Source organism: Mycobacterium sp. E2699 (genome assembly GCF_001666745.1).
Lineage (GTDB): Bacteria > Actinomycetota > Actinomycetes > Mycobacteriales > Mycobacteriaceae > Mycobacterium.
The window spans coordinates 230,687-288,357 of the sequence record NZ_LZJH01000055.1; the positions used below are offsets into that span (position 1 = coordinate 230,687).

At 68.7% G+C, this 57,671-nt stretch carries 45 protein-coding genes (2 of these 45 running past the window's edge); 23 read left to right on the forward strand and 22 right to left on the reverse strand.

Annotated elements, in window-relative coordinates:
• The 9 genes from A5696_RS08540 to proB all read left to right on the forward strand — a co-directional run.
• Positions 1-1,348: the 3' portion of a valine--tRNA ligase gene (locus A5696_RS08540; protein WP_067876316.1), read on the forward strand. 1,310 nt of this gene lie to the left of the window's left edge; only the last 1,348 of its 2,658 coding nucleotides appear in the window; its start codon lies off the left edge, out of view; the stop codon is at positions 1,346-1,348.
• Positions 1,345-2,787 carry a folylpolyglutamate synthase/dihydrofolate synthase family protein gene (locus A5696_RS08545; RefSeq protein WP_067876319.1) on the forward strand — a complete coding sequence of 481 codons (1,443 nt, stop codon included), beginning with the start codon at positions 1,345-1,347 and terminating at the stop codon, positions 2,785-2,787. The genes A5696_RS08540 and A5696_RS08545 overlap by 4 nt, the downstream gene beginning before the upstream one ends.
• Positions 2,784-3,143, forward strand: a complete 360-nt coding sequence (locus A5696_RS08550; RefSeq protein WP_067876322.1) for a DUF4233 domain-containing protein — start codon at positions 2,784-2,786, stop codon at positions 3,141-3,143. The genes A5696_RS08545 and A5696_RS08550 overlap by 4 nt, the downstream gene beginning before the upstream one ends.
• A 35-nt stretch (positions 3,144-3,178) precedes the next feature.
• Positions 3,179-3,589 carry a nucleoside-diphosphate kinase gene (gene ndk / locus A5696_RS08555; RefSeq protein WP_067876326.1) on the forward strand — a complete coding sequence of 137 codons (411 nt, stop codon included), beginning with the start codon at positions 3,179-3,181 and terminating at the stop codon, positions 3,587-3,589.
• Positions 3,590-3,929: 340 nt separating this feature from the next.
• Positions 3,930-6,650 carry an Rne/Rng family ribonuclease gene (locus A5696_RS08560; RefSeq protein WP_067876329.1) on the forward strand — a complete coding sequence of 907 codons (2,721 nt, stop codon included), beginning with the start codon at positions 3,930-3,932 and terminating at the stop codon, positions 6,648-6,650.
• Between the two features lie 209 nt (positions 6,651-6,859).
• The gene (gene rplU / locus A5696_RS08565; protein WP_067007977.1) at positions 6,860-7,171 is read left to right on the forward strand and encodes a 50S ribosomal protein L21; all 312 of its coding nucleotides are present in this window, start codon (positions 6,860-6,862) and stop codon (positions 7,169-7,171) included.
• A gap of 13 nt (positions 7,172-7,184) precedes the next feature.
• Complete coding sequence (gene rpmA, locus A5696_RS08570) at positions 7,185-7,451, forward strand: 50S ribosomal protein L27 (RefSeq protein WP_067876332.1); 267 nt, start codon at positions 7,185-7,187, stop codon at positions 7,449-7,451.
• Positions 7,452-7,514: 63 nt separating this feature from the next.
• Positions 7,515-8,957, forward strand: coding sequence for a GTPase ObgE (gene obgE, locus A5696_RS08575; RefSeq protein ID WP_067876335.1), 1,443 nt, complete (start codon positions 7,515-7,517; stop codon positions 8,955-8,957).
• On the forward strand, positions 8,954-10,057 hold the full coding sequence (proB, locus tag A5696_RS08580) for a glutamate 5-kinase (protein ID WP_067876336.1): 1,104 nt from the start codon (positions 8,954-8,956) through the stop codon (positions 10,055-10,057). Before obgE ends, proB begins: the two co-directional genes overlap by 4 nt.
• Positions 10,058-10,061: 4 nt before the next feature.
• On the opposite strand, the gene A5696_RS08585 is transcribed toward proB, so the two are convergent.
• From A5696_RS08585 to A5696_RS08595, 3 genes are all read right to left on the reverse strand, one after another.
• Positions 10,062-10,481 (reverse strand): DUF5313 domain-containing protein, encoded by a 420-nt coding sequence (locus tag A5696_RS08585; protein WP_067876339.1) that lies wholly within the window; start codon positions 10,479-10,481, stop codon positions 10,062-10,064.
• Between the two features lie 19 nt (positions 10,482-10,500).
• Entirely contained in the window at positions 10,501-10,992 is a 492-nt protein-coding gene (locus A5696_RS08590) for a MarR family winged helix-turn-helix transcriptional regulator (RefSeq protein WP_067876342.1), read from the reverse strand.
• Positions 10,993-11,081: 89 nt separating this feature from the next.
• Complete coding sequence (locus A5696_RS08595) at positions 11,082-11,732, reverse strand: TetR/AcrR family transcriptional regulator (RefSeq protein WP_067876345.1); 651 nt, start codon at positions 11,730-11,732, stop codon at positions 11,082-11,084.
• A 102-nt stretch (positions 11,733-11,834) separates the two neighbouring features.
• On the opposite strand from A5696_RS08595, the gene A5696_RS08600 reads away from it, so the two are divergent.
• Entirely contained in the window at positions 11,835-13,103 is a 1,269-nt protein-coding gene (locus tag A5696_RS08600) for a cytochrome P450 (protein WP_067876348.1), read from the forward strand.
• Here the strand turns inward: A5696_RS08600 and A5696_RS08605 are convergent.
• Together A5696_RS08605 and A5696_RS08610 are read right to left on the reverse strand one after the other, a co-directional pair.
• Positions 13,100-13,933, reverse strand: coding sequence for an NAD-dependent deacetylase (locus A5696_RS08605; RefSeq protein ID WP_067876352.1), 834 nt, complete (start codon positions 13,931-13,933; stop codon positions 13,100-13,102). The genes A5696_RS08600 and A5696_RS08605 overlap by 4 nt on opposite strands.
• 90 nt (positions 13,934-14,023) lie before the next feature.
• A complete protein-coding gene (locus A5696_RS08610; RefSeq protein ID WP_067876355.1) occupies positions 14,024-14,563 on the reverse strand; it encodes a cysteine hydrolase family protein in 540 nt (179 codons plus the stop codon).
• Positions 14,564-14,620: 57 nt separating this feature from the next.
• Here A5696_RS08610 and A5696_RS08615 point away from each other — a divergent pair, with 57 nt between their 5' ends.
• Positions 14,621-16,687 (forward strand): NAD(+) synthase, encoded by a 2,067-nt coding sequence (locus A5696_RS08615; protein ID WP_067876356.1) that lies wholly within the window; start codon positions 14,621-14,623, stop codon positions 16,685-16,687.
• 15 nt (positions 16,688-16,702) lie between these two features.
• On the opposite strand, the gene A5696_RS08620 is transcribed toward A5696_RS08615, so the two are convergent.
• The 6 genes from A5696_RS08620 to A5696_RS08645 all read right to left on the reverse strand — a co-directional run bounded on the left by A5696_RS08620 (position 16,703) and on the right by A5696_RS08645 (position 22,605).
• Positions 16,703-17,800, reverse strand: a complete 1,098-nt coding sequence (locus A5696_RS08620) for a diguanylate cyclase (RefSeq protein ID WP_067876632.1) — start codon at positions 17,798-17,800, stop codon at positions 16,703-16,705.
• 130 nt (positions 17,801-17,930) lie between these two features.
• Positions 17,931-18,476 (reverse strand): YbhB/YbcL family Raf kinase inhibitor-like protein, encoded by a 546-nt coding sequence (locus A5696_RS08625; protein WP_067876359.1) that lies wholly within the window; start codon positions 18,474-18,476, stop codon positions 17,931-17,933.
• Complete coding sequence (locus A5696_RS08630; RefSeq protein ID WP_067876362.1) at positions 18,476-19,045, reverse strand: 3-isopropylmalate dehydratase; 570 nt, start codon at positions 19,043-19,045, stop codon at positions 18,476-18,478. Before A5696_RS08630 ends, A5696_RS08625 begins: the two co-directional genes overlap by 1 nt.
• The gene (locus tag A5696_RS08635) at positions 19,042-20,289 is read right to left on the reverse strand and encodes an aconitase/3-isopropylmalate dehydratase large subunit family protein (RefSeq protein WP_067876364.1); all 1,248 of its coding nucleotides are present in this window, start codon (positions 20,287-20,289) and stop codon (positions 19,042-19,044) included. The genes A5696_RS08630 and A5696_RS08635 overlap by 4 nt, the downstream gene beginning before the upstream one ends.
• Positions 20,280-21,164 (reverse strand): oxaloacetate decarboxylase, encoded by an 885-nt coding sequence (locus A5696_RS08640; RefSeq protein WP_067876378.1) that lies wholly within the window; start codon positions 21,162-21,164, stop codon positions 20,280-20,282. Before A5696_RS08640 ends, A5696_RS08635 begins: the two co-directional genes overlap by 10 nt.
• A gap of 10 nt (positions 21,165-21,174) precedes the next feature.
• Complete coding sequence (locus tag A5696_RS08645; RefSeq protein ID WP_067876381.1) at positions 21,175-22,605, reverse strand: MmgE/PrpD family protein; 1,431 nt, start codon at positions 22,603-22,605, stop codon at positions 21,175-21,177.
• A gap of 75 nt (positions 22,606-22,680) precedes the next feature.
• Between A5696_RS08645 and A5696_RS08650 the strand changes: the two genes are divergently transcribed.
• Positions 22,681-23,499 carry a GntR family transcriptional regulator gene (locus A5696_RS08650; RefSeq protein ID WP_067876384.1) on the forward strand — a complete coding sequence of 273 codons (819 nt, stop codon included), beginning with the start codon at positions 22,681-22,683 and terminating at the stop codon, positions 23,497-23,499.
• Here the strand turns inward: A5696_RS08650 and A5696_RS08655 are convergent.
• Both A5696_RS08655 and A5696_RS08660 read right to left on the reverse strand, forming a co-directional pair.
• Entirely contained in the window at positions 23,496-24,113 is a 618-nt protein-coding gene (locus A5696_RS08655) for an isoprenylcysteine carboxylmethyltransferase family protein (RefSeq protein ID WP_067876635.1), read from the reverse strand. The genes A5696_RS08650 and A5696_RS08655 overlap by 4 nt on opposite strands.
• 53 nt (positions 24,114-24,166) lie before the next feature.
• Positions 24,167-25,060: a PfkB family carbohydrate kinase gene (locus tag A5696_RS08660; protein WP_067876638.1), complete on the reverse strand. Its 894-nt coding sequence runs from the start codon at positions 25,058-25,060 to the stop codon at positions 24,167-24,169.
• A gap of 340 nt (positions 25,061-25,400) precedes the next feature.
• Between A5696_RS08660 and A5696_RS08665 the strand changes: the two genes are divergently transcribed.
• The 5 genes from A5696_RS08665 (at position 25,401) to A5696_RS08685 (ending at position 32,577) form a co-directional block, all read left to right on the forward strand.
• Complete coding sequence (locus tag A5696_RS08665; RefSeq protein ID WP_369803312.1) at positions 25,401-27,461, forward strand: adenylate/guanylate cyclase domain-containing protein; 2,061 nt, start codon at positions 25,401-25,403, stop codon at positions 27,459-27,461.
• Positions 27,461-28,864, forward strand: a complete 1,404-nt coding sequence (locus A5696_RS08670) for a mechanosensitive ion channel domain-containing protein (protein WP_067876390.1) — start codon at positions 27,461-27,463, stop codon at positions 28,862-28,864. The genes A5696_RS08665 and A5696_RS08670 overlap by 1 nt, the downstream gene beginning before the upstream one ends.
• 111 nt (positions 28,865-28,975) lie before the next feature.
• A complete protein-coding gene (locus A5696_RS08675; RefSeq protein ID WP_067876394.1) occupies positions 28,976-30,223 on the forward strand; it encodes a glutamate-5-semialdehyde dehydrogenase in 1,248 nt (415 codons plus the stop codon).
• Positions 30,224-30,259: 36 nt separating this feature from the next.
• Complete coding sequence (locus tag A5696_RS08680) at positions 30,260-31,135, forward strand: MoxR family ATPase (RefSeq protein ID WP_067876397.1); 876 nt, start codon at positions 30,260-30,262, stop codon at positions 31,133-31,135.
• Positions 31,135-32,577, forward strand: a complete 1,443-nt coding sequence (locus tag A5696_RS08685) for a VWA domain-containing protein (protein ID WP_067876400.1) — start codon at positions 31,135-31,137, stop codon at positions 32,575-32,577. Before A5696_RS08680 ends, A5696_RS08685 begins: the two co-directional genes overlap by 1 nt.
• A gap of 22 nt (positions 32,578-32,599) precedes the next feature.
• On the opposite strand, the gene A5696_RS08690 is transcribed toward A5696_RS08685, so the two are convergent.
• Entirely contained in the window at positions 32,600-33,028 is a 429-nt protein-coding gene (locus tag A5696_RS08690) for a type II toxin-antitoxin system VapC family toxin (RefSeq protein WP_067876403.1), read from the reverse strand.
• Positions 33,012-33,245, reverse strand: coding sequence for an AbrB/MazE/SpoVT family DNA-binding domain-containing protein (locus tag A5696_RS08695; RefSeq protein ID WP_082956473.1), 234 nt, complete (start codon positions 33,243-33,245; stop codon positions 33,012-33,014). Before A5696_RS08695 ends, A5696_RS08690 begins: the two co-directional genes overlap by 17 nt.
• 71 nt (positions 33,246-33,316) lie before the next feature.
• Here A5696_RS08695 and nadD point away from each other — a divergent pair, with 71 nt between their 5' ends.
• Genes nadD through A5696_RS08720 form a run of 5 tightly spaced genes read left to right on the forward strand, consistent with a single transcriptional unit; the run spans position 33,317 to position 36,642 of the window.
• Positions 33,317-33,961, forward strand: coding sequence for a nicotinate-nucleotide adenylyltransferase (gene nadD, locus A5696_RS08700; RefSeq protein ID WP_082956472.1), 645 nt, complete (start codon positions 33,317-33,319; stop codon positions 33,959-33,961).
• Positions 33,958-34,356: a ribosome silencing factor gene (gene rsfS / locus A5696_RS08705; protein WP_067876412.1), complete on the forward strand. Its 399-nt coding sequence runs from the start codon at positions 33,958-33,960 to the stop codon at positions 34,354-34,356. The genes nadD and rsfS overlap by 4 nt, the downstream gene beginning before the upstream one ends.
• A 7-nt stretch (positions 34,357-34,363) precedes the next feature.
• Positions 34,364-35,044, forward strand: a complete 681-nt coding sequence (gene gpgP / locus A5696_RS08710) for a glucosyl-3-phosphoglycerate phosphatase (RefSeq protein ID WP_067876415.1) — start codon at positions 34,364-34,366, stop codon at positions 35,042-35,044.
• Complete coding sequence (gene octT / locus A5696_RS08715) at positions 35,034-35,801, forward strand: diglucosylglycerate octanoyltransferase (protein WP_067876418.1); 768 nt, start codon at positions 35,034-35,036, stop codon at positions 35,799-35,801. Before gpgP ends, octT begins: the two co-directional genes overlap by 11 nt.
• 4 nt (positions 35,802-35,805) lie before the next feature.
• Positions 35,806-36,642 (forward strand): DegV family protein, encoded by an 837-nt coding sequence (locus tag A5696_RS08720; protein WP_067876421.1) that lies wholly within the window; start codon positions 35,806-35,808, stop codon positions 36,640-36,642.
• Here the strand turns inward: A5696_RS08720 and A5696_RS08725 are convergent.
• The 7 genes from A5696_RS08725 to A5696_RS08755 form a co-directional block, all read right to left on the reverse strand.
• Entirely contained in the window at positions 36,625-39,558 is a 2,934-nt protein-coding gene (locus A5696_RS08725; RefSeq protein ID WP_067876424.1) for an RND family transporter, read from the reverse strand. The genes A5696_RS08720 and A5696_RS08725 overlap by 18 nt on opposite strands.
• On the reverse strand, positions 39,555-40,058 hold the full coding sequence (locus A5696_RS08730; protein ID WP_197516919.1) for an MmpS family transport accessory protein: 504 nt from the start codon (positions 40,056-40,058) through the stop codon (positions 39,555-39,557). Before A5696_RS08730 ends, A5696_RS08725 begins: the two co-directional genes overlap by 4 nt.
• Before the next feature lie 76 nt (positions 40,059-40,134).
• Positions 40,135-41,196: a dihydrodipicolinate reductase gene (locus A5696_RS08735; protein WP_067876428.1), complete on the reverse strand. Its 1,062-nt coding sequence runs from the start codon at positions 41,194-41,196 to the stop codon at positions 40,135-40,137.
• Positions 41,197-41,258: 62 nt separating this feature from the next.
• A complete protein-coding gene (locus A5696_RS08740; protein ID WP_082956471.1) occupies positions 41,259-43,007 on the reverse strand; it encodes an AMP-binding protein in 1,749 nt (582 codons plus the stop codon).
• 39 nt (positions 43,008-43,046) lie between these two features.
• Positions 43,047-44,177 carry an acyltransferase PE gene (pe, locus tag A5696_RS08745; protein WP_067876434.1) on the reverse strand — a complete coding sequence of 377 codons (1,131 nt, stop codon included), beginning with the start codon at positions 44,175-44,177 and terminating at the stop codon, positions 43,047-43,049.
• A gap of 38 nt (positions 44,178-44,215) precedes the next feature.
• A complete protein-coding gene (locus tag A5696_RS08750; protein ID WP_067876437.1) occupies positions 44,216-47,215 on the reverse strand; it encodes an RND family transporter in 3,000 nt (999 codons plus the stop codon).
• A gap of 69 nt (positions 47,216-47,284) precedes the next feature.
• On the reverse strand, positions 47,285-48,706 hold the full coding sequence (locus A5696_RS08755; RefSeq protein WP_067876440.1) for a condensation domain-containing protein: 1,422 nt from the start codon (positions 48,704-48,706) through the stop codon (positions 47,285-47,287).
• 441 nt (positions 48,707-49,147) lie between these two features.
• Here A5696_RS08755 and A5696_RS08760 point away from each other — a divergent pair, with 441 nt between their 5' ends.
• Positions 49,148-57,671, forward strand: the 5' portion of a protein-coding gene (locus A5696_RS08760) for a type I polyketide synthase (RefSeq protein WP_082968961.1). The gene runs 2,630 nt beyond the window's last position; only the first 8,524 of its 11,154 coding nucleotides appear in the window; the start codon lies at positions 49,148-49,150; its stop codon lies off the right edge, out of view.

The window sequence follows — 57,671 nt, forward strand, 5'->3', positions numbered from 1 at the left end:
CGACGAGGCGCCGCCGGAGGGCTGGGAGCAGGACCCCGACGTGCTGGATACCTGGTTCTCGTCCGGGCTGTGGCCGTTCTCCACACTGGGCTGGCCCGAAGCGACCCCGGAGCTGGAAAAATTTTATCCGACAAGCGTTCTGGTCACCGGGTACGACATCCTGTTCTTCTGGGTTGCGCGGATGATGATGTTCGGCACGTTTGTCGGCGACGACGAAGCCATCACGCTCCGCGGCCGCCGCGGCCCGCAGGTGCCGTTCACCGATGTCTTTCTGCACGGGCTGATCCGGGACGAATACGGACGCAAGATGAGCAAGTCCAGGGGCAACGTCATCGACCCGCTGGACTGGATTGACGCGTTCGGCGCCGACGCCCTGCGGTTCACGCTGGCCCGCGGCGCCAGCCCCGGCGGTGACCTGTCCGTCGGGGAGGACGCCGTCCGGGCCTCGCGCAACTTCTGCACCAAGCTGTTCAACGCCACCCGCTACGCGCTGATGAACGGCGCCGCGCCGGCGCCACTACCGGCGCGCGCCGGGCTCACCGACGCCGATCGCTGGATCCTCGGCCGGCTGGAAGAGGTTCGCGCCGAGGTCGATTCGGCCTTCGACGGCTACGAGTTCAGCCGGGCCTGCGAATCGCTCTACCACTTCGCCTGGGACGAATTCTGCGACTGGTACGTCGAATTGGCCAAGACGCAGCTCGCCGATGGGCTCACTCACACCACCGCGGTGCTGGCCGCGGTGCTCGACACGCTGCTGCGGCTGCTGCATCCGGTCATCCCGTTCCTCACCGAGGCGCTCTGGCAGGCGTTGACCGGCCAGGAGTCGCTGGTGATCGCCGAATGGCCGAAACCCTCGGGTGTCGCTCTGGATCCCGTTGCGGCGCAGCGGATCACGGACATGCAGCGGCTCGTCACCGAGGTTCGCCGGTTTCGCAGCGAACAGGGCTTGGCCGACCGGCAGAAGGTGCCGGCCCGATTGGGCGGTATCGGGAGCGCGGACCTGGACCGCCAGGTGAGCGCGGTGACGGCACTGGCGTGGCTCACAGAGCCCACCCCCGAGTTCAGCGCTTCGGTCTCGTTGGAGGTTCGGCTGGGCCCCGCCATGGACCGCACCGTCGTCGTCGAGCTGGACACTTCGGGCACCATCGACGTCGCCGCGGAGCGCCGCCGCCTGGAAAAGGACCTGGCCGCAGCGCAAAAGGAGCTCGCGTCGACGGCCGACAAGCTCGGCAACGCCGACTTCCTGGCCAAGGCGCCCGAGCAGGTCGTCGCCAAGATCCGCGACCGCCAGCGCGTGGCCCAGGAGGAAACCGACCGGATCAACGCGAGGCTGGCTGCGCTGCAATGACTTTGGAGCAGCCCGAGTGGGGACCGCGCATCAGCGCGGATCCCACACCGGATGAGATCGCGTCCCTGCTGCAGGTCGAGCATCTGCTGGATCAACGCTGGCCCGAGACCAAGATCGAGCCGAGCCTGACCCGGATCAGCGCCCTGATGGACCTGCTCGGGTCGCCGCAACTGGGCTATCCGTCGATCCACATCGCGGGCACCAACGGCAAGACTTCGGTGGCGCGGATGGTCGACGCGCTGGTGACCGCGCTGGGTCGGCGCACCGGCCGAACCACCAGCCCGCACCTGCAATCGGCCGTCGAGCGCATCGCGATCGACGGGCAACCGATCAGCCCCGCGCGGTACGTGGCGACGTACCGCGAGATCGAGCCGTTCGTGCAGATGGTCGACGCGCAATCGCAGGCCGACGGGGGACCGGCGATGAGCAAGTTCGAGGTCCTCACCGCGATGGCGTTCGCCGCGTTCGCCGACGCGCCCGTCGACGTCGCGGTCGTCGAGGTCGGCATGGGCGGGCGCTGGGATGCCACCAACGTGGTCAACGCGCCGGTGGCGGTGATCACCCCGATCGGCATCGACCACGTCGACTACCTCGGCGACGACATCGCCGGGATCGCCGGCGAGAAGGCCGGCATCATCGGCAAAGCGCCCGACGGCGCACCGGACACCGTCGCCGTCATCGCGCGCCAGGTCTCCGAGGCCATGGAGGTGCTGCTGGCCCAGGCCGTGCGCGCCGACGCCGCCGTCGCCCGCGAGGATTCGGAGTTCGCGGTGCTGGGCCGTCAGGTCGCGATCGGCGGCCAGGTGCTGCAGCTGCAGGGCCTCGGGGGGGTGTACTCCGACGTCTACCTGCCGCTGCACGGCGAACACCAGGCGCACAACGCGGCGGTGGCCCTGGCGGCGGTCGAGGCCTTCTTCGGCGCCGGCGCGCAGCGCCAGCTCGACGTCGACGCGGTACGGGCCGGCTTCGCCGCCGTCAAAAGCCCCGGGCGGCTGGAGCGGATGCGCAGCGCGCCCACGGTGTTCATCGACGCGGCGCACAACCCCGCCGGCGCCGCGGCGCTGGCGCAGACGCTGGCCGACGAGTTCGACTTCCGCTACCTGGTCGGGGTGATCAGCGTGATGGCCGACAAAGACGTAGACGGCATCCTCGCCGCGCTGGAGCCGGCCTTCGACTCCGTCGTCGTCACCCACAACGGCTCGCCGCGGGCCCTGGACGTCGAGGCGCTGGCGCTGGCCGCGGGCGAGCGGTTCGGGCCGGACCGCGTCACCACCGCCGAGAACCTGCGCGACGCCATCGACGTCGCGACCGCACTGGTCGACGAGGCGGCCACGGAAAGTGATGCGGCGGAATCGTTTTCGGGGACCGGGATCGTCGTCACCGGTTCCGTCGTCACCGCCGGGGCCGCCCGGACCCTGTTCGGCAGGGATCCGGAATGACCGATCAGAACCCGGCCCCGCCCGCCGACCCGTGGCGCAGCTTCGCCGCGGTGATGGCCGCGACGCTGATCCTCGAGGCGATCGTGGTGCTGCTCGCGATACCGGTGGTGGGCGCCGTCGGTGGCGGACTGACCGCCGCGTCGCTGGCCTACCTGATCGGCCTGGCGGTCGTGCTGATCCTGCTTGCCGCGGTCCAGCGCAGGCCCTGGGCGATCTGGGTGAACCTGGGCGTCCAGGTGGTGCTGCTGGCCGGCTTCGCGGTCTACCCCGGGGTGGGGTTCATCGGGGTGCTCTTCACCGCATTGTGGGCGTTGATCGCCTACTTCCGCGCCGAGGTCCGCCGCAGGCAGGAGTAGGGCCGATCGGCAAAGGGTTCTGTACGCTGTGCGCCGTGACCGAACGGACCCTGGTACTGATCAAGCCCGACGCCGTCGAGCGGCACCTGATCGGCGAGATCATCAGCCGCATCGAGCGAAAAGGCCTCACCATCGCGGCGCTGGAGCTCCGGCACGTCAGCGAAGAACTGGCGGCCCAGCATTACGCCGAACACGAGGGCAAGCCGTTCTTCGGATCGTTGCTGGAATTCATCACCTCGGGGCCGGTGGTGGCCGCGGTCGTGGAGGGGCCGCGGGCGATTGCGGCATTCCGGCAGGTCGCCGGGGGTACCGACCCGGTCGACAAGGCATCCCCGGGCACGATCCGGGGCGACTTCGGGCTGGAAACGCAGTTCAACCTGGTGCATGGGTCCGATTCGGCCGATTCCGCGAAGCGCGAGATCGGCCTCTGGTTTCCAGGCATTTAGCGCTGGCGGGATAGCCGCCGCACGGGCTCCCGACGGCGTTTGCTGAGGTTCGTGTATCGGCTGCGGTTGGGCACGGGCGGTGATGTGGGATACTGACAGCGGGTGAACGTCGCCGGACCGGCTTCGGACACCCGAATGAAGACTTGGACAAGCGCGACCATCGCCATCGCCGCGATGTTGCGCCGCATGTCAGGCCGACATTCAGCACGGCGCCGAGTGAGTTCTCCCCGAGCCGCTCGGGGCAAGACCATCACAAGCCTGGGAGAAGCGACCCGGGCCCATAGTGAAGCCCTCGCGTGGCCGCGTCGAAACGACGCGCCCGGGGGCTTGAGGAGAGTACGTGGTAGACAGTGCACCGCCTTCGAATCCCGCCAACGAGCCGGCGCAGCACGAGGACCTGCCGGACCGCCTGAGGGTGCACCAGCTGGCGCGAGCGCTGGGCAGCACCAACAGAGAGGTGCTCGAGGCGCTCACCGCGCTCGACGGGCGCACCCGCAACGTGCATTCCGGCGTCGACCGCGAGGACGCTCTCCGGGTCCGTGACCTGATCTTCGCCAAACCCCTGCCCAACATCCCGGGGTTCAGCCATGCGGCGGCCAAACAGCAACCGCTGCTGCTGCGGAGCTCCACCGAGCCGGCGGAGTATCTGCCGCTGTTCGTGGCGCCGCAGCCGGTGGAGGTCGGTCCCGGCGGTGCCGCCGACGAGAGCGACTACTCGGACGAAGCCGACGACGAAGACGATGACCAGGCCGATCGACCGGCCAACCGCCGCCGGCGCCGCGGGCGTCGGGGGCGTGGCCGCGGACGCGGCGAACAGGGCGGACCCGACGGCGACGACGACACCGGCGACGAGGACAGCGACTCCGACGAGTCCGACGACGACTCCGACGACGAGAACGGTTCGCCGGACGGGGCCACTCGCCGCCGCCGCAGGCGCAGGCGGCGCAAATCGGCAGCCGGTGACGACAACGACGAGGGGCTGTCGCCCGACGACCCGCCCAACACCGTGGTGCACGAGCGGCCGTCGCGCGCCGGCAAGAACGGCGAGGGCTCCGGCAACGCCGAGATCAAGGGCATCGACGGCTCCACCCGGCTGGAGGCCAAGCGGCAACGCCGCCGCGACGGGCGGGACGCCGGGCGGCGCCGCCCGCCGGTGCTGACCGAGGCCGAATTCCTGGCGCGCCGCGAGGCCGTCGAACGGGTGATGGTCGTCCGCGACCGGGTGCGCACCGAGCCGCCGCACCCCGGCGCGCGTTACACCCAGATCGCGGTGCTCGAGGACGGCATCGTCGTCGAGCACTTCGTGACCTCGGCGGCGTCGGCGTCCCTGGTGGGCAACATCTACCTCGGGATCGTGCAGAACGTGCTGCCCTCGATGGAGGCGGCGTTCGTCGACATCGGTCGCGGCCGCAACGGCGTGCTCTACGCCGGCGAAGTCAACTGGGAGGCCGCCGGACTGGGCGGGTCCGACCGCAAGATCGAGCAGGCCCTCAAGCCCGGCGACTATGTCGTCGTCCAGGTCAGCAAGGACCCGGTGGGGCACAAGGGCGCCCGGCTCACCACGCAGGTGTCGCTGGCGGGTCGCTACCTGGTCTATGTGCCGGGCGCGTCGTCGACCGGGATCAGCCGCAAGCTGCCCGATACCGAACGCCAGCGGCTCAAGGAGATCCTGCGCGAGGTGGTGCCGTCCGACGCCGGAGTGATCATCCGCACCGCGTCGGAGGGCGTCAAGGAGGACGACATCCGCAAGGACGTCACCCGCCTGCAGGAGCGCTGGCAGCAGATCGAGGCCAAGGCGGCCGAGACCAAGGAAAAGGCCGCGGGTGCCGCGGTGTCGCTCTACGAAGAGCCGGACGTGTTGGTCAAGGTCATCCGCGACTTGTTCAACGAGGACTTCGCCGGCCTCATCGTCTCCGGCGACGAGGCCTGGAGCACGATCAACGAGTACGTGAATTCCGTTGCCCCGGAGCTGGTTTCGAAGCTGACCAAGTACGAGCCGGCCTCCGGCCCGGATGATGTGAGCGGCCCGGACGTGTTCGCGGTGCACCGCATCGACGAGCAACTCGCCAAGGCGATGGAGCGGAAGGTGTGGCTGCCGTCGGGCGGCACGCTGGTGATCGACCGCACCGAGGCCATGACGGTGGTCGACGTCAACACCGGCAAGTTCACCGGGTCCGGCGGCAACCTCGAGCAGACCGTCACCAAGAACAACCTGGAGGCGGCCGAGGAGATCGTGCGCCAATTACGGCTGCGTGACATCGGCGGCATCGTGGTCATCGACTTCATCGACATGGTGCTGGAGTCCAACCGGGACCTGGTGCTGCGGCGGCTCACCGAGGCGCTGGCCCGCGACCGCACCCGCCATCAGGTTTCCGAGGTGACGTCCCTGGGCCTGGTGCAATTGACGCGCAAGCGGTTGGGCACGGGGCTGATCGAGGCGTTCTCGTCGTCGTGCCCCAACTGCGGCGGCCGCGGCATCCTGCTGCACAGCGACCCGGTCGATTCCGCCCCGTCGAACGGCCGCAAGTCCGAGTCCGGTGGTCGACGGGGCCGGCGCTCGAAGAAGAAGGGGACCGAAGAGGCCGCCGACCAGCCCACCGTGGCGAAGGTGCCCGCGCACGCACCCGGCGAACACCCGATGTTCAAGGCGATGGCCGCCGGCTCGTCCGGTGCCGGCCAGGACGACGAGGGCGAGGGCGAGCCCGACGAGGCCGGCGAGGTGCTCACCGCCACCGTCGACAAGGAGACCGAGGAGCGGGGTGCCGCCGGCCTCGAGGACACCGACACCGATGACTTCGAGGATGCCGACGAAGACGAGGACGAGTTCGACGCGGACGACGACAGCGACGACGACAGCGACGACGACCTCGACGACGAGGATCTCGGCGACGACGAGGACCTGGACCTGGACGACGACGAAGACGATCTGGACGACGAGGACGCCGACTCCGACGACGAGACCACACGGAACTCCGCAGGAAACGGCGGCTCGCCCGGGGGACACCCACGCCGCCGCCGCGCCGCGGGCAGGCCGGCCGGCCCGCCGATCCACGTGGACTGACCTGCGCCGACGCCGGGCCTTTCCGAGGGCCGGTTTGACCCTGTAGCCGCTGGTCAAGTACCCTTGGACAGTTGTCGTCAGGCCGACCGTGGCCGGCGGCGGCGGGACCGCCGGGCCCGGGTTTTTTCCGGGGGCGGACCCGCACCCCAGACCCACCCCGCGCAGGCCGGTGGCACGCGCGCGGCCAGCAGAAAGAGGCAGGAGCAACGATGGCGACCTACGCAATCGTCAAGACCGGCGGCAAGCAGTACAAAGTCGCCGTCGGAGACGTGGTCAAGGTCGAGAAGCTGGACTCCGAGCCGGGTTCGAACGTGACGCTGCCGGTGGCCCTTGTCGTCGACGGCGCCAAGGTCACCAGCGACGCGGCCGCGCTGGCCAAGGTCGCGGTCACCGGTGAGGTGCTCGAGCACACCAAAGGCCCCAAGATCCGCATCCACAAGTTCAAGAACAAGACCGGCTACCACAAGCGTCAGGGCCACCGTCAGCAGCTGACGGTCCTGAAGGTCACCGGCATCAAGTAGTAAGGCGACAGACATGGCACACAAGAAGGGCGCTTCCAGCTCGCGCAACGGTCGCGACTCCGCCGCACAGCGGCTGGGCGTGAAGCGATTCGGCGGCCAGGTCGTCAAGGCCGGCGAAATCCTGATCCGCCAGCGCGGCACCAAATTCCACCCCGGCGCCGGCGTCGGGCGCGGCGGCGACGACACGTTGTTCGCCAAGGAAGCAGGAGCCGTCGAGTTCGGCGTCAAGCGCGGACGCAAGACCGTCAGCATCGTCGCGGCCGGACAGACCGCCGACTAGGCGTCGACGCCCGGGCCGGATGCGCGGCCCGCATCACGCCCGCGGTAGTTGAGAGGACCCTCGATGCCTCGGTTTGTCGATCGCGTCGTCATCCACGCTCGGGCGGGTTCCGGCGGTAACGGCTGCGCCTCGGTTCACCGCGAGAAATTCAAGCCGCTGGGCGGACCCGACGGGGGCAACGGGGGCCGCGGCGGCAGCATTGTGCTGGTCGTCGACCCGCAGGTGCACACCCTGCTGGACTTTCATTTCCATCCGCACGTCACCGCCCCTTCGGGCAAACAGGGGATGGGCAACAACCGCGACGGCGCCGCCGGTGCGGACCTGGAGGTCAAGGTTCCCGACGGCACCGTGGTGCTGGACGAAAACGGCCGGCTGCTCGCCGATCTGGTGGGCGCGGGCACGCGGTTTGAGGCGGCCGCCGGCGGCCGCGGCGGCCTGGGCAACGCCGCGCTGGCGTCGCGCGCCCGCAAGGCCCCGGGCTTCGCGCTGCTCGGCGAGCCGGGCCAGTCACGTGACCTGACGCTGGAGCTCAAGACCGTCGCCGACGTCGGCCTGATCGGGTTCCCCTCGGCCGGCAAATCCTCGCTGGTGTCCGCGATCTCGGCGGCCAAACCGAAGGTCGCCGACTACCCGTTCACCACGCTGGTGCCCAATCTCGGCGTCGTCTCGGCGGGGGAGCACACCTTCACCATCGCCGATGTGCCGGGCCTGATCCCGGGCGCGTCCCAGGGCCGCGGCCTCGGGCTGGAATTCCTCCGGCACATCGAGCGGTGCGCCGTGCTGGTGCACGTCGTCGACTGCGCCACGGCAGAACCCGGCCGCGACCCCATCTCCGACATCGACGCGCTGGAAGCCGAACTCGCCGCGTACACCCCGACGCTGCGGGGCGACACGGCGCTGGGCGACCTCGCCGAGCGGCCGCGCGCGGTGGTGCTCAACAAGATCGACGTCCCCGAGGGCCGTGAGCTCGCCGAATTCGTGCGCGACGAGATCGCCGAGCGCGGCTGGCCGGTGTATCTGGTGTCGACGGTCGCGCGAGAGGGCCTGCAGCCCTTGATCTTTGGGCTGTGGAAGATGATCTCGGACTACAACGCGTCGCGGCCGCAGATCGTGCCACGCCGCCCGGTGATCCGTCCGGTCCCCGTCGACGACAGCGGGTTCGCCGTCGAGCCGGACGGGGAGGGTGGCTTCGTGGTCACCGGCGCGCGGCCCGAGCGCTGGGTGGGCCAGACCAACTTCGACAACGACGAAGCGGTGGGTTATCTGGCCGACCGGCTGGCGCGCCTCGGAGTCGAGGAGGAACTGCTGCGGCTGGGCGCGCGGCCGGGCTGCGCGGTGACCATCGGGGAGATGACGTTCGACTGGGAGCCGCAGACTCCGGCGGGCCAGCACGTCGCGTTGTCGGGCCGGGGCACCGATGCGCGGTTGGAGCGCACCGAGCGGCCCGGCGCCGCCGAGCGCAAGGCCGCCCGCCGTCAGCGCCGGGAACGTGGTGACCAGCCGTGAGCGCCCACCGCGAAGCCATCCGGACCGCGCGCAGTCTCGTGGTCAAGGTCGGGACCAACGCGCTGACCACGCCGTCGGGGGTGTTCGACGCCGGCCGGCTGGCCGGGCTGGCCGACGCGATCGAGGCGCGGATGAAGGCGGGCACCGACGTGGTCATCGTGTCGTCGGGCGCCATCGCTGCCGGCATCGAGCCGCTCGGATTGCCTCGTCGCCCGAAGGATTTGGCGACCAAGCAGGCCGCGGCCAGCGTCGGCCAGGTCGCGCTGGTGAACTCGTGGAGCGCGGCGTTCGCCCGCTACGGGCGCACGGTCGGGCAGGTGCTGCTGACGGCGCACGACGTCTCGGTGCGCGCGTCGCACACCAACGCTCAGCGCACCCTGGACCGGCTGCGCGCGCTGCACGCGGTGGCGATCGTCAACGAAAACGACACGGTCGCCACCAACGAGATCCGGTTCGGCGACAACGACCGGCTCTCGGCGCTGGTGGCCCACCTGGTCGGAGCCGAGGCTTTGGTGCTGCTCTCGGACATCGACGGGCTCTACGACTCCGATCCGCGAAAGACCAAGGGCGCCAGGTTCATCCCCGAGGTTTCCGGCTCCGCGGATCTCGACGGTGTGGTCGCCGGCCCGGGCAGCGACCTGGGCACCGGCGGCATGGGTTCGAAAATGTCCTCGGCGCTGCTGGCCGCGGACGCCGGGGTCCCCGTGCTGCTGGCCGCCGCCACCGACGCCGCGACCGCGCTCACCGACGCCTCAACCGGGACGGTGTTCGCCGCGCGGCCGGATCGAATGTCGGCCCGGCGGTTCTGGGTGCGTTATGCCGCCGAGGCGGCCGGTTCCCTGACGCTGGACGAGGGGGCGGTGCGCGCCGTGCTGCGGCAACGCCGCTCGTTGCTGGCCGCGGGCATCACCACGGTCTCGGGGCGGTTCTACGCCGGGGACGTTGTCGAACTGCGCGGACCGGACGCGACCATGGTGGCCCGCGGCGTGGTCGCCTACGACGCGGGCGAGCTGGCCACCATGATGGGCCGGTCGACGTCCGACCTGCCCGGCGAGTTGCGCCGGCCGGCGGTGCACGCCGACGACCTGGTGGCCGTGTAGCCGGTCAGGTGAAGGGGTTGCTGTTGTCCTGCCACGCGGCCGATTCGGGACGCGGTCCGTAACGGCGGGCGTAGTCCTCGTGCATCTTGGCCTGCTTCTTGTTCTTGAGCACGTCGACCAGGTTCGGGTCGAGGCCATGCTGCGCCAGCCGGTGCCGGCGCCAGACCTTGTTCAGCGCAAGCGAAATCAGCAGGGCCCAGATGTAGAGGGGCACCGTCATCTCGCTGTGCACGTACAGCGAGGCGGGCAGTAGCCAGAAGGGCGCCAGGACGAACAGCGGCGGTATGGCCCACCGGATCATGTGCCGGCGCACGGCTCCCTTGCCGGCCAGGTCGTTGGCGACCCAGTCGCGCATCGAGTCGGGAAGGCATCGCCCGTAGGAGTAGGCGATGTATTGCCAGAGGTTGGGTCTGGTGCTGGCCATGGTGGCGCTCCTTCGGGGGTCAGGTCTGTAGGGCACCGGCGGCCAGGGCGGCCGCGTTGATCCGGCTGAGCACCCGGTGCAGGTGCCGCAGTTCGTCCATGTCGACGCCCAGGCGTTCGACCACGGCGGGCGGAATCTGCAGCGCGCGCCGGCGGAGCGCGGTGCCGCCGGCGGTGAGTCTGACGTCGGTCGAGCGCTCATCGACGGCGTTTCGGGTGCGGGTGATCAGCCCGAGCGCCTCCAGGCGCTTGAGCATCGGCGACAGTGTGGCCGAATCCATCTGCAGCGTGGCCGCGATCTCCTTGACCGCCAGCGGTTTTTGCCGTCCCGCTGGTGTTTTCTGATGATCCCAGAGGGTCAGCATCACCAGATACTGGGGATGGGTCAGTCCCAGCGGTTCCAACAGCGGCCGGTAGACGGCCAACACGGCGCGGTTGGTCACGCTCAGTGCGAAGCAGACCTGCTGTTCGAGGGCGAGCGGGTCGATTTCGGGGGCGGTCGGTGCGGCCACACTTTCACCGTACGCTAATAGTTAGGGCCCTAACTATGTTGCGTTGATCACTGGATTTGGTGGCGATGCGACCGCAGCGTGCCGATGCGTCAGGCCGGCGGCATCGCCGTCAGATACAGGCTGCCCCAGATGATCTGGGCCAGCGCCTCGGCCAGCTCGGCATCGTAGGAGTCCGGGGCGGTCGGAAGATTCTGCTGGCATGCGCGCTCGACCATCCACGTCAGCGCGCTCGCCGTGGCGGTCGCGGGGAGCTCGGGCCGGATGGAGCCGTCCGCCTGGCCGTCCTGAATGACGCGGGTCACCCGCCCGGTGATGGCGGTCAGCAGGTTTTGATAGGTCGCCCCGACCACCGCGTCGTAGCCGGCCATCTCGTTCAGGGCGACGAGCACCGGTTGATGACGCCGATACCCGGCGACAATGCCCGCCGTCGCGGCGCGGACGTCGGCGGGGTCGTGCCGCCACGCCACGCTCCACCAGCGGTCGGCCCGGTCGGCGAGGTCGGCGAACACCTGACCGGCCAGCCGGCGCAGCAGGTGGCCCTTGTCCTCGAAGTAGATGTAGAAGCTGGCCCGCGAAATGCCGGCCTCGCCCGAGAGCCGGTCGACGCTGAGCTCGGTGAAACTGGCGCCGTCGCGCATCAGCCGCTCGGTGGCGTCCAGCAACCGCCGCTCGAGCTGCTCCCGCCGCTGCTGGCGTCCCTGCTCGCGATTGGCCTGCGCCTTTCGGGTGACCGACGGCATTCGGCCAGCATAGTCCAGCACTCGACGCATTGACTAGACATCATGTCTAGGCATACTGTCATTCACAGTCTGTGACCGGGGTCATAACGAGGAGGAGCAGCGATGGCGGTGTTGGTGGAGAGGTCCGGCGGTCCGCGGGCGTACGACCCGATCGATCTGTCGTCGCGCGCGTTCTGGTCCACGACCGCGGCGGAGCGGGAACGCTCGTTCGCCGTGCTGCGGGCCGAGCGGCCGGTGAGCTGGCATCCTCCCGTGGAAGACGCGCTGATGCCCGACCCGGACGACGCGGGATATTGGGCCGTCACCCGGCGCTCCGACATCGTCACGGTCAGCCGCAACAACGACGCGTTCTTGTCCGGCAGGGGCGTGATGTTCGAGAGCATCCCGGTGGAGCTGCTCGAGGCGTCGCAGTCCTTCCTGGCGATGGACCCGCCGCGGCACACCAAGCTACGCAAGCTCGTCAGCGCCGCGTTCACCCCGAGGCAGGTCCGCCGCATCGAGGATTCGATCAGGGCGAACGCCAGGACCATCGTCGAGGAGCTTCGGGCGGCCGGCAGCGGGGCGGACTTTGTCGACCGCTGCGCCAAGGAACTGCCCATCCGCACGCTGTCGGACATGGTGGGGATCCCGGAATCCGAACGCGAGCACATGGCGCACGCGACCGACGCCATGGTGTCGTGGGCCGACCCCGACTATCTCGACGGCCGCCACCCGATGCAGGTGTTGGTCGAGAACCAGACGTACGTGCATCAGGTGGCCGGCGCCCTCGCCGCGGAGCGCCGTGAGCGCCCCGGGGACGATCTGATCAGCGGCCTGGTGAACGCCGAGGTGGACGGTGACCGGCTGTCCGACGCCGACGTGGCGGCGTTCTTCGTGCTGCTCTCCGTGGCGGCCAACGACACCACCCGCCAGACCACCAGCCACGCGCTGAGGGCGCTCACCGACTTCGGAGAGCAAAGGGAATGGCTGCTCGAGGATTTCGACAACCGGATCGGCACCGCGGTCGAGGAATTCGTCCGGTGGGCCTCGCCGGTCATGACCTTTCGCCGCACGGCCGCAACGGATTTCGAGCTGGGCGGCCAGACCATCCGCGCGGGCGAGAAGGTGGTGATGTTCTACCCGTCGGGCAACTGGGACACCGAGGCGTTCGACCATCCGGAGCGTTTCGACCTGAGCCGCAACCCCAACCCGCACGTCGGGTTCGGTGGTGGCGGGGTGCACTTCTGCCTCGGCGCCCACGTCGCCCGCGCGCAGCTGCGCGCGATCTTCGGCGAACTCCTCCGTCAGCTGCCGGGCATTCAGGCGGGCGATCCGACCTACGTGGCAGGCAATTTCATCCACGCCGTGCGTAGCATGCCCTGCACGTTCTAGCGGACGGCCAGCGGCGCCAGTTCGTCGGCAAGCAGGGTCAACAACTCCGAGCACCCGCCGTCGACCTTGACGGTGGCCAGGTCGTCGCCCCGGGTGGCACCGCGGTTGACGATGGCGATCGGCATGCCCCGCGCCGCGGCATGGCGCACGAATCGGTAGCCGGAGAACACCGTCAGCGACGAGCCGGCCACCAGGAGCGCCTCGGACCGATCGACCAGCGAAAACGACTCGGCCACAATATCTTTGGGAACGCTCTCGCCGAAGTAGACGATGTCCGGCTTGAGCATGCCCGCGCAGCGCGGGCAGTCGAGGTAGCGGAACGACGCGGTGTCGGCGAGGACGGCGTCGGCGTCGGGAGCCACCGCCAGCCCGCCGACGGCCTCGGCGCGCTCGACGAATCCGGGGTTGAGCGCCTCGAGTTGCGTGGCGAGCGCGGCGCGGCTCAGCGCGTACCCGCAGCCCAGGCAGACCACCCGTGCGTAGCTGCCGTGCAGGTTGACGACGTTTCGGCTGCCGGCCTTGGTGTGCAGCAGGTCGACGTTCTGGGTGATCACGCCCGTCACGATCGACGCCTGCTCGAGCGCGGCCAGCGCCCGGTGCCCGGCGTTGGGCCGGGTCTCGTCCATGTGCCGCCACCCGACGTGGTTGCGCGCCCAATACCGCTGCCGGAACACCGGATCCGACGTGAACTGGCGGATGGTCATGGGATTGCTCGGCGGCGAATCGGGACCGCGGTAGTCGGGAATGCCGGAGTCGGTCGACATCCCGGCCCCGGTCAGCACCGCGACCCGGCGACCGGTCAGCAGCGCGACGAGTTCGGGAGCGTCCACGCCTCGAGGGTAGTGCCCCGGGCGAGCGTGCGTGTTCGTCCGCCGACATGCCGACGAAGCCGGCATTGTGCGCACGCTCGCGGCGGATCGTCAGCCGAGGCAGTCGGCCGCGGTGGTGAGCCCGGCGGACATGTTCTGCTCCATCATCCGCAGTGCCGCCTGGCCCAGGTCCGCGTCGATGTGGGCGACGGCGTCGGTGGGGATCACGACGGTGAAGTGGCGCACGTAGGCGTCGAGCGCGGTGTAGAGGATGCACTGCTCGGTGACCTGGCCGGTGAGGATCAACCGCTTGGTTTCCAGGCGGCCGAGGAGATACGCCAGCGCCGTCGCGTAGAAGGCGCTGTGGCGCACCTTGGTCATGACCCGACACTCGTCGGACGGCAGGATCGGCTTGACCAGATCGGGCCGCGCCCCGTCGAGTGCGGAGCCGACGATGTCGGAGAACTGAGCGGTGAAATCGCCGTAGTTGTCGTTGACGTAGACCAGGTCGACGCCGACGGCCTGCCGCGCGCGGCGGACCAGGTCGGCGAGCGGGTCCATGATTTTCTCGACATTGGGTATGAGTTCTTCAGCGTCGGGATGCTGATACGTGTTCATCATGTCGACCACTAGGACAGCGGTATCGCTCATACCGTTGGGGATACCCGACGGGCAGGGGTTGACACTGCTCGGGCGACAATGGGAGGGATGGTGTCTTCCAAGGACTTCTACAACAGCTACGGCCAGGGCTTTGTCCGCGTCGCCGCGTGCACCCACCACACCACGCTCGGCGACCCGGCGGCCAACGCCGAGTCGGTGCTGCGGCTGGCACGCGAATGCCACGACGACGGCGTCGCCGTGGCCGTGTTCCCGGAATTGACGCTGTCCGGGTACTCGATCGAGGACATCGTGCTGCAAGACCTCTTGCTCGACGACGTCGAAGCGGCCGTCACGGACATCGTCGCGGCGTCGGCCGACCTGTTGCCGGTGCTGGTCGTCGGCGCCCCGCTGCGCCACCGGCACCGCATCTACAACAGCGCCGTGGTGATCCACCGCGGCGCGGTACTCGGTGTCGCCCCCAAGTCGTACCTGCCCACCTATCGGGAGTTCTACGAGCGCCGCCAGATGGCGCCCGGGGACGACGAGCGCGGCCTGATCCGCATGGGCGACGGGTCCGGCTCGATAGAGGCCCCGTTCGGTCCCGATCTGCTGTTCGCCGCATCCGACCTGCCCGGCTTCGTGTTGCACGTCGAAATCTGCGAGGACATGTTCGTGCCGATCCCGCCCAGCGCGGAGGCGGCGCTGGCGGGGGCCACGGTGCTGGCGAACCTGTCGGGCAGCCCGATCACGATCGGCCGCGCCGAGGACCGTTGCCTGCTGGCCCGCTCGGCGTCGTCGCGCTGCCTGGCCGCCTACGTCTACGCCGCCGCGGGGGAGGGCGAGTCCACCACCGACCTGGCCTGGGACGGGCAGACCATGATCTGGGAGAACGGCGTCCTGCTCGCCTCGTCCGAACGCTTCCCCAAGGGGGAGCGACGCAGCGTCGCCGACGTCGACATGGACCTGCTTCGCGCCGAACGGCTGCGGATGGGGACCTTTGACGACAACCGGCGCCACCACCGGGCGACCGCGGAGTCGTTCCGGCGCATCGAGTTCCGGCTCGACCCGCCGGGCGGCGACATCGGCCTGCGCCGCGAGATCGAGCGCTTCCCGTTCGTGCCGGCCGATCCGCAACGCCTGGAACAGGATTGCTACGAGGCCTACAACATCCAGGTCTCGGGGCTCGAGCAGCGGCTGCGCGCCCTGGACTACCCGAAGATCGTCATCGGCATCTCGGGCGGGCTGGACTCGACGCACGCGCTGATCGTCGCCGCGCGCGCGATGGACCGCGAAGGACGGCCGCGCAGCGACATCCTGGCGTTCACGCTGCCCGGCTTCGCGACGGGCGACCGCACCAAGCGCAACGCGATCGAGCTGTGCCGCGCGCTCGGCGTCACCTTCGCCGAGATCGACATCACCGAGACCGCCAAGCTGATGCTCAAGGAGATCGACCACCCGTTCGCCCGGGGGGAGAAGGTGTACGACGTCACCTTCGAGAACGTCCAGGCCGGGCTGCGCACCGATTATCTGTTCCGGCTGGCCAACCAGCGCGGCGGGATCGTGTTGGGCACCGGGGACCTCTCCGAGCTGGGGCTGGGCTGGTCCACCTACGGGGTCGGCGACCAGATGTCGCACTACAACGTCAACGGGGGCGTGCCCAAGACGCTGATCCAGCACCTGATCCGCTGGGTGATCTCGTCCGGGCAGTTCGAATCCGACGTGACCGATGTGCTGCAGTCGGTGCTCGACACGGAGATCACCCCGGAGCTCGTTCCCAGCGGCGAGGAGGAGGAGCTGCAGAGCAGCGAGGCCAAGGTGGGACCCTTTGCACTGCAAGACTTCTCGCTGTTCCACGTGCTGCGGTTCGGCTTTCGGCCGTCGAAGATCGCGTTCCTGGCGTGGCATGCGTGGAGTGACCCCGAGCAGGGCAACTGGCCGGCGGGATTCCCCGAGGACAAGCGACCGTCTTACTCGCTCAAGGAGATTCGGCACTGGCTCGGGGTCTTCGTGCAGCGGTTTTACTCGTTCAGTCAGTTCAAGCGATCGGCGTTGCCCAACGGGCCCAAGGTGTCGCACGGCGGCGCGTTGTCGCCGCGCGGGGATTGGCGCGCCCCATCGGACATGTCCGCACGCATCTGGCTCGACGAGATCCAGCGCGACATCCCCGAAGACTAGCGGGAGCCTGGCGGGTCAGTTCCTCAGCCGCGCACCGGGAGTGGCCTTCTTCTCCTGGTACATCAGCTCGTCGGCGCGCGCGAGCAGCGCGTCGACGCAGCCGGCTTCGGTGGCCGGTCCCTGCACGATGCCGATGCTGGCCGACAGCCGGTAGGGGCGGTCGCCGGGGTCGTTGAAGCGCCGAAACGCTTCGACGAGCCGCTTTTTCAGCGTCGCCGGGTCGTCCTCGGGCTCGGTGAGCAGTACGCAGAATTCATCGCCGCCCATGCGGGCGAGGATGTCGGACCCGCGCAGCGTGTCGCGCAGCGCCCCGGCCACGTCGGCGATGAGCATGTCGCCGACGTCGTGGCCGTGTTCGTCGTTGACCCGCTTGAGCCCGTCGACATCCAGGAAGGCGAGTTGGAAATCGCTGCCACGTCGGCGCGCCGCGTCGAGCGCCGGCTCGGCCAGCAGGTAGAAGCCGCGGCGATTGTTGAGCTTGGTCAGTTCGTCGGTGACGGAAAGCTGGTGGATCTCCTCGTTGGCGTGCTCGAGGGCGGCGGTGCGGTCGCGTACCCGCTGTTCGAGTTCGGAGTAGACCCGGACGTGCTCGATCGCGATCGAGGTCGAATCGGCCAGGGCCTGCAGCAACGACACCTCCTGGCCGCACGGCTGATGGCGCTCAGCCCAGTAGTTGCCGATCGCCCCGATCGGGTCGAGCTTGCGGATCGGGACCATCACCAGGCTCTCCACGAACGTCGGGCGGTAGATGGCGTGCGGGATGCGCGGGTCGCGGTAGATGTCAGGGATCACGGCCGCTTCGCGGTGCAGCATCGCCCAGCCGCTGATGCAGGCTGCCATGGGGAATCGGCTCCCCTTCCACAACGGGGCGATCGCATCCTCGTCGGCGTAGTAGCACTCGTCGTTGTCGCGCAGCACCAGGGTGGCGCCATCACACCCGGTGAGCTCGCGCGCGCCGGCGCTGACTATGCGCTGGATGTCGTGCAGGCTGCGCGCCAGCGACAGTTCCTGGACGGCGTGCAGCAGGCGTTCCATGCCGCGGACGTAGTCGGCATCGCCGAAGCCGCCGGCCCGGGGGACGGCCGGCGATGACCTCATGAGCTGGGCGTTCATGCGCACCTCCGTGGAGACCGGCCGCACCCCCAGCCAGCTGCCGACAAGCAGGCCGCCCAGTTTACCGGAATCGCAGTCGCCGCCCGGGTTCTAGCGCCTAGGGGGCCGCGCGCAGGTCGGCGCTAGCGGGCTAGCGCTCGTAGGTGCCGGTCAGCGTGCCGCGGGCCAGCACGTGGCCGCTCATCGCGGAAAGCAACGCCCTGGCCGTGGTGACGGTGTCGGAGACCCGCTCATCGATCGCGAACACCTGAAACCGGTAGCGGTGCGGCCCGTGGCCGGGAATAGGGCGTGGTCCCGCGTAGCCGCGGCGACCCAGGTCCGCCCGAATGAACCGGATCCCGGCGGTTCCCGGCCGCAAGGAGCCGGGCGCCAAGCCGTCAAGCGTCGGTTCCAGCACCGCGATGGTGTGCAGCAGGGGTCGCGGCAGCGGAACGTCGACATCGTCGATGATGAGCACCAGCTGCCGGGCGCCAGGCGGCAGGCCGTTCCAGCGCAACGGCGGCGAGGCGTTGTCGCCGACGCCCTTTCCCGCCGTGGCCCGTGGCATCGCGCCGCCGTCCGCGAACGCCGTGCTGCTCACGATGAGGGACTCAGGCGCGTCGAAAGCGCCGCCGGCCAACGGGCTTCGCCGGGCGCCCGCCCGGACGCCCCGCAGCAGCGGTCCCAGCAGCGCCATCAGGCGCCGCTTCCGGCGCCGCGCATGGCGACCGTGCTCGACCGCAGGGCGTCCCCGAGTTCGGCCGGCAGGTATCCCTGTTCGGCCAACCGGGGGAGCACGCCGCCGCTTTCGATGATCTCGAGGATCAGATCGGGCAGTGGGGGGACATTGCCCGAGGCTCCCGTGGTGTCGTTTCGCCAGGTGCCGGCGGCCAGATCGAAGGTTCCGGTGTCGCCCTCGCGAAACACCTCGGTGGCGTTGGGCACGGTCATCGCCGGCAGGCCGGCGTTGACGGCGTTGCGGAAGAACAGCGAATTGAATTCCTCGGCGACCAGACCGGCGACGCCGAGCTCGGTGAACAACGCCGCGACAGGTCGCGACGAGCCCACCCCGAAGTTCTTGCCCGCCACGACGATATCGCCCGGCGAGACCTGCTCGGTCCAGCCGGGGCGCACCTCGTAGAAGATGTGCTTGGCCGCCTCGGGCGGATCCATCTTCATGGCGAAGGCCGGGTACATGGCGTCGGTGTTGAGGCTGTCGCCGAACACCCAGAGCTTGCCGTGAAATTTCAGCGAGCGGATCGTCATGCCGTCACGTTCCTCGGGTCGGTGATGTATCCGGTGACGGCGGACGCGGCAACGGTCGCCGGCGAGGCCATGAAGATCTCCGCCTCGGTGCTGCCCATCCGGCCGGTGAAGTTGCGGGTGCTGGACGTGATGCACACCTCGCCGGGGCCCACCACACCCATGTGGTAGCCGAAACACGCGCCGCACGTCGAGTTCGTGATCACCGCGCCGGCGTCCGCGAGGTCCTGCAGGTAGCCCAGCCGCATGGCCTCCCGGTACACCGCCTGTGAGGCGGGCGTGACGAGCAGCCGCACGCCGGGCGCGACGGTGTTGCCGCGCAACACTTCAGTGGCGATCTCGAGGTCCTCGAGTTGGCCGTTCGCGCAGGACCCGATGAACGCCTGGTCCACCTTCTGCCGATCCAGCTGCGAGACGGGCAGCCCGTTGCGGCTGACGGTGCCCGGCCGCGCGACGTAGGGTTCCAGCGTCGCAAGGTCGACGCGCCGGACGTCGCGGTAAGCGGCGTCGGGATCCGGTGCCGCAGCGTCGTATCCGGTGACGCCGGCGTCGTTGAGGAAGCGGTCCAGGACCGCGTCGGGTTCGAAGGTGCTGAAATCGGCCGACACCTCGGCGCCCTGGGTGGCGATGGTGCGACGGTCGTGCATCGGGATGCCGGCGAGCCCGGGCCCGCCGAACTCCAGGTTCAGGTTGGCGGCGTCGCCGTACTCGGCGGCGATGTGCAGGAAGATGTCCTTGCCGCTCACCGCTTTTGGTTTGACGCCGTCGAGCTCGTAGCGGATCGTCGGCGCGACCTGGAACCACGTCGTGCCGGTGCACATGATCGAGTACACCTCGGCGGGCCCCAGCCCGCGGGCCGCGGTGTTGTAGGCGCCGGCGGCGCACGTGTGGGAGTCGGTGCAGGCCAGGATCTCGCCTGGGCGCGCCAGCCCGTTCTCGGCGATGACCTGGTGGCAGATGCCGTGCCGCCCGACGTCGTAGAAGCGCTCGATGCCGAAGTCGGCGACGAACTTTCGCGCGTGTCCGCCGCCGGCGGCATCCCTGATCGTCGGCGCGGGCACGGCGTGATCCATGACCACCGCGAGTTTGTCGGGGTCGTGGATCCGGTTGGGCGGTATCCACATGGTGGCGAACTGCAGGTCGATCAGGACGGTCATGTCGACGTCGACCACGACGGTGTCGCCCGGTGACACCGAGTCGCGGCCGGCCTTGCGGGCGAGGATCTTCTCGATGACGGTCATGCCCATGACGGGTCCCTACGCGCGTACCTGGTGTCCAGTTCCAGCCACTCCGCCATGCCGACGAGGTTGAAGAAGTCCCCGGGGCCGGCAGGCAGGTGCGGGGTGATGTCCGTGCCGTTGAGTTCGCAAAGGCTTTGCAGCATTCCGAATGTCGCCTGCATCAGCAGGTTGCCCGGATGGATCGCGATCGCGTAACCCAACTCCTGCAGCCGTGCAGCCGACTGCAGCGGCGTCATGCCGCCGAGCACCAGATTGATCAGCAGGGGAGCGTCCACTTCACGCGCGATGCGCTCGATTTCGCCGGCGTCCCGGGGCGCCTCGACGAAGATGACGTCGGCCCCGGCTTGCGCGTACCGGTTGGCGCGTTCGATGGCGGCGTCCAGGCCCAGCGGGGCGCGCGCGTCGGTGCGGGCGACCACCAGCAGCCCCTCATCCGACCGGGCGTCCAACGCGGCGGCGAGCGTCTGTTCGAACACCGCGGCGTCGACGACCTGCTTGTCCGGCAGGTGACCGCACCGTTTGGGAAACACCTGGTCTTCCAACTGGATCGCCGCCACCCCGGCCGCGTCGTAGGACCGGACGGTGCGCACCACGTTCATGGCGGCGCCGTAGCCCGTATCGGCGTCGGCGATCAGCGGAACGTCGCCCAAAACGCCGGTGATCATCCGGGCCCGGTCGGCCATCTCGGTGGCGGTGACCAGCCCGATGTCGGGCAGCCCGAAGCCCGACGCCGCGACGCCGGCGCCGGTCATGTACGCCGCGATGTGGCCGGTCCGTTTGGTCAGCTGCGCGGAGATGCCGTCGAAAACACCTGGCGCAACAATGAGTTCGCGTTTGGCCAGCAGGTCTTGGAGCCGCTGGCGGGCGGGGGTTGTGACCATGTCCGTCCTTTCAGTCCAGCGCCCCCGCGACGGGGGCGGCGAGCAGGTCTACGAGGTTGTCGTTGTCGTCCAGCTCGTCGAGCCGCACCACTGCCCGCTCGATCGCTTCGGCGCGACCTCGGCTGGTGACGCGGTCGGCCAGGGCATGGAACTTGGCGACGAGCTCGTCGTTGGTGACCGGATCGTTGGGCGCGCCGTGCGGCAGGTCCACCCGGGCGCGGTGCACGGCACCGTCGCGCGTGGTGACCGCGACATCCGTGCGGAACTTCTCGGTGATATCGGCGTCGGTCAACGATTCGTCCAGGTGCACGGTCGTCGCCGCAATCAGTGACCAGATGTCGTCGGCATCCAGGCGGCCGGGGGTGAACTGCTCGGGCAGCACGTCGCCGTCGAGCAGCGCCGCGGCCGTCGCGTAACCGATGTTCATCTGGGCGCCGATCGGGCTGAGCGGCCGCTGCGGGCGCCACCAACCATGCTTGTAGATGGTTTCGCCGACGGTGATGTCGATCTTCGAGATATCTTGTGGCGCAACCGAACTGCGCAGCAATTTGGCGGCGTCGATCGCGCCGTGCAGCCCGCCCATCGCGGCGTAGGACTTGACCATGATGATGGTGGTCTCCCACCGCTGGCCGAGTTGCCCGGTCAGCAGCGAGGCGTCGGGGTCGTGGCCCTCCCCGAAAACGCTGAGAAACCCGCCGTATTCGCGTTCGAACACCCGCTTGATGCCGGTATAGCCGGCCGCCGCGAGACCCGCGGCGTAGAAGCCGTTGCGCGCCGCCAGGCCGTGGTGCATGCGCTTGCTCATGGCCTCGTACTGCGCGGCCATCAGGCCCGCCGACTGGGTGCCGGCGAGGCCGAGGGCGTCCTCGAGTTGCGCGGGCGACAGCCCGCGCAGCTTGCCGGACGCCATGGCCGCCGGGTGGGTACCGAAGACCGAGCCCGAGTGCCAGCCGCGGTCGAGCATCTGCGTGCCGTGCAGCGTGTAACCGACGCGGGGGCCGACTTCGAAGCCGGCGATCGCCGCGAGCAGTAGGTCGGCGCCCCGCGTGGCTGCCGGCCGCGTCGACGCCGTCGACAGCAGCGCCGGGATCAGCAGCGAGCAGCTGTGCAGCGGGGCCAGGGGATGGAAGTCGTCGAGCTCGAAGCCCTGGATGAAGGTGCCGTTGAGGACGGCGGCCGCGGGTGCGCCGGCGGTGCGTCCGGTCCCGATGAGCACAGTGTCGCCGGGGCCCTCCAGGCCGAGTACGGCCGCAGTCGCGATGCGTGACCACGGCAGTTGGGCCCCCACCAGCGCGCAACCGAGGCCGTCGAGCAGCAGGTGTTTGGCACGCTCGACGACGGCCTGGGGGACATCGTCGAGCGTGAGACCGGCGACCCAGGTGGCCAGGCGGCCGGTCGGCCCCGCCGGATCGGTGGCGGGCTGCTGTTGCACGGCGGTCATCGGCCTTCCCTGCGCGGTTGGGATCAGTTGTTATATACATATAACAACTGATCGGCCGGGCGCAAGGGAGGCGGTGTGGAAGCATTGACGACCGTGCGGGGCGGCGGCGGCAAGGCGGGGCCTGTGTCCGCCGTTGCCGGGGTGCCATTGCACCGGCAGTTGTTCCTGGTGCTGCACGACGAGATCGACCGGGGCGTCATCGCGCCCGGCGAGGCGTTGCCCACCGAACAGACGCTGTGCGATCAGTTCGGCGTTTCCCGCATCACGGTCCGCCGGGCGCTGGCGGACCTGGCCGATCAGGGATACATCGAGCGCAGGCACGGCGTCGGCTCGTTCGTGCGCGACCACAGTCCGTCGGATCCTGCGGTGGGCGGCTCGTACATGGAGGGACTGCGCCAGACGCAATTCGAGACCGATGTCGAGGTGGTCGAACTCGGCACGCGACGTCCCCCGCGGGCCGTAGCCGAGGCGCTCGAAGCGCCCGGCGAGCTGCTGCAGATCGTTCGGGTGCGCCGGCAGCGCAGGACCGGCGAGCCGTTGATGGTCAGTGACGCGTGGCTACCGCCCGAATTGGCCGGCGCGTTGACCGAGTCCGCGCTGCGGCGGTCGCCGCTCTACGGGTTGCTGGCGGACGCCGGCATTGTGGTGGACCGCATCCGGCACGAAATCACCGCCGAGATCGCGGGCCCACGCAATGCGCATCTGCTCGACTCGCCGATCGGTGCTGCGCTCCTGCGCGTCAACCGCCTGGCGTTCGTGGCCGACGCGCCGCATCACCACCTGTCGGTCCTGCTATCGCCGAACCGCAGCCGCCTGCTGCTCACGCAGACGGCGGACGAACTGGAAATGGCCGATGGTTTGACGATCGCCCACGACGTGGCCACGCCGCGCTAGCGGAGGAGTCCGACCCCCGGGACGAATCGACCGACTTCGGCGGCGTAAGCGCGGTAGGCGTCGCCGTGCGTCCGCAGCAGGTATGGCTCCTCGACGCGACGGACCTGCAGCTCGATCGTGGCGACGAGGAGGATAACGCCTGCCAGGGCAACGACGTTCGGCGTCACCAGGGCGATCCCGATGCCGAAGATGAACATGGCGGCGTAGATGGGATTGCGTATCCGGCCGAAGACGCCGGTGTGCACCAGCGTGGTGGTCTCTTTGGTGTCGACCCCGATCCGCCAGGAATCGCCCATCTCGAGTTGCGCGTACACCGTTGCCGCGATGCCGGCCGTCGCCACCACGATGCCGACGGTCTGGATGCACACCTCGTTGAGAATGCGCAGGGGGCCAACCACCTTGGCCTCCTGCAGGATTGGGGCGCACACCGCGATGGCCAGCGCGACGACGAAGCCGATCCCGGCGACGCGTTCCACCAAGCCACCGGCCTTGATCCCGCGAAAGCCGGTAGATCCGGTGCGCCGATACTGCAGCCAGCTGCGCCAGCCCAATCCGAGCACTCCGAATATCGCGAAGAGCACCAGGGCCATGTCGGCGGCGGCTGTCGCTGGCATGCGAACTCCCATGACCGCAGTCATCGCCAGCGAGGCTACATCACCGGCGTTGGTCACCGAAAGCCTTCCCGCAGGGCCGCGTCGATCGCCTCGGCCCGCGGCGCGCAGTCGCCGGCGCCGGGCACCAGGGTGGCCAGCGCGCCCGCGGCGCAGGCGCGCCGCAGCGCCGCCAGCCGCTCGGCACGTGCGGCCGGATCCGGGTCCCGGCCGCTCGGCCAGTTCGCTGCCAGCACCCCGGCGAAGACGTCGCCGGCACCAGTGGTGTCCACCGCCTTGACCGCCGGGGCGGGCACGACGAACTCGCCGTCGGCGCCGGCGTAGCGGGCGCCGCCCGCGCCGAGGGTGACCACCAAATGGTTTGGCCGCCAGGGCCACTGTTCGGCCTCGGCCTCGTTCGCGATCACCACGTCCGCGGCGGCGGCGAGTTCGGCCAAGCCGCGGTCGTCCCGGCCGGCGGGGGAGGCGTTGACGATGACGGCCGCCCCCACCGAGCGGGCCTCGTGCGCCGCCGCCACCGCCGTCGGCACCGGAATCTCCAACTGGGTCAACAGCACATCGCAGCCCGCGATCACCTCGCGCGCACCGGCGGCGGCCAGCGTCAGCCGCCCGTTGGCGCCGGGCGCCACCACGATGGTGTTCTCGGCGTTGGCATCGACCACGATGACCGCCGTGCCGCTCGGCCCGGGCAGCATGACCGTCCCGTCGAGCCCAACACCGTTGGCCTTCAGGTGGGTCCGCAAGCGTGCGGCGGCCGCGTCGTCGCCGAGGGCACCGACGAGCTGCACGCGCGCGCCGGCGCGCGCCGCGGCCACGGCCTGATTGCCGCCCTTGCCGCCGGGCGCGGAGCTCAACGTCGACCCCAGCACCGTCTCGCCCGGGCGCGGAAGGGCATCGACGCCGAACGTCAGGTCCATGTTCACGCTGCCGACGACGCAGACCCGTGCCATGACGGCGAGGTTAGCCGGGCCGGATTCCGGCACAAAGCACCCCCACGCTCGGCATATTGACGCCGATCCTTTTGCGGCAATCGCCAATATCGTGATGCAGGCGCGTTAGTCTGCTGCGTGATCGGTGCTGCATCCCGTCACAGGGAGGGAAAGGCGATTGACATCGACCCAGCTGAAAGCGGCCGACGCGGCCGCTGACTCGGGAACGGCGAACAAGCCTGAAAACGCGCCCGAATCCGGCCCGGAATCCGGCCCGGGGGAAAAGGCGCGCAAGAAAACGCGCGGGCCCCTGGTCTGGCACCGTTTCCGGTTCGGCATCCAGTCCAAGATCCTGGTGGCGATGCTGCTGTCCGGCATCCTCGGCGTGAGCGTGATCGGACTCATCGGGGCCATCTCCGGCCGCAACGCGCTGCGGCAAGTCGAGTCCGAGCGGTTGATCGAGTTGCGCGAGTCGCAGAAAAGGCAGGTCCAGGCGCTGTTCCGCGAGGTGACGAATTCCCTGATCGTCTACAGCGGCGGATTCAGCATCAACGAGGCCACGACATCGCTCACCACGGGCTTTGACCAACTGGCCAACTCGACGATCAGTCCCGCCCAGCAGCAGTCGCTGGTCGACTACTACGAGAACCAGATGATCGCACCGATCAAGAGGGCGACGGGCGACGCCATCGACCTCCATGCGGTTCTGCCGAGTTCGCCGGCGCAAAGATACATTCAGGCCTACTACACGGCGCCGCCGAGGCCGAACGCCGATTCGCTACCCGTCGAAGACGCCGGCGACGGGAGTGCATGGACGGCGGCCAATGCCCGCTTCGATTTCTACATCCGCGGCATCGTCACCCGCTTCGATTATCGCGACGCGCTGCTGTTGGACATGCAGGGCAATATCGTCTATTCCGTACGGAAGGGACCCGACCTCGGGACGAATATCCTCACCGGCCCGTATCGCGAATCGAATCTGCGGGACGCCTATCAGAAGGCGCTGCGCTCCAACGACGTGGATTTCGTCTGGGTCACCGACTTCCAGCCGTATCAGCCGGCGCTCGACGCGCCCACCGCGTGGGTGGTCTCACCGGTCGGGATGAACGGCAAAGTGGTTGGTGTGATGGCCTTCCCGGTGCCGATCGCGAAGATCAACAACATCATGACCGCGAACAAGCACTGGGAGGCCGCCGGCATGGGCCCCTCGACCGAGACATACCTGGCGGGCCCGGACGGCCTGATGCGTTCCGACTCGCGGGAATTCCTCGAAGATCCCGAGGAATACCGCCGCGACGCCATCGCCGCCGGCACCGCGCCCGACGTCGTGGAAAGGGCGCTCCGATTGGGTGGCACGACATTGGTGCAGCCGGTTGCGACCGCGGGTTTCAAAGCCGCACAGCGCGGGGAGACCGGCGTCATCAGCGCCACCGACTACCTGGGCAACAAGGAGTTGGAAGCGTACGCGCCGCTGGACATTGCCCATTCTGACCTGCACTGGTCGATCCTGGCCACGCGCGACGACTCGGACGCTTTCGCGCGGCTGGGCAGGTTCAGCAAGACACTGGTGGTCGCGGTGGCCACCCTGGTGTTCGTGATCTGCGTGGCCTCGATGCTCATCGCGCAGGCCGCGATGCGGCCGGTCCGGCGCCTCGAGGAGGGCACGCGCAAGATCAGCTCCGGCGACTACGAGATCAACATTCCTGTCCTGTCGCGCGACGAGATCGGCGATCTCACCGCGGCTTTCAACGAGATGAGCCGCAATCTCGCGATCAAAGAGGAACTGCTCAACGAGCAGCGCAACGAGAACAACCGCCTGCTGCTGGCGCTGATGCCCGAGTCGATCGTCCAGCGGTATCGCGAGGGCGAGGCAACCATCGCGCAGAAGCATCAGGACGTCGCGATCATCTTCGCCGACATCTCCGGGCTCGACGAGCTGTCCAACGTCCTCTCGGGCGACGAACTGGTGGGAATCGTCGACGACCTGTTCCGGCAATTCGACTCGGCCGCCGAAACCCTTGGCGTCGAACGGATTCGGACGTTCCACAACGGCTACCTCGCGACCTGCGGGGTGATCACCCCGCGACTGGACAGCATCCACCGAACCGTTGACTTCGCGATCGAGATGCGCCGCATCATCGACCGGTTCAACCACCAGACCGGTCACGAGTTGGGCCTTCGGGTCGGGATCAACACCGGCAACGTCGTCAGCGGGCTGGTGGGCCGCTCGAGCCTCGTCTACGACATGTGGGGCGCCGCGGTGAGCCTGGCCTACCAAATGCACAGGGGCGCACCACAGCCCGGCATCTATGTCAGCGCCCCGGTCTATGAGGCGATGCGTGACGTGCGGCAGTTCACCCCCGCCGGAACGATCTCGGTCGGCGGAACCGATCAGCCCATGTATCGGCTGTCGGAGCGATGATGAACGCGTGGAACTCCTCGTGGTTCTACTGGGCGATCGGCATCGCGATCGGATTTCCCGTCGGGCTGATTTTTCTCACCGAGCTGCACCACGCGCTCGTCCGCAGGAACAGCCGCCTGGCCAAGCAGGTCGGCCTGGTGCGCAACTACCTGCTGCCGCTCGCCGCGCTCTTGCTGCTGCTCGTCAAGGCATCCCAGGTCCCGGCCGGGGAGGTCCCGGTGCGGCTGCTCACCACGGTGTTCGGCTTTTTGGTGCTGGTGCTGGTGCTGTCGGGGTTCAACGTCGCCGTGTTCGAGAGCGCGCCCGAAGACAGCTGGCGCTCGCGCCTGCCCACCATCTTTTTGGACGTCGCCCGCTTCGCGGTGATCGGCGTGGGGCTGGTCGTGATCCTGTCCTACATCTGGGGTGTCCGGGTCGGTGGATTGTTCACCGCGCTGGGCATCACCTCGGTCGTCATCGGACTGATGTTGCAGAACTCCGTCGGTCAGATCGTGTCCGGCCTGTTCATGTTGTTCGAGCAACCGTTCCGGATCAACGACTGGCTGGACACCGGGACCGCACGCGGGCGCGTCGTCGAAGTGAACTGGCGGGCGGTGCACATCGACACCGGCAGCGGGATGCGGGTGACGCCCAACTCCGTGCTGGCCACCACGGCGTTCACCAATCTCAGCCGTCCGGCCGGTACGCACAAACTGGCGATCACGACGACGTTCGCGCCCGCAGACGCGCCCGACCGGGTGTGCGCCATGCTGTCGCGCGTCGCCCTCGGGCTGCCGCAGCTCACGCCCGACGGCGTGCCCCGTTCGGTACCGGTGGGCGCCGGCGAATACCGCACCTCGTTCGGGCTGAGCTCACCCGCGGACGACGGCGCCGCGAAGTCGACTTTCCTGCGCTGGGTCTGGTACGCGGCGCGACGGGACGGCCTGCACCTGGACAACTGCGACGACGACTACTCGACCCCCGAACGGGTGGAGAAGGCGTTGCGCACCGTGGTGGCTCCGGCGTTGCGGCTCAACGCCGACGAGCAGCGGTCGCTGCAGGCGAGCGCGCAACTCGTCCGCTACGGCGCCGACGAAACGGTGGAGTACGCCGGTCAGGTGCCGCGCGGGATGACCTTCTTGGTCGCCGGGCGCGTGCAGCTGACGGCGATGGCCGACGACGGCTCGATCGTGCCGATCAGCACGCTGGTCGAGGGCTCGTTCCTGGGGCTGACCGCGCTGACTCGGCAACCGAACATGGCGAGCGCGTACGCGCTCGAGGAGGTCACCGCGCTGGAGATCGACCGGGAGCACATCGAGCACCTGGTGACGCGTGAACCGCTGCTGCTGCAGAACTTCGGCCACATCCTCGACGAGCGGCAGAACAAGGTGCGTCAGGCGCGGCGCGGGGAACGGGTGGGCTGAGGCGGGCGCGAGGGGCGATCGCAAGCGCGGCGTAGCCGGGCGAAGCGGGTCGACACCATCGGACCTCCGGGTCGCCTGACTTCGCCGGCGCAGGCCCGATACCCTGGTTCAATGAGTCTGCAAGCTCCCTCGCGTCCTGACTTGCGCCGGGATGTCCACGACGCCGCTCGCCGTGCCCGGGTCGCGGCCCGCGCGCTGGCGTTGTTGCCGACGGTTGCCAAGGACGCCGCTTTGCAGTCGGCGGCCGCCGCGATATGCGCCCACACCGATCGGATCCTGGCGGCCAACGCCGAGGACCTCGAGGCCGCCCGGGCCGCGGGCACCGCGACCGCGATGCTCGACCGGTTGGCGCTGGACCACCAGCGGGTCGACGGGATCGCGGCCGGCCTGCGGCAGGTCGCCGGTTTGCCCGACCCGGTCGGGGAGGTGCTACGCGGTTACACGCTGCCCAACGGCCTGCATCTGCGCCAGCAACGGGTACCGCTCGGCGTCGTCGGCATGATTTACGAGGGCCGGCCCAACGTCACCGTCGACGCCTTCGGCCTGGCGCTCAAGTCCGGCAACGCGGTGCTGCTGCGCGGCAGCTCGTCGGCGGCGAAGTCCAATCAGGCCCTCGTCGACGTGTTGCGCGCGTCGCTGATCGGTGAGGATCTGCCCGCCGACGCGGTTCAGTTGCTGTCGGCCGCCGATCGATCCACGGTCACCCACCTGATCCAGGCGCGGGGGCTGGTCGACGTGGTGATCCCGCGCGGGGGAGCGAGCCTGATCGACGCGGTCGTCCGCGACGCCCGGGTGCCCACCATCGAGACCGGTGTCGGCAACTGTCACGTATACGTCCACGAGGCCGCCGACCTCGACGTGGCGGAACGGATCCTGCTGAACTCCAAGACCCGGCGGCCCAGCGTCTGCAACGCCGCCGAGACGCTGCTGGTCGACGCCGCGATCGCAGGTGCCGCGATGCCCCGGCTGGTCGGCGCGCTGGAAGACGCCGGGGTGACGGTGCATCTGGACGCGGGTGAGGAAGACCTGCGCCGCGAATACCTGTCGATGGACATCGCGGTGGCGGTGGTCGACGGCGTCGACGCCGCGATCGCGCACATCAACGAGTACGGCACCGGACACACCGAAGCCATTGTGACCACGAACATGGCTGCGGCCCAACGCTTTACCGACGGCGTCGACTCCGCCGCGGTGATGGTCAACGCGTCGACGGCGTTCACCGACGGCGAGCAGTTCGGTTTCGGCGCCGAGATCGGCATCTCCACGCAGAAGCTGCACGCGCGCGGCCCGATGGGATTGCCGGAACTGACCTCCACCAAGTGGATCGCGTGGGGAGACGGGCAGATCCGCCCGGCGTAACGCCTTCCGAACCAAGGCTCGAGGAGAACTGAGATTGTGAGTGTGCCCGCCCGGCCGGCGCCGCTGTTCGCCGACATCGACGATGTCTCGCGGCGGTTGGCCGACACCGGTTATCTGCCCGACACCGCCACCGCGACGGCGGTGTTCCTGGCCGACCGGCTCGGCAAGCCGCTGCTGGTGGAGGGGCCCGCCGGCGTCGGCAAGACCGAGCTGGCCCGCGCCGTGGCGCAGGCCACCGGCTCCGGGCTGGTGCGCCTGCAGTGCTACGAGGGCGTCGACGAGGCGCGCGCGCTGTACGAGTGGAACCACGCCAAGCAGATTTTGCGTATCCAGGCCGGCTCCGGGGACTGGGATCAGACCAAGGACGACGTGTTCAGCGAGGAATTCCTGCTGCAGCGGCCGCTGCTGACCGCGATCCGGCGCACCGAGCCCACGGTGCTGCTCATCGATGAAACCGACAAGGCCGACATCGAGATCGAGGGCCTGCTGCTCGAGGTGCTGTCCGACTTCGCAGTGACCGTCCCGGAGCTGGGCACCATCACCGCGGAGCGGACCCCGTTCGTCTTGCTGACGTCCAACGCCACCCGCGAACTGTCCGAGGCGCTCAAGCGGCGGTGCCTCTTCCTGCACATCGACTTCCCCAGCCCCGACCTGGAGCGGCGCATCCTGCTGTCGCGCGTCCCCGAGCTGCCGGCGCACCTGGCCGAGGAATTGGTGCGCATCATCGGCGTGCTGCGCGGGATGCAACTGAAGAAGGTGCCGTCCATCGCCGAGACGATCGACTGGGGCCGCACGCTGCTCGCGCTGGGCCTGGACACGATCGACGACGCGGTCGTCGCCGCCACGCTGGGCGTGGTCCTCAAGCACCAGTCCGATCAGCAGCGCGCGTCCGGGGAACTGAGGCTCAATTAGTGGCCCGCCGCATCCGCCCCACCCGCCCGCTGGCCCCGCACGGGCTGCCGGGCCACCTGGTCGGGTTCGTGGAAGCCCTTCGCGGGGCCGGGATTTCGGTGGGGCCGTCGGAGACCGTGGACGCCGGCCGGGTGATGGCCACCCTCGGCCTGTCCGATCGCGAGGTGCTGCGCGAGGGCATCGCCTGCGCGGTGTTGCGCCGCCCCGATCATCGCGACACCTATGACGCGATGTTCGACCTGTGGTTCCCCGCGGCGTTGGGCGCCCGCGCCGTCGTGACCGACGAGGACGCCGGCGGGGCGCAGGACGACTCCTTGCCCGCCGATGACGTCGAAGCGATGCGCCAGATGCTGCTGGACCTGCTCAACGAGAACCCCGACCTCGCGGACATGGACGAGCGCCTGGTGGCGATGGTCGCGCGGATCGTGGAGGCCTACGGCAAGTACAGCTCCAGCCGCGGCCCGTCGTTCTCGTCGTATCAGGCGCTCAAGGCGATGGCGCTGGACGAACTGGAGGGCAAGCTGCTGGCGGGCCTGCTCGCCCCGTACGGCGACGAGCCCACCCCCAGCCAGGAGCAGATCGCCAAAGCCCTTGCCGCGCAGCGGATCACGCAGCTGCGCAAGATGGTCGACGCCGAGACCAAACGCCGCACCGCCGAACAGCTCGGCCGCGACCACGTCCAGATGTACGGCATCCCACAGCTTTCCGAGAACGTCGAGTTCCTGCGCGCTTCGGGCGAACAACTCCGCCAGATGCAACGGGTGGTGGCGCCGCTGGCCCGCACCCTGGCGACCCGGCTGGCGGCCCGCCGGCGACGCTCGCGCGCCGGGGTGATCGACCTGCGCAAGACGCTGCGCAAATCGATGTCCACCGGCGGGGTGCCGATCGACGTGGTGCTGGCCAAGCCCCGCCCGGCGCGCCCGGAACTGGTGGTGCTCTGCGACGTCTCGGGGTCGGTCGCGGGGTTCAGCCACTTCACCCTGTTGCTGGTGCACGCGCTGCGCCAACAGTTCTCGCGGGTCCGCGTGTTCGCCTTCATCGACACCACCGACGAGGTGACCCACATGTTCGGGCCCGAGGCCGACCTGGCCGTGGCGATCCAGCGGATCACCCGGGAGGCCGGGGTGTACAGCCGCGACGGGCATTCCGACTACGGCAACGCGTTCGCGTCGTTCGCGCAGGCGTTCCCCAACGTGCTGTCGCCGCGCGCCTCGTTGCTGGTGCTCGGCGACGGCCGCACCAACTACCGCAATCCCGAGACCGAGCTGCTGGCGCACATGGTGACCGCGAGCCGGCACGCGCACTGGCTCAACCCCGAACCCAGGCACCTGTGGGGCAGCGGCGACTCGGCGGTGCCGCGCTACCAAGAGGTCATCACGATGCACGAATGCCGGTCCGCCAAGCAGTTGGCCGCGGTGATCGACCAGCTGCTGCCCGTGTGAGGTGCACGCCAGCGGCGCCGCGTCAGGCCAGTAGCTCGACCTCGACTTGGAGCCGGCGATAGATCTCGAGTGCCCGCCGGTCGCGGGTCACGAGTGTGAGCCGGTGCTCGTTGGCGGCCGCGCCGACAAGCCCGTCGTAAACCGAGCCGCCGGCGATCCCGGCTGATCCGAGCGCCGCGAGCAGCGCTGCGGCGGCGCGAGCCCCGAGGAACCTCGTCTCGGGGAACGTTCGGGTCAGCAGCTGCGTGACCGTCGCGGGGGTCCGCCGCGCCGGGGGCGGTAACCGGGTGAGCACGGAGAAGGTCTCGAATGCGGCGTGGCCGGCCAGACCGAGGGCGCGGCCGCGCAGCGCCTGGAAGGTGTCCTCGTGATGTTCGTGGTCCGCGACCACCAGGGCGACGGCGACGCTGGTGTCGACGAGCACCGCGGTGGTGCTAGCGCTGGTCGGCATCGCGCAATGCCTGCACGAGGGCGTCGTCGATGTCGACGCCGCCCGCGGGTATGACAAGACGCCCGTCTCGCTCTTCCAGGGGGCCATCGGCCAGCGGCTCGACGCGCAGACCGGCGCCGTCGGCCGTCACCTCCACTTCGCCGGGTTGCAGCCCGAGATGGTCGCGCAGCACCTTGGGGATAACCAATCTACCTGCCTTATCGATGGTTGCGCGCATGCCCAGAGATTACCATTGTCCGGCTGACGTCATCCGAGCCGGACTCGAACGCTCAAGTAAGCTGGCACATCGTGCAAACGCAGCTTCGCAGGCTCGGGGTGATGGGTGGGACGTTCGACCCCATCCATTACGGCCACCTGGTTGCCGCGAGTGAGGTCGCCGACCTGTTCGACCTCGACGAAGTGGTGTTCGTGCCCAGCGGCCAGCCGTGGCAGAAGAGCCGGCACGTCTCCGCCGCCGAGGACCGGTATCTGATGACGGTGATCGCGACCGCGTCCAATCCCCGGTTCTCGGTCAGCCGGGTCGACATCGACCGCGGCGGTCCCACCTACACCCGGGACACCCTGCGGGATCTGCACGCCCTCAACCCGGAATCGCAGCTGTATTTCATCACCGGCGCCGACGCCCTGGAATCCATCCTGTCGTGGCAGGGCTGGGAAGAGCTGTTCGGGCTGGCGCGCTTCGTCGGCGTCAGCCGGCCCGGCTACGACCTGCGGCGCGAACACATCACCGGCGTGCTCGGCGAACTGACCGAGGACGCGCTGAGCCTGGTCGAAATCCCGGCGCTGGCGATCTCGTCGACCGACTGCCGCGCCCGGGCCGAGGACGGCCGCCCGCTGTGGTACCTGATGCCCGACGGTGTGGTGCAGTACGTCTCCAAGCGCCGGCTGTACCGCACGCGCCAAACCACCCTGGCCGCCGGGAACGACACGTGACCGCCACCCGGGAAGCGATCGACATGGCGACCGTGGCCGCCAGCGCTGCCGCCTCGAAGCTGGCCGACGACGTGCTGGTCATCGACGTGTCGGGCCAGTTGGTGATCACGGACTGCTTCGTCATCGCCTCGGCGTCCAACGAACGGCAGGTCAACGCGATCGTCGACGAGGTCGAGGAGAAGATGCGCAAGGCGGGCTACCGCCCGGCGCGCCGCGAAGGCGCCCGGGAGGGGCGCTGGACGCTGTTGGACTACCGCGACATCGTCGTGCACATCCAGCATCAGGACGATCGCAACTTCTACGCCCTGGACCGGCTGTGGGGCGATTGCCCGGTGGTGCCGGTGGACCTGGACGAGGCCGACCGGGGCCCCGACGAGTCGGCGAGCGCGCAGTGAGGGCGCAATGAGAATCAGACGGCTGGTGATGTTGCGGCACGGGCAGACCGATTTCAATCTCGGGAGCCGGATGCAGGGCCAGCTGGACACCGAGCTCAGCGACCTGGGCCGCGCGCAGGCGGTGGCCGCCGCCGAGGTGCTGGGCAAGCTGCAGCCGCTGCTGATCGTTTCGTCGGACCTGCGGCGCGCCTACGACACCGCGATCAGGCTGGGGGAGCGCACCGGGCTGAAGGTCTGGGTGGACGACCGGCTGCGCGAAACCCATCTCGGCGATTGGCAGGGCCTGACGCACGGGCAGATCGACGTCGAGGCCCCGGGTGCCCGACTGGCCTGGCGGGAGGACGCGACGAGGGCGCCGCACGGCGGGGAGAGCAGGGTCGACGTGGCCGCCCGCAGCCTGCCGTTGGTCGCCGAACTGGTCTCGGGGGAGTCGGAGTGGGGCGACCCGAACCACCCGGATCGGCCGGTGGTGCTGGTCGCTCACGGGGGGCTGATCGCCGCCCTGTCGGCCGCGCTGCTGCGGCTTCCCGTCGCCAACTGGCCGATTCTGGGCGGCATGGGCAACGCGAGCTGGGTGCAGCTGTCCGGCCACTCCGAGGATTGGGGGGCCGGCGCCGATTTCGATGCCATCCGCTGGCGTCTGGATGTATGGAACGCTTCGGCGCAGGTGTCCAACGATGTCCTCTGAGCCTTCCCCCGAGCGCGGGTCCCGGCCCACCCTGCTGGTGTTCGCCGACTCACTGGCCTACTACGGGCCCACCGGCGGGCTGCCCGCCGACGATCCGCGCATCTGGCCCAATATCGTTGCCGCACAACTGGACTGGGATGTCGAGCTGATCGGCCGCATCGGCTGGACCTGCCGTGACATCTGGTGGGCGGCGACCCAGGACCCGCGGGCGTGGGCGGCGCTGCCCAGGGCGGGCGCGGTGATCTTCGCCACCGGCGGGATGGATTCGCTGCCGTCGGTATTGCCGACCGCGTTGCGCGAACTGATCCGCTATGTGCGGCCGCCGTGGCTGCGCCGCTGGGCCCGCGATGGCTACGCCTGGCTGCAGCCTCGGCTTTCGCCGGTGGCGAGGCCGGCCTTGCCGCCGCACCTGAGCGCCGAATACCTCGAACAGACCCGCGGTGCAATCGATTTCAATCGCCCAGGGATCCCGATCGTGGCGTCGCTGCCGTCGGTGCACATCGCCGAGACCTACGGCAAGGCGCATCACGGCCGGCCCGGGACGGTGGCCGCGATCACCGAATGGGCGGAGCGACACGATATCCCGCTGGTCGATCTCAAAGCCGCTGTGGCAGAACACGTCATGAGCGGCCGCGGCAATCCCGACGGCATCCATTGGAATTTCGAAGCACACCAGGCGGTCGCCGAGCTGATGCTCAAGGCGCTGGCCGGAGCATTGCAGAAAGCTGAAGTATCGAACGAGAAGCCTCGCGGGTAGCGCCATGTCCGTCGTGGTGGTGACCGACGCGTCGGCGCGCTTGCCCGCCGACCTGCTCGAAAAGTGGTCGATACGAGTGGTTCCGCTGCACATCCTGCTCGACGGTCGCGATCTGCGCGACGGCATCGACGACGTCCCCGAGGACATCTACAAGCAGCACGCCACCACCGCGGCGGCCACCCCCGCGGAATTGGCCAACGCCTACCAGCAGGCGCTGGCCGACAGCGCGGGCGACGGTGTGGTGGCGGTGCACATCTCCTCGGCGCTGTCGGGCACCTGTGGCGCCGGCCAGCGGACGGCCGCCGACCTCGACCCGAAAGTGCGCGTCGTCGACTCGCGCTCGGCGGCGATGGGCACCGGTTTCGTCGCGCTGGCCGCCGCCCGCGCGGCGGCCGCGGGCGGCGGCCTGGAGGCGGTCGCCGGCGCCGCGACGTCCGCCGTGTCGCGTGGGCACGCCTTCGTGGTGGTCCACCGGCTGGACAACCTGCGTCGCAGCGGGCGGATCGGTGGGGCCAAGGCGTGGCTCGGCACCGCCCTGGCGCTCAAGCCGCTGCTGCGCATCGATGACGGGAAACTCGTTCTGGCCCAACGTGTTCGCACCGTCACCCACGCGACGTCGGCGATGATCGACCGGGTCTGCGAGCTCGTCGGCGACGGCGCCGCCGCCCTGGCGGTGCACCATGTCGCCAATCCGGACGGCGCGAAGGAGGTCGCGGCGGCGCTGGCGGAGCGGTTACCGGCGTGTGAGCCGGCGATCATCACCCCGCTGGGTCCGGTGCTCGCGCTGCACGTCGGCGCCGGCGCCGTCGCCGTGTGCGTGGAACTAGCTCCTGGCGGCTGACGCCACCGGCGCCGTCACGGCTCGGGGACGCCCGTAGTCACCGCGCGGGTGAACAACGAGCGGCCACCAGAACCAGCGTCCGAGCAGGGTGGCGATCGACGGCATCAGCAGGGTGCGCACGATCAGGGTGTCGAGCAGCAGACCGATGCACACCGTGGACCCGAACTGCCCCAGCACCCGTAGGTTGCTGCCGAGCATGGACGCCATCGTGAAGGCGAACACCAGGCCCGCGGCCGTCACCACCCCGCCGGTGCCGGCCATCGATCGGATGATCCCCGTCTTGAGCCCGTGATGAATTTCCTCTTTGAACCGCGACACCAGCAGCAGGTTGTAGTCAGATCCGACGGCCAGCAGGATGATGACCGACAGCGCCATCACGATCCAGTGAATCCTGATGCCGAACAGATCCTGCCAAATCAGCACCGAGAGCCCGAATGATGCGGCGATCGAACTGGCCGCGGTGCCGACGATCACCAGCGCGGCCACCACGCTGCGGGTGAGCAGCAGCATGATCATGAAGATCAGCGTCAGGGCCGACACCACGGCGATCATCAGGTCGTATTTCTCGCCGTCGGCCATGTCCCGGAACGTCGCGGCGGTTCCGCCGAGATACACCCGGGCGTCCGACAGCGAGGACTGTTTCAACGCCTCCTGCGCTGCGGTGCGTTCGGCGTCGACCCGTGCGATGCCCTCCGGCGTCATCGGATCGCCCTGATGGGTGATGAAGAACCGGGCCGACTTACCGTCCGGCGACAGGAACATGCGCAGGCCCGTCTGAAAGTCGGGGTTGTCGAAGGCCTCCGGCGGCAAATAGAAGAAGTCGTCGTTCTTGGACTGATCGAAGCTCTGCCCCATCACGATGGCGGTGTTGCTCATCGCCTCCATCTGATCGATCATCGCCTTGAACGTCTGGTAGAGCGTCAGCGTGATGGCCCTGGTGTTCTTCAGCGTCGAGATCAGTACGGGGAACAGCGCATTCAGGTCGTGTGTGGCCTTGGCGGTGTGCGCGATGTCGGCGGTGAGGTAGTGGAACTGCTCGGCGAGCTGGTCGAAGCCGTCGAACGTGTCGAAGAGTGACCGTATGCCGATGCACAACGGGATGTCGTAGCAGTGCCGCTCCCAGTAGAAGTAGCTACGTATCGGCCGGAAGGTGTCGTCGAAATCCGCGATGTGGTCGCGCAACTTGTCGGTGATCTGCGAGGTCACCTCGGTGGTCTTTGCGCTGTCGTCGGCGGCGTTGGCCAGGTCCAGCGACACCTCGTACTGGCGTTGCGTGGTGTCGATCTGGGTCTGCAGATCGTCGGCCATCCTCAGGATGTCGGCGATCCGCTCCTTGAGGAAGCTCATGTTCTGCATCGTCGTCTGGCTCTGGATGCTGTTCTGGAAAGGAATCGAGCTGTGCTGGATCGGGATCCCCAGTGGCCGCGTGATGTCCTGGACCATGGCGATGCCCTGCGTGCGCATCTCGTTCTTGGCCACCCGGTCCAGCACCAGCATGTCGGCCGGGTTTCGCATGTCGTGGTCGGACTCGACCATCAAGAGGTCGGGATTCATTCGCGCCTCGGAGAAATGCCGGTTCGCCGCCTCTTGCCCTTGATTGGACGGGGCCGACAACGGCAGGTAATGGCGGTCGTTGTAGCTCGTGTGGTAGCTCGGCAGGGCGATCATGCCGACCAGGACGACCGCGGCACTGACGGCCAAAACCGGTGCGGGCCAACGCACAACCGCGGTGCCCACCCGCCGCCACAGCCGGCCACGCTTGGCCTGCCTTTCGAAGAGGTGGAAGCGGCTGCCGACGAAGACAACGGCGGGCCCCAGCGTCAGCCCGGCCGCGACCACGACCAGCATGCCGATCGCCACGGGGGCGCCCATGGTGTTGAACCAGGGCAACCGCGAGAAACTCAGGCAATAGGTCGCCCCGGCGATCGTCAGGCCCGAGCCCAAGACGACGGGAGCCACGCCCTTGAATGTGGTGTAGTACGCGCTTTCTCGATCCTCACCGGCGGCCAATGCTTCTTGGTAGCGGCCGACGAGGAAGATGCCGTAGTCCGTTCCGGCGGCGATCGCCAGCATGGTGAGGATGTTGGCGGCGAAGGTGGTGAGCCCGAATGCGTTGTGGTAGGCCAGAACAGCGACCACTCCCCGCGAACACGCCAGGGCGACAAAGGTCATGAACAGCTGCACGAGCGTGGTGACGATGGACCGGTACACCAGCAGCAACATGATCGCGATGGCGCCCAGCGTGAACAGCGTGATCTTGGCCAGGCTGGCGTTGCCGATGATGTGCATGTCGTCGGACAGCGCGGCGGGACCGGTGACGTAGGCCTGCACGCCGGGTGGCGCCCTGTTCTCGTCGATCACCTTGCGGACGGCGTCCACGGACTCGTTGGCCAGGGTGGTGCCTTGATTACCGGCAAGGTTTATCTGCACATAGGCGGCCTTGGCGTCGGCGCTCTGTGCGCCCGCCGCCGTCAACCGGTCACCCCAGAAGTCCTGGATGTGCTCGATGTGCTTGGGGTCCTGGCGGAGCTGTCGAATCAGCTTGTCGTAGTACTGGTGTGCGTCGGGCCCAAGGGGTTGCTGGCCCTCCAGGACGATCATCACCGTGCTGTTGGAATCGAATTCGCGGAAGTTGTGGCCCATCCGCATCATCGCCTTCATCGACGGCGCGTCCAGCGGCGCCATCGGCGCCGAATGCGCCTCGCCGACCTTTTCCAGCGTGGGAACGATGACGTTCACCAACACGGTGATGGCCACCCAGGCCACGATGATCGGTATCGCGAAGATGCGGATCGCGTGGGGGAGATAGGGGCGGTGGCCGCGATCCGCCATGCTGGGCCTCTTGGTCGTGATGGGACCCGTGACTTCGTCGTCTGCGGCGCTTCTGGCGCCGGAATCCTTTTCGATGTCGGTCATGCGGACTTCACCAGGCAGAAGGTCTGGGCGTTGTGGCCGTCGGAATTCTGGCTGTCGCGGACGATGCCGTCCACGGTGATCTTGCAACCGATCCGGCTGCCGTCGCTTTGCGCCATGATGTTGGCGCTCACCGAGGGAAGAGTGGTGGAGATGGTGGTCGACCAGGGCAGCGGGGCGTTGTTGATTTGGTGGGTGTTGGCGTTCTCGTCCCAGTAGTTGATGTTCGCGGTGGATCCCGGCGGGCCGGAGACGTCGTAGACGACGACCTTCGGGTTGAACTGCACGATCTCGATTCCCTTGCCGGCATTCGCGTTGAGGTCCTGGGACCCGAAGATTCTGTGTAGGCGCGAGACGACCAGGGTCGAGACGGCGAGCACGACCACCAACACCAGCGGAATCCACGCTCGTCTGAGCGCCCGGGTTAGGGCCTTCACCTTGACCGCCTTCCGCTCGCCCTGCGGACCGCCGGCGTCACCGACAACGCCGGTTCGCCGATACATTGCTCAGCTAAGCATCGTAAACCGTAGTGCACGGAACCGTTCCTGTGGGTGCCGCCTTTGTGACGACCGACACCGGTCAGCGGGCCACCCGGCCGGTGACCGGTGGGAGGTCGGCGAGCGTGACGATCCCGGGCCTGGCGGCGACGACGGCCGGCACCGCGTTGGTAACCGGCATTGCGGTGTAGATCATGCCCAGCCCCATGAATCCGGGCTCCGGCCAATCCTTCGGCGGCAGGCAGTGCAGCACGGTGCGCATGTTGGGCAGCCCGAACACCTGGATGACGTGGCCGTGTTCGAGGGGCTTGGGCGGCACCACGTGATTGCCCATCGTCCAGTTGAATCCGACGCTGACGACGTTGCGGTCACCCTCCCAGCCGCGGTGGTAGCCGTAGACGCCGCCGACCGTTCCGGCCGGGATCTTCATGAAGCCCAGATCGGAGTCGGCGGTGGCCGCGGTGAAGGTGACGTCGAACGTCATCCGGTCCAGCTTGGCGCCGATCGCGTCGGCCATCATCGCCGCCGATTCCGCGAAGACCTCGCTCTCTCGCCGGACGCTCTCGGCCAGCCCCTGTGTGTCAGGATCCTGCGAGAACCCCATCGCCGTCTGGGTTTCCGCCGACTCGTAGGTGGAGCAGTCCACGGACTCGGTGATGCGGATCTCGTCGACGCGCTCGCACGACGCGGACAGCACCATGCCGACCATGTTCGTCATCCCGGGGTGCGCCCCACTGCCGAATATGGTCGAACCGCCCCGTTCGCAGGCGTCGACGATGCGCCTGCGGTCCTCCGGAGTCTGCTTGCCGCCGGTGATCCAGGCGGCGCTGGTGCACACGTTGACGCCCGACTCCAGCAACCGCACGAGCTCATCGACGTTGGGCCACAACGGGTTATAGCAACAGGCGTCGGGCCGCAGTGCCAGCAGCGCGTCGATGTCATCGGTGGCCTTGACCCCGGTCGGCTCCGGCCACCCGGACAGGTCGGCGGCGTCGACGCCCACCTTTTCGGCGCCGTGCGCGTACACCCCGACCAGTTCCATGTCCGGTCGGCCGATGATGGCGTGCAGCGATCGCCGCCCGATGTTGCCGGTCGTCCATTGGATCACGCGAAACGGACGGTCTGCGGTGGTGGCTGTGCTCATCGGGGGGCTCCTTTGCCGGTGCGGTTGACTCATTATGTGCAACCGCGCTCCGGACTTCGGGCCTAGGCGTCCAATCGGGCGAACTGGTCCTGGCGGTACTGCTCGACACACGCGGCGCGCCGGATCTTGCCGCTCGTCGTGGTGGGAATCGACCCCGGTGGCACCAGGACGAGGTCCCCGACGTTCAGCCCGTGCGCGTTGGATATCGCCGAGGTGACGTCGCTCTTGACGCTGCTGAGCCAGCGCATCGCCTCCTCGTCGGAAGCGCCGCGCTTCTTCAGCTCGATCACCGTGACCAGCGTCTCGGTGCTGTTCACCGGGACCGAGATCGCCGCGACCCGACCACCCGTGATCGCTTGGACCGTGGCCTCGATGTCCTCCGGGTAGTGATTGCGCCCGCGGATGATCAGCAGATCCTTGATGCGGCCGACGATGAACAGATCCCCTTCGAAGATGAACCCGAGGTCGCCGGTCCTCAGCCAGGGACCGTCGGGGGTGCCCGGCGACGGGTCGACGAGCACGGCGCCGAAGCAGCGCTGCTCCTCGGGCGGTTTGCGCCAGTAGCCGTCGGCGACGTTGGGGCCGTGTATCCAGATCTCACCGACCGCGCCAGGTGGGGACTCGCGACCGGTGTCGCCGTCGACGATGCGCAGCGTGGGCGATTGCGGCACTGTGTATTTCACCAGCGCCGTGCCGGTCCCGGCCGCGCACGGCCGGACGCGGCCGGCGGACAGTTCCTCGGCGTCGAACTCAACCGCGCCCGACGTGTCGCTCCAGGTGCCGGCAGTCACGAAGACGGTCGCCTCCGCCAAGCCATACGACGGACGCACCATGTGGTCCCGAAAGTTGAAGTGGGCGAACCGGTCAACGAAGCGCTGCAACGTCGCCGGCTCCACCCGTTCGGCACCGCTGATGATGCCCAGCACCCCCGCGAGGTCGAGCCCGGCCAGGTCGGCGTCGGTGGTCTTGCGGGCGGCCAGGTCGAACGCGAAGTTCGGCGCCGCGGAAAACGTGTGCGGGTTCCTCGCCAATGCTTGCACCCACCTGGCCGGGCGCTCCAGAAACGCGACCGGACTCGTCAGCTCGCCGCGATAGCCGCCGAGGATCGGGGCGCAGACCCCCAGCACCAAACCCATGTCGTGGTAAAAGGGCAACCACGAAACGATCGCGGTGTCCGTCGGGACCTTGACGTTGGAGTCCGCGAAGAAGCTGCGCATCAACTGCTCGAAGTTCACCTGCAGGTTGCGGTGCGAGATCATCACCCCGGTCGGCAGCCGGGTGGAACCCGAGCTGTACTGCAAATAGGCCGTGCTCGGCAAATCGGCTGTCCGACTGCCCGTTCCGCCATCGGCGTCCAGATTCAGCGCGTCGATTTCCAGGATCTTCGGGACGGCCTCCAGGCGTGCCTGATCGACGTATTCGGCGATGTCTTCCGCGACCGCCGACGTCGTGAGGACGATGGCGGGTGACGTGTCGGCAAGGACCGCGCCCACCCGCTCATGGGTCGCCCCGCGGTGCGGCAACGGGAGCGGGACGGCGATGAGCCCGCTCTGCATGGAGCCCAGGAACGCCGCGATGTAATCGAGGGATTGGGGCGCCAGGATCACCGCCCGGTCTCCGGCAGCGCCATGGTGGGCCAGTTCGCGCGCCACGTTGAATGTGCGGCGGGACAACTGCGACCACGTGAGCCTCTCGGGTACGCCGGCCCAATCGTCGTCGTAGTTGGTGAAGGTGAACGCTACGTCGTTCGGCCGCAGGCTGGCGCGCGCGTGCAGCATCGAGAGCACGGAGGACTGAGGCGGTGGTGTCACGTTACTTCCGTACTGATCTGTCCGATGCGTGCGTCGGATTCAGTGGTCAGCCTGTCCCGCGCCGTGGGACAACACGGACGTGGCACCGGCGAGGATCTGCGAGAACGGGTCGGCGCCGCCGCCGAATGTCGCCTGGTTGGCCGGCGCGGTGACCTCCGCGGGGTCGAAGCCGTGCACCGGGTCCACCTGAATGGGGGCCGTCGCCGGATCGTCGTTGCGCGAATAGCCGGCGTTCACCCGCGGGATCAGGATCGCGTCGAGTTTGTTCAGCGTGTCTTCCGGGATCCCGATGTATTTCAGCGGCATGACCAGCGGGAGGTGCTTCTCCGGGACCATGATCGTCGTGTCTTTCGCACCCCGGGAGTTGATGGTGGTTCTGATGTTCTGCGGCGGCACCATGCTCGGGTTCGTGAAGGCCACCGCGGTGTGACCGGTGGCAAGGCCCATCAGCGTGTTGGCGAAGGCGAACAAGTTGTCGGGCCGGTCCGGGAAGTCCGCGATCGAGTCGTACGCGGCCACGAACCGGTTGGTGTCGTACTGGCTCTCGTAGGGCGGCGGCATGGTGTAGTCGAGGGCGGGAACCGTGCTGCCGACCGGGAACATCGCGGTCAAGAAGCTCTGACCGAACGCGTGATGCCCGATCGGATCGCCGAACGTGGCGAAGTTCAGCGTGTTCGGCGGCGGAGCGGTGGGGTCACCGGCCAGCCGAGCCTGCGCTCCATCCACCACGAAGCCGCCCTCGGACAAGCCGATCGCCGTACCCGGGCGACCGGTCTTGAGCTCCGAGAGGAGGTTGTCCACGCCCACGTCGACCGACTCCCCGACGCTGGGGCCGTCCAGACCCAGGCCCGGAAAGGTCTCGTCGCCGATCTTGCCGATGCCCGGGAAGAGCCGCTCCAGCACATGGCCCTGAACCTGGCCCGCCGGGTAGCGGACGATCTCGCGCTTCTGGCCGGGGAACCACTGGGCGCCCTCCTGGCGGATGTACTCGTCGTAGGGGATGCCCAGAACGTGAGCGCCCCCGAGGGCGAACGCGGTCTGGTCCCCCGGCGCGCCGGGGGTCGGCGGACCGCCGACGGGGGTGTCGTCGGCGGAGACCCTCCCCGCGCCGAAAAATCCTGTGGCGCCGACAGTTACCAGCGCCGTCACTCCTGCGAGTAGTTTCTTCATCCCTACCCCTGACCCCTCGGCCTCTAGTCTCACATACGTCATGCGCGCGCCCTCACCGGGTTGCGGCGCATAGCCGCCCGCGACGGCCACCAGTTCGCTCGCCCCAACAGCGCGGCGACCGCGGGCACCGTGATGGTGCGGACCAGGAAGGTGTCCAGCAAGATTCCAACGCCGATCACGAAGCCGCCCTGGACCACGGTACCGATGCTGGAGAACAACAGCCCGCCCATCGAGGCGGCGAAGATCAGCCCCGCCGCGGTGATCACCCCGCCCGTCGAACCCAGCGTGCGAACGATGCCGTAACTCACGCTGCGCGGAGACTCGTCACGCATCCGCGAGACGAGCAGCATGTTGTAGTCGGCCCCCACCGCGACCAACACCACGAACGCCAGCGGCGGCACGCTCCAATGCAGGTGCTGTCCGAGCAGGAACTGGAACACCACGACGCCGATACCCACCGCCGACAAATAGGAAATCACCACGGACGCAACGAGATACAGCGGCGCGACGATCGCCCGCAGCAGCGCGACCAAGGTCAGGAACACGACGAGGAGTGTCACCGCGATGATGAACCGGATGTCGTGCTCGTAGTAATCGCGCGTGTCCTTCAGGCCGACGGTGTATCCGGCCATCGACACCGTGGCGTCCGACAGCGTGGTGTTCGGCTGGGCTCCCCGGGCCGTCGCACTGATCGCGTTGACCTGGTCCATGGCGTCGGTGCTGAACGGGTTGAGCTTGGTCTGCACCAGGTAGCGCACCGAGTGGCCGTCCGGCGAAATGAACGCCTTGGCGGCCTGCTGGAACTCCTTCAAATGCAGCAGCTGCGGCGGGATGTTGAAGCCGGCCATCGCCGGTTGTGCCGCGTCCTGTTTCAGCGACAACAGGAACTCCGCCGATTCGCTGAGGCCCGCACCCAGCTGTTTGACCTGGTCGACGAGCTGGGCGACCGCGTCGGCCACCTGCCGGCTCCCACCGGCGAATCGGTCGGCGCCGTTTTGCAGGCTGTTCAGGTTCGCCTGCAGGCCGCCGGGCTGGTCGATTCCCATGGAGTGCAGGACGTTGGTGAGCTTCGTCAGGGCGACGCGCAGCCGTTCCGTCGACGCTTTGAGGGCCCGCTTGTCCTGGTATTCCTGCAGCTGGTGGGCCAGGTCATTGATCGCGTCGAGGTCTGCCTGGTCGCGCCCACCGGTCAGCTGCTCGAACGTGCCGCGGGTGGCGCTGCACGACGGATCGGCGTCGCAGACCGGGTTGCCCTGCAGCGCCGTCAGCACCGGGCCCATCCAGGCGAACATGTTCTTGGCGGCCGTGAAGTTCCAGCCCATGGCATTGCTGAGCGCGTTGACGTGGTCGACGAGTTGGGCCGCCAGATCGACCTCTTTGACCAGCGTGTCGCCGCTGTACTGGTTCTTCGTCGACGAGAAGGCGTTCTGAAGTTCCTCCACGCTGGCGGTGAGCTGGCTGACCTGGCCGCGCACTTCGCGGAGGCTGTTGGCCAGCGTGCCGGCCCCGTCGACCAGCCGGTTGAGGTCGCCCGTGTGGTCGTTGATCAGGTTGGAGCCGCCGGCCAGCATGGTGCCGATCGCGCCGGCCTGGTAGGTGGCCCGGAATTGTTCTGGGACGTTCCCGGTGGGACGGGTGATGCCGCTGACGACGGCGACGTTCGGCAGCTGGCTGACCCGGTCCGCCATCTGCTCCAAGTCCGCGAGGGCCTGCGGGGTGCGAAGGTCCCGCGGTGACTGGACGAGGATGTACTCCGGGATGGACTGATTCACGTTGAAATGGCGATCCAGCGCGGCGTACCCGACGGAACTGGGCGCGGAGGGCCGAAGCGCCTTGCGGTCGTCGTAGTTGTAACGCACCAGGCCGGCACAGCTGGCCAGGATGATCAACACGAGCACGCTGGCAACCAGATGGGCCCTCGGCCGGCGCACTATGCGGATGCCGGAGCGCCGCCAGAACCGAGCGGTCAGTTCGCGCCGCGGCTTGACCCAGCCGCGCGGCCCGGCGAGCACCAAAATCGCCGGCAGCAGCGTCACCGCGGCGAGGAACGCCACGCCGATCCCGATCGCCGACGACACCCCGACCGTCTCGAACACGCCCATGCGGGCGAAGCTGATGAGCAGGAAAGTGATTCCCACGGTGGTCGCAGACGCTGCGATCACCTTTCCGATCGAGATCAGCGCCCGCTTGACCGCCTGATCGAAATCCTCGCCCGACCGTCGATAGTCGTGATAGCGGCTGATGAGGAAGACGGCGTAGTCCGTTCCCGCGCCGGCCATGATCGCGCTGAGGAACACGATGGACTGGTTCGACACGCCCGAGCCGGTCACCTGCGAGTAGCCCGCCACGACCGCCTGCGCGATCACCAGGGACAACCCGATCGTTATCAACGGCAGCAGCATCGTGACCGCGCTGCGGTAAACCACCAGCAGGACGATGAGCACCAGAACGGCGATCGCCAGCTCGATCGGCAGCCGGTCCCGATCGCCCGCGACCGTGAGGTCGGCGACGGTCGCCGCGGGGCCGGTGATGTTCGCGGTCAGATGCGCCCCCGCCGGTGCCGGATTCAGGGCGCGTTTGACGATGTCGCCGACCCGGTTGAAGGCGTCGAACGACCGCGGCGTGCCCAACTCACCGGCAAGACCGACCGGCAGCACCCAAGCCTTGTTGTCCTTGCTGGTCACGACCGAACGCAGCGGCGGCGTGCTGACGAAGTCCTGCACCATCAAGACGTCGCGCGTGTCCCGGTGCAGCGCGTCCACCACCTTGCGGTACGCGGCTTCGTCGGCGGGGCCAAGCCCCTTGTCATCGGTCAGGACGACCAACAGGAGGTTGTCCGAGCCCGATTCGTGAAACGCCTCGGTCATCTTTCGGGCGGTGACGTTCGACGGCGCATCGCTGGGCAGGATGGACAGCGGATGCTTCTGGGCCATTTCGCCCAGCGAGGGAAGGCTGAGCGGGAGGGCGACCGCGATCGCGACCCACACCGCGATCACCGCCCAGGGCCACCGCACCACGAAATCGGCTAGCCGTCGCATTTCGCCCTCACCCTCACATCGCGCAATTTCGCACCCGCAGCCATCTAGAAGCCATCGAATCGGCCCGCGCTACGCAACGCGCCCCCAATGCCCGCTCGCCGCGACCCGCGCGCACACGGACTTCATCGCTTCCATATAGCGGACAACCGATTTCTGGGCGACCGGATTGTCGGGGTACATGACCGCCATCGCGGTACCCTCGCCGTACCGGAACACATAGATGGTCAGTTGATAGGAATACCGGCCGTCGGAGTAGATCCCGATATTGTTCGCATAGCCCAGGTCCGCCGCCGCGAGAACGGCGTTGAGCGGGGCGGCGCCGCCGTGCAAGAAGTTCGACACCGGGAAATTCGGCCGCGGCCAGTCCAACCACGGCGCCAATTCCAACACGCGGTAATACGGCACCTTCGCCAGGTGCAGGCCGGAATCGAACGACGACTGCGCAGCCCATGCGGCGTCGCCGAAAGAGGCCGCGGCAATCGGCACGGTGATCGGGACCAGGCCGGTGAACCAGCCCTGCGTCATGAAGTTGTCGGTAGTCCTGCGGGTGTCCCTGGGGGTGAGGCCGTAATAGGTGAGGGCACCCGTGAACTCGTGCTCTACCAGGGCAAAGCAGGCGAACAGCCCGCCGATGAACCGTGCGCCGACCGCGGTGCAGGCCGCTTCGAACCGCTCCGTCTGGGCGGCGTCCATCAACAGTTCGGAGATCAATTCGCTGCCGGCCGGCTCCGACGGGTTACCGAGCGGAAGCGGGAATTCGGGGAAGCCGCCATTGTTGTTCTCCGCGAAGTCGATCCATGCGCGAACCCCGGGTGAATCCACGGTCAGCGTCGACGTGTAGTGGCGCTCGCGGGCGCAGAAATCGTCAAAACTGCCCGCGTCGGGAAGCGCAAGTGGTTCACCGCCCCCACTCAACGCCGCATACATCCCATTCGCCTCGAGCATCGTCGTGCCGATCAACGTGGCGTCCCCGTGGACGTGATCCATGGCGGCGAAAAAAGTGAAATGATCCTCGTTCTGGACGATCCCGAAGGTGAAGCAGCCCCACTCCAGCGGATTCGGTATGGCCACGACGTGAGCGCGTATCTCGTCGACCGTCATGGCGCCGTGTTCGATCGGGACGAATTCGATGTCGGCGGGATCGGTGAGGGTGTGCCTGACGAACTCGCCATTACCGGCGTGGTCGAACCAGCTGCGGAATGTGTCATGCCGGCGCAGGTAGGCGTTGACGGCGTGGTGCATCGCAGAGAGATCGCACTGACCGGGTACTTCACAGGTCGCGATGATCTGCCGGGAGAAGTCGAGGCCCGCGGCCGTCCGTTCGTGATAGTTACGCAGATGTTGGCCCTGCATGTAGCTGACCGGTACGGGACTGGCCGGCGCCTGCCGGACCTTGTCGGCGGACGTGGTTGTCGGGTGCCAGGAGATGACTGCTCCTGGGATCGGCGCCCAATCCCCTAGTGAGCCGATCGTGATCTTCCCGATTCGCAATATTTTCTCCCCGGTTTCTGCGGCATCCCGTGGCTGCGGTTCGGCCGCGCTGTAGCGACACCAAGATAACCCTTGTGGCTGGCACCGGCGCCGACATGCGCGGATAGGGGCCGCAACGGCTCATCGACGCGGCGGGCGTGGTCGCGGGCAGGCCCGGCGACCGGCCGCCACGCCGGACGAGACTTGCCCGATGCGCCGCCGCAAGGCCCCGTACTTGGCATACTTGCCGTCGGAGGTGATTCGGCTGCGGCAACCGGTCCGGCATGTGTACATTCGCCACGACGGTCGCTGGAGGCAGTACGCCGGGGGGAATTCCGCCAGGTCTGGTCCTGGTGTGTGCCGTAAGCGGCCAAGCGCGTGGTTAAACAGCAACCACCACCCCGGCGCCGCGAGGCCTCCGCGGGCATCGAATCTTCCGAGCCGAACAGGGAGGACAACCCCATGACATCCGCCGAAGACCCGATGCGGGGGGCATCGAGTTTTGCGATCGTCGGCTACGCGGCGCGCTTTCCCGGCGCCGCCGACGCCGACGAATTCTGGCAGGTGCTGCGGGAAGGCCGGGACGCGATATCGGAGGTTCCCGCGGAGCGTTGGGACGCCGACGAATTCTTCGACCCCGATCCCGACACGCCGGGAAAGGTGGTGACCCGTCGAGCGGGCTTCGTCGAGGACGTAACCGGTTTCGACGCGCCATTTTTCGGCATGTCCACGCGCGAGGTCAGGTTGATGGACCCGCAGCACCGCCTCTTGCTCGAGACGGCGTGGCGGGCGGTGGAGCATTCCGGTACCGCGCCAACGGCTTTGGCGAACACCAACACCGGTGTGTTCGTCGGTTTGGCCACCCACGACTACCTGGGGATGGCATCGGACGAGCTGACCTACCCCGAGATCGAGGCCTACATGGCCATCGGGACGTCGAATGCCGCCGCCGCGGGCCGGATCAGCTACCGGTTGGGGCTACAGGGCCCGTCGGTCGCCGTGGACACCGCGTGCAGTTCGTCGTTGGTGGCGATCCATCAGGCGTGCCAGGCGCTGCGCCTGGGCGAATGTGACCTCGCGCTGGCCGGCGGCGCGAACGTCCTGCTCACACCGGCGACCATGATCACCTTCTCCCACGCGCACATGCTCGCGCCCGACGGCCGGTGCAAGACGTTCGACGCGGCCGCCGACGGCTATGTGCGCGGCGAGGGTTGCGGTGTCATCGTCGTGAAGCGGCTCGCGGACGCGATCCGCGACGGCGACCGGATCCGGGCCGTGATCCGCGGCAGCGCGATCAACCAGGACGGCGCATCGGGCGGTCTGACAGTGCCGAATGGCGTTGCCCAGCAACGGGTTATTGCCGCGGCGCTGAAGCGTGCCGGCATCGCACCCGGCGACGTCGGATACCTGGAGGCGCACGGGACCGGGACGTCGCTGGGCGATCCGATCGAGGCCCAGGCGGCGGGGGAGGTGCTCGGCGCCGGGCGCGAGGCGAGCCGGCCGCTGCTGATCGGCTCGGTGAAGACGAACATCGGGCACCTGGAAGCGGCCGCGGGGATCGCGGGCGTCATCAAGGTCATCCTGTCGCTCGAGCACGAGCTGCTGCCGCAGCACCTGCACTTCCGCAACCCGTCGCCGCACATCCCGTGGGACCGGCTTCCCGTTCAGGTGGTGCAGGAGGCCACCGCCTGGGAACGCAACGGCCGGCCGCGCATCGCCGGCGTCAGCTCGTTCGGGTTCGCCGGGACCAACGCGCACGTCATCCTCGAAGAAGCTCCGGTGGCGCCCGAGCAGGCCGGTGAGGCCGCCGTCGCGCCGGGTCCGGTCGAGGCGCCGGCCGACCGGCGGTTCCGCCTTCTTCCGCTCTCGGCGCGCACGCCCACCGCCCTGGCGCAACTCGCTGACGACTACCGCAGCTGGTTGAGCGCGCACCCGCAGGCCACCCTGGCCGACGTGTGCTTCACCGCCGGGGTGGGGCGGGCCCACTTCGAGCACCGGGCCGCGTTGGTGGTCAATTCGAAGGAATCGGCCGGTGAGTTGCTCGGTGCCCTCGCAGACGACCGCCCGGCGCCCGGTCTGGTGCGCGGAATATCCGACGACACGCCGAAGACGGCGTGGTTGTTCACGGGTCAGGGCAGCCAGTACGCGGGCATGGCCCGCGAGTTGTTCGACACCGAACCGGTGTTCGCCGAGACGGTGACCCGCTGCGCGGCGGTGGTCGCGGACGTGCTCGAAAAGCCTTTGCTGGACGTGATTTTCGACCCGGACGGCGACGAAACGTTGCGGCAGACCGCCTACGCGCAGCCCGCCTTGTTCGCGGTGGGGATGGGCCTGGCCCGGCTCTGGCAGTCCTGGGGTTTCGAACCCGACGTGGTGCTGGGCCACAGCGTCGGCCAATACACCGCGGCCTGCGTCGCGGGGGTGTTCAGCCTCGAGGACGGAATGCTGCTGATGGCCGAGCGCGGCCGCCTGTTCGGCAGCTTGCCCGCCGGCGGGCGGATGGTGGCGGTCTTCGCCGCCGCCGAGCGGGTCGAGGGCCTCACCGACGAGTTCCCGAGTCTGTCGGTTGCCGCCTACAACGGCGCCAACACCGTGCTGTCGGGACCGGCGCAGGATCTGGACGAGGCGGTGGCCGGGTTGACGGCCGACGGCGTCCGCTGTGAGTGGCTGGACACCAGCCACGCGTTCCACTCGGCGCTGCTGGATCCGATCCTCGACGAGTTCGAGTCGTACGCGAACCGGTTCGATTTCATTCCGCCACAACGGATGCTGGTGTGCAACCGCACCGGTGCCGCGCTGGGCAGGAGCGTGAAACTGGACGGCGCGTACTGGCGCCGCCACGCGCGCCAGCCCGTGGAATTCGCCAAGAGCGTTCGCACGCTCGCCGACCTGGGCTGCAAGGTGTTGCTCGAGGTCGGCCCCCAGCCGGTGCTGACCGCCGCCGCGCTGCGCGCCTGGCCCGACCCGGCCACCGCGCCGCGGGCGATCGCGTCACTGCGCCGCAACACCGCGGACCACCGCCAGCTCACCGAGGCTCTCGCCGACGCGTACGTCCTGGGCCACCTGCCCGACTTCGGCGCCGCCGCCGGACCGGCGCGCAAGCTCGACCTGCCCACCTACCCGTTCCAGCATCGCCAGTATTGGTACCGGGACAATCGCGTCCGGCCCAACCAACATCAGAACGAGGTCGCGAGCACCGAGGCGGTCCGGCTGCTCGAGGACGGCCGGATCGAGGAACTCGCCGCGCTGATCGACGGTGCGGGTGCCGACCAGCAGACCCTGACTGTGCTGACAAAGCTTGCCGCACAACACAATCAACAGCGCAAAACCCAGTCGATCGCCGATGCGCGCTACGAGATCAGCTGGGAGAAACCCACGGCGGCGGTCTCAGCTGCCGGCGCCGGGGAGGGCTCGTCCTGGCTCCTCATCGGCGACGACGCCGACATACTTGCGCCACTGGTCGACGCCCTGACCGCGCATGGGCACCAGCATCGGATCGTCGGGTTGCCCGTGACCGACGCCGACGAGGAACAGCTCGAGGTCACATTGCTCGCCGCGGCGGCGGACGACCCGGAGCTCCGGATACTGCATGTCGCGGCGCTGGACTCCGGCTCCGCGCCGTCGATGCGGTCGCTGTTGCGGATGCAACACCGGGTCCTCGGAGGAACGCGTCGGCTCTTCCGCGCGGCCGTCGCCACCGAGCTGCGCCGCCCGATCTGGATGGTCACCCGCGGCGCGCAAAGAGTCATCGATGCCGATACCGTGTCCCCGGACCAGAGTTGCCTGTGGGGGTTCGGCCGCGCCGCTTCGCTGGAACACCCCCAGGTGTGGGGCGGACTGGCGGATCTGGCCGCAGGAACCGCCGTGTCGACGACTGCGGAATGGTCGCGGCTGATCGACCAGGTGTCGGCGACCCCGGGCGGGTCGGCCGTCGGCGAAGACCAACTGGCCGTGCGGGACCAAGCGGTCTACGTGCCGCGGCTGGTGCGCAGGGTCGGGCAGCCGATCGCGACGCCGCCCGCGCTCCGCGACGACGCCACGTATCTGGTGACCGGCGGACTGGGTTCGGTCGGACTGGAAATCGCCGGATACCTGGCCGCGCACGGCGCCCGGCATCTGGTGCTGACCGGCCGCCGCACGCCCAGCGCCGCCGCGCAGGCGCGCATCGAAGCCATCCGCGACCAGCACGGCTGCGAAGTCCGGGTGGTCACGGCCGATGTTGCCGATGCGCACGACGTCGCGCGCCTGCTGGCCACCGTGCAGGACGAACTGCCACCGCTTGCCGGCATCGTCCATGCCGCCGGCGAGATCGGCACCACCCCGCTGCGCGGCCTGGAAGACGCCGAGGTGGATCGGGTGTTCGCCGGGAAGGTTTGGGGCGCTTGGCATTTGAGCGAAGCGACTGCCGACTTGCAGCTGGACTTCTTCCTGAGCACCTCCTCGATCACTTCGGTCTGGGGCGGCTTCGGTCAGACCGCCTATGCCGCGGCCAACGCCTTCCTCGACGGGTTGGCCTGGCGGCTGCGCGAGCAGGGCGTCCCCGGAATCAGCGTCAACTTCGGTCCCTGGTCGGCCGGCATGGCCGACGAGCAGGCCCGCGCCCGGCTGGATCAGCGCGGGGTCCGGACGCTGTCGCCCGCCGATGCGCTGGCGGGCATGGCCGATCTGCTGGCGGCTTCGTCAGCGCAGGGGGTGGTGGCCCGGATCGGCTGGGACCGCTTCCTGCCGCTCTACTCCCAAGCGGGACGGCGGGCTTTCCTGGCGGAGCTGGAGCGCGAGGTGCCCACCGAGACCACGGGGGTGGCGCCGTCCGGGAAGACCCAACTGGTCGAGCGACTCACCAACGCCCCGGTGCAGCAGCGTAAGAAACTGCTCACGGACTACCTGCGCGACGCGGTCGCGGAGGTGACGCGGGTCGACGCCGCCGAGATCCGCGAGGACGCGGGATTCTTCGATCTCGGCATGGATTCGCTGATGGCCGTCGAGTTGCGGCGGCGCATCGAGCAAGCGGTGGGCAAGGAGGTTCCGGCCACCCTGGCGATGGACCACCCACGGCTGTCCGACGTGGTCGACTACCTGCTGGGCGACGTGCTCGGCCTCGGCGAGGTGGCCCCGTCGGGGCCGCAGCCGGCCTCGGCGGTGACGACGCGCACCGATGAGCCGATCGCGATCGTCGCGGTGGCGTGCCACTTCCCCGGCGCGTCCAATCCCGAAGCCTTCTGGGAGGTGTTGTCCGGCGGTGTCGACGCGATCCGGGAAGTCCCGGAGGACCGCTTCGACATCGACGAGTACTACGACCCCGACCCGGACGCCCCGGGCAAGATCTACAGCCGCTTCGGCGGATTCCTCGACGAGATCGACGGATTCGACCCGGAATTCTTCGGCATCTCGCCGCGCGAGGCCATCTGGATGGATCCGCAGCAGCGGTTGATGCTGGAAACCGCCTGGGAGGCCTTGGAAAGGGCCGGGTATTCCCCCGGGGCGTTGCGCGGCAGCCGCAGCGGCATCTTCGTGGGTGTGGGCGCCAACGAGTACTCGCACCTGCTGTCCTCCGACTCCGTTGAGAAGCTCGAGCCGCACTTCATCACCGGCAATGCGCTCAATGCGATCTCGGGCCGGGTGGCCTTCGCGCTCGGGCTGGAGGGACCGGCGGTCGCGGTCGACACGGCATGCAGCTCGTCGCTGGTGGCGGTCCACCAGGCCTGCCAGGCGCTGCACGCCGGTGACTGCGATCTCGCGCTGGCCGGCGGGGTGAACGTGCTGCTCAGCCCGGTGTCCATCATCGCCGCATCGCGCGCCAGGATGCTGTCCCCCGTCGGGCGATGCAAGACCTTCGACGCCTCCGCTGACGGCTACGTGCGCAGCGAGGGCTGCGGCATCCTGGTGCTCAAGCGGCTCAGCGACGCGGTCCGCGACGGCGATCGGGTCAGCGCCGTCATCCCAAGCACCGCGGTCAACCAGGACGGCGCCTCCAGCGGTTTGACGGTGCCCAATGGTGGTGCGCAGCAACGGCTTATCAGCGCGGCGCTGGCCCGCGCCGGCCTTGCCGGCGGAGACGTCGACTACCTCGAGGCGCACGGGACGGGCACCCCGCTGGGTGATCCGATCGAGGTGCAGGCGGCCGGTGCCGTCTACGGTGCCGCCCGTGACGCGGACCGACCGTTGCTGATGGGATCGGTGAAGACCAACATCGGCCACCTCGAGTCGGCGTCCGGCGTCGCCGGCCTGATCAAGGTCGTGTTGTCGCTGCAGCACGAAATGCTGCCGCAGAGCCTGCATTTCGAGAAGCCGTCGCCGCATATCCCGTGGGACTCGCTGCCCGTGCGCGTCGTCGACAAGGCCACTCCCTGGCAGGCCAATGGCAAACCGCGACGTGCCGGCATCAGTTCGTTCGGGTTCACCGGCACGAACGCGCACGTGCTGATCGAGGAGGCGCCGGCGCAACCGGCGACCCCCGACGAATACTCCACCGGCGCGGTCCTGCCCGACGCCGCCGCGGCGCCGGAGTCGGACGCTCAAGAGGAACTGGTCGACGTGCTGCCGCTGTCCGCCCGGACACCGGAGGCGCTGGTGGCGTTGGCGCGGCGATACGAGGAGTGGCTCAACGCCCACCCCAAGGTCGATGTCGCGGACGTGTGCTTCACGGCCGGGGTGGGGCGCACGCACTTCGAGCACCGGGCCGCGCTGGTGGTCGATTCGGTTCAGGGCGCCCGCGAGGTGCTGGCCGAGTTGGCCGAGAACCGGATACGGCCGGGGGTGGTACGCGGCGAGTGCACCGACCCGCCGACCACGGCGTGGTTGTTCACCGGGCAGGGCAGCCAGTACCCGGGGATGGCGCGCGAGTTGTTCGACACCGAGCCGGTTTTCGCTGACACCGTGACACGCTGCGCGGAAGCGGTCGAGGGCATGCTGCCGCGCCCGCTGCTCGAGGTGCTGTTCGCGACCGACAGGGAAACCGCGGAAGCGGTGCGGCACACCTCTTTTGCGCAGCCCGCCCTTTTCGCCATCGAGATGGGCCTGGCCCGGTTGTGGCAGTCGTGGGGCGTCACACCCGACGTCGTGTTGGGGCACAGCGTGGGCCAGTACGCGGCGGCGTGCGTCGCCGGGGTGTTCAGCCTCGAGGACGGGGCCCGGCTGATGGCCGAGCGTGGCCGGCTGTTCGGCAGCCTGCCCGACGGGGGACGAATGGTGGCGGTGTTCGCCGACGCCAAGTACGTCGAGGAGATCGCGGGCGGGTTCCCCCGGGTGTCGGTCGCCGCCTACAACGGACCCAACACAGTGCTGTCGGGTCCCGGTGCGGATCTCGAACAAATCGTCGCCAGGGGCGGCAACGACGGGATCCGGTGCAGCTGGCTGGAAACCAGCCACGCATTCCATTCCGAGTTGCTCGAACCGGTGCTCGACGAGTTCGAGTCGTATGCCGCGCGTCTGCAGTTCGCCGTGCCGACGTTGCCCTTGGTCTGCAACCGCACCGGCGCCGTGCTCACGGCGGAAACCCCGCTGGACGCGCAATACTGGCGGCGGCATTCCCGCCAGCCGGTGCAGTTCGCCGAAAGCGTGCGCACCGTGGCGGCGCTGGGCTGCTCGGTGTTGATGGAGATCGGTCCGCAACCGGTTCTGACCGGGGCCGCGGTGCAGGTCTGGCCGGAACACCTGGCCGCGCCGCGGGCGATCGTTTCCCTGCGCAAGGGCATCGCCGACCGGCGCCAGATCGCCGAGGCGCTGGCCGGAGCCTATGTCAGCGGTCATCGACCCAGGTTCGCTGCGCTGCATCGTCAGCCTCGCCGCAAACTCGAACTGCCGACCTATCCGTTCCAGCGGCGAAGCTTCTGGCCGAAGACTTCCGGTATCAGCGGCATCGACGGACAGGGCGCCGCCGTATCCGGAATCCTCGGTAGCGCAAAGGATCTCGCCTCAGGGGACTCGGTCTACACCAGCCGGCTGTCGGTCAAGTCGCAGCCGTGGCTCTCCGATCACGTCATCTACGGCACCGTTGTGGTGCCCGGGGCGACGTATGCCGCGATGGCCCTGACCGCCGTGGGGACGCCGGGGCGGGTGCAAGACGTCTTCTTCTACGAGCCGATCATCCTGCCCGAGAAGGCTTCTCGCGAGGTGCAGCTCACCTTGCATCCGCTGGAGGACGGCGGCTGGAGCTTCCGGGTGCACAGCCGCCCGTACGGTGTCCGGGACGCCGAATGGTCACTGAACGCCGACGGCACGGTCGTCACCGGAATCGAGGCGGAGCCGTCGCCCGACCCGGCGGACTCCGCGGATCCCATCGACGCGGTGATCGAGCGGATGAACCGCATGCGCCCGCAGGAGCTGTTCGACACCTTCGCCGACATGGAGCTGGCCTGGGGGCCCAACTGGTCCGGTTCCCTGAAGTCGCTGTGGCTGGGCGAGGGTGAGGCGATCGGCGACATCACCGTCGGCGACGAACTCGCCGAGCATCTCGGCACCGAGCCGATGCACCCGGTGCTGCTCGACCTGTGCACCGGCGTCGCCTTCCCCGCGTTCCCGGCGCTTCGTGCCGCGGAACAGGGAGTGAACGATCTGTTCCTGCCCCTGCGGTACGGGCGGGTGGAGCTGCGGGAGAAGATGCCGAGGCGGTTTTATTGCCGCGCGAGGTGGCACACCAGCGGGCTGGACAGCGAGACACAGGTCTTCGATCTCGACTTCGTCGACCGGGATGGCCGCCGCCTGGGCGGGATTCGCGAGTTCACTGTCAAACGCGCGCCCCGAGAGGCGTTGCTGCGCGGGCTCGGCGGCGATGCCACGCGGCTGCTCTACAGCCTCGGCTGGCACGAGCTGCCGCCGCCGGCATCGGGCGACGATGGCGAGGGGGCCCCAAACGCGATCGGCACCTGGCTAATCGCCGGATTCGAGGACCTCGCGGCCACCGTGCCGGGGTGCGTCTCGTTCGATAGGAATGCGGACCCGGAGCCGTTGGGACAGCTGTTGGCACAGGCTCACGAGCGGGGCATGC

What these genes read in the sequence shown, in the direction of transcription:
- A5696_RS08545 (WP_067876319.1), top strand. Translation starts at nt 1,345, where the DNA reads ATGACTTTGGAGCAGCCCGAGTGGGGACCGCGCATCAGCGCGGATCCC.
- obgE (WP_067876335.1), top strand. Translation starts at nt 7,515, where the DNA reads ATGCCTCGGTTTGTCGATCGCGTCGTCATCCACGCTCGGGCGGGTTCC.
- A5696_RS08610 (WP_067876355.1), bottom strand. Translation starts at nt 14,563, where the DNA reads ATGAGCGATACCGCTGTCCTAGTGGTCGACATGATGAACACGTATCAG.
- A5696_RS08690 (WP_067876403.1), bottom strand. Translation starts at nt 33,028, where the DNA reads ATGCCGACCAGCGCTAGCACCACCGCGGTGCTCGTCGACACCAGCGTC.
- A5696_RS08625 (WP_067876359.1), bottom strand. Translation starts at nt 18,476, where the DNA reads ATGGCGCTGCTGGGACCGCTGCTGCGGGGCGTCCGGGCGGGCGCCCGG.
- A5696_RS08660 (WP_067876638.1), bottom strand. Translation starts at nt 25,060, where the DNA reads ATGGCACGGGTCTGCGTCGTCGGCAGCGTGAACATGGACCTGACGTTC.
- A5696_RS08630 (WP_067876362.1), bottom strand. Translation starts at nt 19,045, where the DNA reads ATGACGATCCGCTCGCTGAAATTTCACGGCAAGCTCTGGGTGTTCGGC.
- octT (WP_067876418.1), top strand. Translation starts at nt 35,034, where the DNA reads ATGTCCTCTGAGCCTTCCCCCGAGCGCGGGTCCCGGCCCACCCTGCTG.
- rplU (WP_067007977.1), top strand. Translation starts at nt 6,860, where the DNA reads ATGGCGACCTACGCAATCGTCAAGACCGGCGGCAAGCAGTACAAAGTC.
- A5696_RS08620 (WP_067876632.1), bottom strand. Translation starts at nt 17,800, where the DNA reads ATGAACGCCCAGCTCATGAGGTCATCGCCGGCCGTCCCCCGGGCCGGC.
- A5696_RS08735 (WP_067876428.1), bottom strand. Translation starts at nt 41,196, where the DNA reads ATGAGCACAGCCACCACCGCAGACCGTCCGTTTCGCGTGATCCAATGG.
- gpgP (WP_067876415.1), top strand. Translation starts at nt 34,364, where the DNA reads ATGAGAATCAGACGGCTGGTGATGTTGCGGCACGGGCAGACCGATTTC.
- A5696_RS08585 (WP_067876339.1), bottom strand. Translation starts at nt 10,481, where the DNA reads ATGGCCAGCACCAGACCCAACCTCTGGCAATACATCGCCTACTCCTAC.
- A5696_RS08725 (WP_067876424.1), bottom strand. Translation starts at nt 39,558, where the DNA reads ATGACCGACATCGAAAAGGATTCCGGCGCCAGAAGCGCCGCAGACGAC.
- A5696_RS08655 (WP_067876635.1), bottom strand. Translation starts at nt 24,113, where the DNA reads ATGCCAGCGACAGCCGCCGCCGACATGGCCCTGGTGCTCTTCGCGATA.
- A5696_RS08720 (WP_067876421.1), top strand. Translation starts at nt 35,806, where the DNA reads ATGTCCGTCGTGGTGGTGACCGACGCGTCGGCGCGCTTGCCCGCCGAC.
- pe (WP_067876434.1), bottom strand. Translation starts at nt 44,177, where the DNA reads ATGAAGAAACTACTCGCAGGAGTGACGGCGCTGGTAACTGTCGGCGCC.
- rpmA (WP_067876332.1), top strand. Translation starts at nt 7,185, where the DNA reads ATGGCACACAAGAAGGGCGCTTCCAGCTCGCGCAACGGTCGCGACTCC.
- A5696_RS08665 (WP_369803312.1), top strand. Translation starts at nt 25,401, where the DNA reads ATGCTGCTGTCCGGCATCCTCGGCGTGAGCGTGATCGGACTCATCGGG.
- A5696_RS08615 (WP_067876356.1), top strand. Translation starts at nt 14,621, where the DNA reads ATGGTGTCTTCCAAGGACTTCTACAACAGCTACGGCCAGGGCTTTGTC.
- A5696_RS08750 (WP_067876437.1), bottom strand. Translation starts at nt 47,215, where the DNA reads ATGCGACGGCTAGCCGATTTCGTGGTGCGGTGGCCCTGGGCGGTGATC.
- A5696_RS08595 (WP_067876345.1), bottom strand. Translation starts at nt 11,732, where the DNA reads ATGCCGTCGGTCACCCGAAAGGCGCAGGCCAATCGCGAGCAGGGACGC.
- A5696_RS08645 (WP_067876381.1), bottom strand. Translation starts at nt 22,605, where the DNA reads ATGACCGCCGTGCAACAGCAGCCCGCCACCGATCCGGCGGGGCCGACC.
- A5696_RS08695 (WP_082956473.1), bottom strand. Translation starts at nt 33,245, where the DNA reads ATGCGCGCAACCATCGATAAGGCAGGTAGATTGGTTATCCCCAAGGTG.
- A5696_RS08670 (WP_067876390.1), top strand. Translation starts at nt 27,461, where the DNA reads ATGAACGCGTGGAACTCCTCGTGGTTCTACTGGGCGATCGGCATCGCG.
- A5696_RS08550 (WP_067876322.1), top strand. Translation starts at nt 2,784, where the DNA reads ATGACCGATCAGAACCCGGCCCCGCCCGCCGACCCGTGGCGCAGCTTC.
- A5696_RS08600 (WP_067876348.1), top strand. Translation starts at nt 11,835, where the DNA reads ATGGCGGTGTTGGTGGAGAGGTCCGGCGGTCCGCGGGCGTACGACCCG.
- A5696_RS08635 (WP_067876364.1), bottom strand. Translation starts at nt 20,289, where the DNA reads ATGGGCATGACCGTCATCGAGAAGATCCTCGCCCGCAAGGCCGGCCGC.
- A5696_RS08675 (WP_067876394.1), top strand. Translation starts at nt 28,976, where the DNA reads ATGAGTCTGCAAGCTCCCTCGCGTCCTGACTTGCGCCGGGATGTCCAC.
- A5696_RS08730 (WP_197516919.1), bottom strand. Translation starts at nt 40,058, where the DNA reads ATGTATCGGCGAACCGGCGTTGTCGGTGACGCCGGCGGTCCGCAGGGC.
- A5696_RS08640 (WP_067876378.1), bottom strand. Translation starts at nt 21,164, where the DNA reads ATGGTCACAACCCCCGCCCGCCAGCGGCTCCAAGACCTGCTGGCCAAA.